This is a genomic window from Candidatus Vicinibacter affinis, from assembly GCA_016714365.1.
Lineage (GTDB): Bacteria > Bacteroidota > Bacteroidia > Chitinophagales > Saprospiraceae > Vicinibacter > Vicinibacter affinis.
The window spans coordinates 840,172-897,842 of sequence record JADJNH010000005.1 but is presented as its reverse complement, the minus strand read 5'-3'; the positions used below and the strand labels follow the sequence as shown (position 1 = coordinate 897,842).

At 38.2% G+C, this 57,671-nt stretch carries 38 protein-coding genes and 1 pseudogene (1 of these 39 running past the window's edge); 16 read left to right on the top strand and 23 right to left on the bottom strand.

Annotated features, from left to right (window positions below; translation table 11 throughout):
• On the bottom strand, positions 1 to 1,006 hold the beginning of the coding sequence (locus IPJ53_03810) for a histidine kinase (protein MBK7798215.1). The gene continues 1,958 nt to the left of window position 1, outside the view; 1,006 of the gene's 2,964 nt are visible here — the first part of the coding sequence; its start codon is at positions 1,004 to 1,006; its stop codon lies off the left edge, out of view.
• A 411-nt stretch (positions 1,007 to 1,417) separates the two neighbouring features.
• On the opposite strand from IPJ53_03810, the gene IPJ53_03805 reads away from it, so the two are divergent.
• The gene (locus IPJ53_03805) at positions 1,418 to 1,567 is read left to right on the top strand and encodes a hypothetical protein (GenBank protein ID MBK7798214.1); all 150 of its coding nucleotides are present in this window, start codon (positions 1,418 to 1,420) and stop codon (positions 1,565 to 1,567) included.
• A gap of 357 nt (positions 1,568 to 1,924) precedes the next feature.
• Here IPJ53_03805 and IPJ53_03800 read toward each other — a convergent pair whose 3' ends face one another.
• The 3 genes from IPJ53_03800 to IPJ53_03790 form a co-directional block, all read right to left on the bottom strand.
• Positions 1,925 to 2,602, bottom strand: coding sequence for a hypothetical protein (locus IPJ53_03800; GenBank protein ID MBK7798213.1), 678 nt, complete (start codon positions 2,600 to 2,602; stop codon positions 1,925 to 1,927).
• 894 nt (positions 2,603 to 3,496) lie between these two features.
• Complete coding sequence (locus tag IPJ53_03795) at positions 3,497 to 5,050, bottom strand: hypothetical protein (protein ID MBK7798212.1); 1,554 nt, start codon at positions 5,048 to 5,050, stop codon at positions 3,497 to 3,499.
• Positions 5,051 to 5,689: 639 nt separating this feature from the next.
• Complete coding sequence (locus IPJ53_03790) at positions 5,690 to 6,853, bottom strand: IS4 family transposase (protein ID MBK7798211.1); 1,164 nt, start codon at positions 6,851 to 6,853, stop codon at positions 5,690 to 5,692.
• A 353-nt stretch (positions 6,854 to 7,206) separates the two neighbouring features.
• On the opposite strand from IPJ53_03790, the gene IPJ53_03785 reads away from it, so the two are divergent.
• The 9 genes and pseudogenes from IPJ53_03785 (at position 7,207) to rlmF (ending at position 17,106) form a co-directional block, all read left to right on the top strand.
• Complete coding sequence (locus IPJ53_03785; GenBank protein ID MBK7798210.1) at positions 7,207 to 8,196, top strand: threonylcarbamoyl-AMP synthase; 990 nt, start codon at positions 7,207 to 7,209, stop codon at positions 8,194 to 8,196.
• Between the two features lie 78 nt (positions 8,197 to 8,274).
• Entirely contained in the window at positions 8,275 to 9,060 is a 786-nt protein-coding gene (locus IPJ53_03780) for a nitrilase family protein (GenBank protein ID MBK7798209.1), read from the top strand.
• Between the two features lie 51 nt (positions 9,061 to 9,111).
• Positions 9,112 to 9,660: a C40 family peptidase gene (locus IPJ53_03775; GenBank protein MBK7798208.1), complete on the top strand. Its 549-nt coding sequence runs from the start codon at positions 9,112 to 9,114 to the stop codon at positions 9,658 to 9,660.
• Between the two features lie 117 nt (positions 9,661 to 9,777).
• Positions 9,778 to 10,356: an adenylate kinase gene (locus tag IPJ53_03770; GenBank protein ID MBK7798207.1), complete on the top strand. Its 579-nt coding sequence runs from the start codon at positions 9,778 to 9,780 to the stop codon at positions 10,354 to 10,356.
• 32 nt (positions 10,357 to 10,388) lie between these two features.
• Positions 10,389 to 11,381: a GTPase ObgE gene (obgE, locus tag IPJ53_03765; protein MBK7798206.1), complete on the top strand. Its 993-nt coding sequence runs from the start codon at positions 10,389 to 10,391 to the stop codon at positions 11,379 to 11,381.
• A 403-nt stretch (positions 11,382 to 11,784) separates the two neighbouring features.
• Entirely contained in the window at positions 11,785 to 13,509 is a 1,725-nt protein-coding gene (locus IPJ53_03760; GenBank protein MBK7798205.1) for an SBBP repeat-containing protein, read from the top strand.
• 253 nt (positions 13,510 to 13,762) lie between these two features.
• A pseudogene (locus IPJ53_03755) lies at positions 13,763 to 15,213 on the top strand (pyruvate kinase).
• Positions 15,214 to 15,401: 188 nt separating this feature from the next.
• Entirely contained in the window at positions 15,402 to 15,974 is a 573-nt protein-coding gene (locus tag IPJ53_03750) for a pentapeptide repeat-containing protein (GenBank protein ID MBK7798204.1), read from the top strand.
• Between the two features lie 151 nt (positions 15,975 to 16,125).
• Positions 16,126 to 17,106, top strand: a complete 981-nt coding sequence (gene rlmF, locus IPJ53_03745) for a 23S rRNA (adenine(1618)-N(6))-methyltransferase RlmF (GenBank protein ID MBK7798203.1) — start codon at positions 16,126 to 16,128, stop codon at positions 17,104 to 17,106.
• Between the two features lie 248 nt (positions 17,107 to 17,354).
• Here rlmF and IPJ53_03740 read toward each other — a convergent pair whose 3' ends face one another.
• From IPJ53_03740 to IPJ53_03715, 6 genes are all read right to left on the bottom strand, one after another.
• Complete coding sequence (locus IPJ53_03740) at positions 17,355 to 18,140, bottom strand: hypothetical protein (protein MBK7798202.1); 786 nt, start codon at positions 18,138 to 18,140, stop codon at positions 17,355 to 17,357.
• The gene (locus tag IPJ53_03735) at positions 18,130 to 19,164 is read right to left on the bottom strand and encodes a hypothetical protein (GenBank protein MBK7798201.1); all 1,035 of its coding nucleotides are present in this window, start codon (positions 19,162 to 19,164) and stop codon (positions 18,130 to 18,132) included. Before IPJ53_03735 ends, IPJ53_03740 begins: the two co-directional genes overlap by 11 nt.
• A gap of 142 nt (positions 19,165 to 19,306) precedes the next feature.
• Positions 19,307 to 20,857 (bottom strand): T9SS type A sorting domain-containing protein, encoded by a 1,551-nt coding sequence (locus IPJ53_03730; GenBank protein ID MBK7798200.1) that lies wholly within the window; start codon positions 20,855 to 20,857, stop codon positions 19,307 to 19,309.
• A 98-nt stretch (positions 20,858 to 20,955) separates the two neighbouring features.
• Positions 20,956 to 22,503, bottom strand: a complete 1,548-nt coding sequence (locus IPJ53_03725) for a T9SS type A sorting domain-containing protein (protein ID MBK7798199.1) — start codon at positions 22,501 to 22,503, stop codon at positions 20,956 to 20,958.
• A 97-nt stretch (positions 22,504 to 22,600) separates the two neighbouring features.
• The gene (locus IPJ53_03720) at positions 22,601 to 24,151 is read right to left on the bottom strand and encodes a T9SS type A sorting domain-containing protein (GenBank protein ID MBK7798198.1); all 1,551 of its coding nucleotides are present in this window, start codon (positions 24,149 to 24,151) and stop codon (positions 22,601 to 22,603) included.
• Positions 24,148 to 25,197: a T9SS type A sorting domain-containing protein gene (locus tag IPJ53_03715; GenBank protein ID MBK7798197.1), complete on the bottom strand. Its 1,050-nt coding sequence runs from the start codon at positions 25,195 to 25,197 to the stop codon at positions 24,148 to 24,150. Before IPJ53_03715 ends, IPJ53_03720 begins: the two co-directional genes overlap by 4 nt.
• 433 nt (positions 25,198 to 25,630) lie before the next feature.
• On the opposite strand from IPJ53_03715, the gene IPJ53_03710 reads away from it, so the two are divergent.
• Entirely contained in the window at positions 25,631 to 27,124 is a 1,494-nt protein-coding gene (locus IPJ53_03710) for a glycosyltransferase family 39 protein (GenBank protein ID MBK7798196.1), read from the top strand.
• A gap of 183 nt (positions 27,125 to 27,307) precedes the next feature.
• Positions 27,308 to 29,116 carry a T9SS type A sorting domain-containing protein gene (locus IPJ53_03705; protein ID MBK7798195.1) on the top strand — a complete coding sequence of 603 codons (1,809 nt, stop codon included), beginning with the start codon at positions 27,308 to 27,310 and terminating at the stop codon, positions 29,114 to 29,116.
• A gap of 314 nt (positions 29,117 to 29,430) precedes the next feature.
• On the opposite strand, the gene IPJ53_03700 is transcribed toward IPJ53_03705, so the two are convergent.
• Together IPJ53_03700 and IPJ53_03695 are read right to left on the bottom strand one after the other, a co-directional pair.
• The gene (locus tag IPJ53_03700) at positions 29,431 to 30,957 is read right to left on the bottom strand and encodes an aldehyde dehydrogenase family protein (protein MBK7798194.1); all 1,527 of its coding nucleotides are present in this window, start codon (positions 30,955 to 30,957) and stop codon (positions 29,431 to 29,433) included.
• Between the two features lie 4 nt (positions 30,958 to 30,961).
• Complete coding sequence (locus IPJ53_03695) at positions 30,962 to 33,283, bottom strand: immune inhibitor A (protein MBK7798193.1); 2,322 nt, start codon at positions 33,281 to 33,283, stop codon at positions 30,962 to 30,964.
• 54 nt (positions 33,284 to 33,337) lie between these two features.
• On the opposite strand from IPJ53_03695, the gene IPJ53_03690 reads away from it, so the two are divergent.
• Positions 33,338 to 33,943 (top strand): ribonuclease HII, encoded by a 606-nt coding sequence (locus tag IPJ53_03690; protein MBK7798192.1) that lies wholly within the window; start codon positions 33,338 to 33,340, stop codon positions 33,941 to 33,943.
• Between the two features lie 3 nt (positions 33,944 to 33,946).
• Positions 33,947 to 34,456 (top strand): hypothetical protein, encoded by a 510-nt coding sequence (locus tag IPJ53_03685; protein MBK7798191.1) that lies wholly within the window; start codon positions 33,947 to 33,949, stop codon positions 34,454 to 34,456.
• 51 nt (positions 34,457 to 34,507) lie between these two features.
• Here the strand turns inward: IPJ53_03685 and IPJ53_03680 are convergent, their stop codons facing one another.
• The 10 genes from IPJ53_03680 to IPJ53_03635 form a co-directional block, all read right to left on the bottom strand.
• Positions 34,508 to 35,263 carry a Bax inhibitor-1/YccA family protein gene (locus IPJ53_03680; protein ID MBK7798190.1) on the bottom strand — a complete coding sequence of 252 codons (756 nt, stop codon included), beginning with the start codon at positions 35,261 to 35,263 and terminating at the stop codon, positions 34,508 to 34,510.
• Between the two features lie 289 nt (positions 35,264 to 35,552).
• A complete protein-coding gene (locus IPJ53_03675; GenBank protein MBK7798189.1) occupies positions 35,553 to 36,359 on the bottom strand; it encodes a hypothetical protein in 807 nt (268 codons plus the stop codon).
• A 111-nt stretch (positions 36,360 to 36,470) separates the two neighbouring features.
• Positions 36,471 to 36,872: a hypothetical protein gene (locus tag IPJ53_03670; protein MBK7798188.1), complete on the bottom strand. Its 402-nt coding sequence runs from the start codon at positions 36,870 to 36,872 to the stop codon at positions 36,471 to 36,473.
• Between the two features lie 35 nt (positions 36,873 to 36,907).
• On the bottom strand, positions 36,908 to 38,254 hold the full coding sequence (locus IPJ53_03665) for a hypothetical protein (GenBank protein MBK7798187.1): 1,347 nt from the start codon (positions 38,252 to 38,254) through the stop codon (positions 36,908 to 36,910).
• A gap of 494 nt (positions 38,255 to 38,748) precedes the next feature.
• On the bottom strand, positions 38,749 to 40,023 hold the full coding sequence (gene nhaD / locus IPJ53_03660) for a sodium:proton antiporter NhaD (GenBank protein ID MBK7798186.1): 1,275 nt from the start codon (positions 40,021 to 40,023) through the stop codon (positions 38,749 to 38,751).
• A gap of 384 nt (positions 40,024 to 40,407) precedes the next feature.
• Complete coding sequence (locus tag IPJ53_03655; protein MBK7798185.1) at positions 40,408 to 42,645, bottom strand: T9SS type A sorting domain-containing protein; 2,238 nt, start codon at positions 42,643 to 42,645, stop codon at positions 40,408 to 40,410.
• A 222-nt stretch (positions 42,646 to 42,867) separates the two neighbouring features.
• Positions 42,868 to 51,576, bottom strand: coding sequence for a T9SS type A sorting domain-containing protein (locus tag IPJ53_03650; protein ID MBK7798184.1), 8,709 nt, complete (start codon positions 51,574 to 51,576; stop codon positions 42,868 to 42,870).
• A 1,196-nt stretch (positions 51,577 to 52,772) separates the two neighbouring features.
• On the bottom strand, positions 52,773 to 53,372 hold the full coding sequence (locus tag IPJ53_03645; GenBank protein MBK7798183.1) for a DUF4230 domain-containing protein: 600 nt from the start codon (positions 53,370 to 53,372) through the stop codon (positions 52,773 to 52,775).
• A gap of 4 nt (positions 53,373 to 53,376) precedes the next feature.
• The gene (locus IPJ53_03640) at positions 53,377 to 54,189 is read right to left on the bottom strand and encodes a DUF3108 domain-containing protein (GenBank protein MBK7798182.1); all 813 of its coding nucleotides are present in this window, start codon (positions 54,187 to 54,189) and stop codon (positions 53,377 to 53,379) included.
• Complete coding sequence (locus IPJ53_03635) at positions 54,186 to 55,118, bottom strand: hypothetical protein (protein ID MBK7798181.1); 933 nt, start codon at positions 55,116 to 55,118, stop codon at positions 54,186 to 54,188. Before IPJ53_03635 ends, IPJ53_03640 begins: the two co-directional genes overlap by 4 nt.
• An 87-nt stretch (positions 55,119 to 55,205) precedes the next feature.
• On the opposite strand from IPJ53_03635, the gene ruvC reads away from it, so the two are divergent.
• The gene (gene ruvC, locus IPJ53_03630; GenBank protein MBK7798180.1) at positions 55,206 to 55,766 is read left to right on the top strand and encodes a crossover junction endodeoxyribonuclease RuvC; all 561 of its coding nucleotides are present in this window, start codon (positions 55,206 to 55,208) and stop codon (positions 55,764 to 55,766) included.
• Positions 55,767 to 55,874: 108 nt separating this feature from the next.
• Positions 55,875 to 56,429 carry a YceI family protein gene (locus IPJ53_03625; GenBank protein ID MBK7798179.1) on the top strand — a complete coding sequence of 185 codons (555 nt, stop codon included), beginning with the start codon at positions 55,875 to 55,877 and terminating at the stop codon, positions 56,427 to 56,429.
• A 1-nt stretch (position 56,430) separates the two neighbouring features.
• Here IPJ53_03625 and IPJ53_03620 read toward each other — a convergent pair whose 3' ends face one another.
• On the bottom strand, positions 56,431 to 57,513 hold the full coding sequence (locus IPJ53_03620; GenBank protein MBK7798178.1) for an anhydro-N-acetylmuramic acid kinase: 1,083 nt from the start codon (positions 57,511 to 57,513) through the stop codon (positions 56,431 to 56,433).
• Positions 57,514 to 57,671 lie beyond the last annotated feature (158 nt).

The window sequence follows — 57,671 nt, the reverse complement described above, 5'->3', positions numbered from 1 at the left end:
GAACAAGCTGATATAACCCTGAGAAATAACTTGAAATCCAAAAGGAACCCTGCTTATCTTTAAAAATACCTCGGATTCCATCATCAATAAAAATTTCTTTTACCAATTCAAAAGATTTTGAAGATCTCTTTACATTAAAAATGCCCTTTTTAATATAGTGTGTAATCAAAAAACTAGTAGAATCAAGTTGGACACATCCCGTTACATAGGGATAATTAATATTTACATTTACAACTTTAGACTTCTTATCTATACTGACCAATTGTTCCGTAAAACCTAAGATAATTATACTGTCAAATTGACGAACATAAGTAGATTGAATATTTATATTATGAATATTTGTTATGAAATTGAATTTTTGTCCATCAAAATTATAAACTTTAGTATTCATTACACAACCATCGCACCGATATAAAATACCTTTAAGGAATGTTTGGGCAATCACAATATTTGATTTTGAAGAGCAGTAGTAAAGTTGAGATGGTGTATGATCGGATTGGTACAAATGCTTAAATCCATTTTCATCAATTTTCAAAAAACCAACATTAAACATTCCCAATATCAATTCAGGATTATTTCCACCCCCTCGAATATTCATTTCGAATCCAGAAATGTAAGCAAACTGGGCCCTATAGTCATCAATGCATTCTTGAAAAATATAGGATTCAAATTTATTATTAACTAGTTTATAAATATTTCCATACACAGAACACACCCAAATACAGCCGAGTTCATCTTGCGTGATTTGCGATATTGTCAAGTCTTTTAAACCGTCATTAAATCCATAATTCTGAAATGAATATCCATCAAATTTTGAAACTCCCAATTTAGTTCCCACCCATATAAAACCCTCGTTATCTTGAAATGTGGTAAATACTTCGTTGCTGGGTAGTCCATCATAGGTGGTAAAATTGGTTATCTTATAAAAATTAGATTGGGCCAAAGTCAAATTTAAGAAAATTATATAAATAACAACAGTACAAATAATTAATCTGGGTACCTTCATACTGTTATAAATAGATAAATTCCTCACCATCAATTAAAATCTATTCATTTTTAACAAAAATTAAAAAGCTTTCTTATAAGTGAACTGAAGTCTAATTTTTAGTCTTATATATGCGAATATAATAAGACTATTTTAAATATCAATAAGTTATTTACAGAAATCAAACAGAAAATCAGCCTTACTCCTTTGCCCTTACTTCCTTGAGATAGAAATTCCTACTATCATTAAGGTAAAAAAGTTCACATCAAAATTCAGTTGTTAAAAAATAAACGGGACATCATATTTGACAATGGTTTAGATTTCCTATCTTTTTTCCTAGAAAAATACCGACAAATTAAATTTACCAAGTGCGCTAGTATTGTGCTATCTCCTTAATTGGATTAATTTTCAACCCAAATTAAATCACTAGTATTGCTGGAAACAATATTGGAAGAATATGATAAACAAAAAGGCATTTGGTTTGACAATTATAACATATTTGAAAATAAACATGGTTTTTTAGATAAAGGAATGAAGGCGGCAGTCTTTGTTGATAAATACAGTGAAAATCATTTAATATAAACATTGGCTACTATATTCAAAGTCAAAAGTCACCACTTGACCTTCTTGATAAAATAGCATTGATAATTATTTGTTCTCACATACCAAATTTGAGCTTGAAGGATTTACAATAGATAAGAATGTTCATTTTAGATTTATAGAAAGGCAATAATTCATTCAAGGAGAAGTAGTTCCAATGGGAAAACTAATTACCTACATGAAAAATAAAATAGATTCGAACCCAATAAATGCGTTCAATATATGACATTATATCCAAATGCCTATTCTGTTAAACTATTATCAGGGTTCTTGATCATCTAGTCTTTCGATTGGAGTGACTTTTCCATAGACAGCATAATGCATTGTGTTCGCTCTTTGTCAGAATTCCTTATATTTCGAGTAAAGAATATAAACTAACCAAAGTATCAACATTACAATTCCAGTTATAAAAATTTTTATTCCATGTTTTCTATCTTCTTCTCTGTAAGTGTAGACTTGTTTGCCATCAGGCATTGTCTTTTTTGAGCTAAGCAAGTCGTAACCAAAAAAAATTGATAGGAATTCACCAAATATTCCTAAATTATTGTATCTGTCAAATAGATACTTACTTGCATTTTCACCTTTTGAAATTTTTTTTGCTCTCTTTGCATTTCGCAAGTTAATAATTTCAGGTTTAATTCCTTTTCCTCTGTCAGCAAGTATTTTTTGAGCTAATTGATTGTCTAACTCTCCCCATTCGTCAGGCTTATAAATAATCTCAAGCAATTCTTGGTCAGTGAATTCAAATAAATAGTAATCTTTGTCAACTAAATTTGCTAGTTCTTTATAATAGTCATTTAAAACATTTTGAGCATTAGTAAAATCTTGTTGTCTTACTTTCAGACTAATTTCATAGTTGAATGAATTGTTTATAAAAGTTGGATCGAAATATTGTTTATTAAATTTAGTATTATCTTCTATAATAAATTCAATATGGTTAGCTTTTAATTGCTCACCTATCTCTGTTGCAATTCCTATGTTTATATATTTTTTGAATATCAAAAAATTTTCAGCCATTTTAGTGAAGTTTATTTAAAGATAGTCACAGCCCCATAGTGTGAAGATACTATCTTTTTCATTCCTAAATCCAAAAAACACTTTGTATAAGTTTATGTAAATTACTTTTAGTAGTTGTAGGAGCTGATACTAGGTAGAATGTACAATCATCTACTGAACAGGCTTTTTTTCAAACACCAGTTGAACTAAATCTTCGGTAGTTTTCTTTTTCATTCCTAATCCTGTTTATTTTTATAATTTGGCCTGAATCATGCATGGAATTGGAATTGAACAAATTAAATACATCTATTAAGAAGAAAAAAAAAAAAAGAATCCGACACATAAATTTAACAAGCTTGTGCTAAGGTAAAAGGATTTTCAGAACTTTTTACAACAGCTTCCAATATTACAGATATAACTGTAGAAGACGTTGAAATTGACTCCGTTAATAAGAGAAAACTTAGTTCCAAATTTAGCTATGATGTAAATGATACATACGTTGGTGAAATAAGCTATAAAATTGTTGAAGGTGTAAATTATAATTTATTTATCAAAATCACAGGACAAGGAGACAATTGTTCTTGCAATATATTTAATGAGACAAAACAAAGAGATTATGAAACTCAGACAGAACCTTTAGCGATCAATGGAGGTGTAAATTTTATTTTTGATATTTATTAAAATATTTGAAGGTTGCGTTTATTACTTTGAACACAGCACTTAATCTATTCATGAATTAATTAAAAATATCATAAATATTGATTTCAAGGGATGTCAATCCACCTGCATCGAGTATAAATAAATATTCCGAAAAAATAATTTATACTTTTCAAAAAACAAAGTGAGACACTAACAAAGCGATTCCATTTGTATACATGGATGCTTATTCTTATAAAATCTTAAGTTCCAATAATACTATTTTCTTTTATCAATCAGTTTGTATAGATTTAACCGCTCAGTCGAATAAATATTTTCATAATAGATTTTTGTAGAATCAAGAAATTCTTGTTGTACATTATCCAAAGGCGCTTCCCCATAAAATAGGATATAATCCAATACTTTTGAAGAATCACCATGACATAATTTAATAGGAAATTGATTAATCTCCTGGTTAAACAAAAATGGAGTAGAAACACAATTCATTGGGTTAATTTTAAATCTTACAGGAAAATATCCAGTACTGGCTTCATAATTATCAAGAATGAGAACCGGCTTATTTATTCCTAAGTAATTAGAAAAATGACCATCAGTCCACTCATTACTATGACGCATTGTAAAAATGATCGAATTATCATCTATTCTCCTTTCAGCTTCAAGAAATTCATTTACCCTGAGATTTAGCTCCTTTTGAATTTTCCACTTTTCTTGAACAGAATTTCTTAAAGGGAAAAATAATAAAATAAGACATCCATAAAGAAACCACTTGTTAAATGCATAGACGGAAATCCAAAATATAGAAAATACAATTGCAAGAAAATGGATCCGCACAATAATAAGACTCCCGCCAGAACTACCATCAGGCAGAAAAAATAAGGATAAAAGCAGTGTTGCAAAAATGATAAGCCAAATTGAATTAAAGAAATAGTCCTTTTTCGTGCTCGGTCTATATTGTTCAAACCAACTGTAAGTACTAATGGCTATTAATCCATAAAAAATGTAAAAGTATTCCTTGGCATACATCCGGTCCAAATGGGTATATAATATCAAAGGCCTCATCTCGCTTATAAAATCGATTATCTCATAATTTGATAAATAGCTTTTGTTAAGTTCCTCTCTTAACTCCATGAAATCTAAAATCAAATAGATCCCAGGTAAAAAAATAAAGCCCACTTTAATGTACTCTAAAATATACCATTTTCTAAATTGTTTCTCATTGTAAACATCTTGAATTATTTTGAAACTCAATATTGTTGTCAAAATACAAATTTCAATCAAAAAAACCAACCCATGACAAAGATAGGTAAGCGCAGTACATAAGAAAATTCCAATTAGATAATAAAATTTAAATTCTTTAAGGTAATTTAAATAAAACCATATACTTAATAATAAAAAATTAATTCCGAAAAGAAAATTATAAAAACCAAAGCCCAATAAATAATTCAATCCCAATGGTGTCGATAATAAAAGAAATAAATGTGGTTTCGAAGAAATTGATTTTAAAATCAAAGCCATCCCAATGAAAAAATGGGTAAGCAATAGAAATATCAATACTTTTTCAGATATAATGGGAGTGAATATTTGATTCAAAAAAAACAGCAAATAAGTAGAGAAAAAATTGGGGGCAATTTCATGAAGATGATGATAGTAATTGCTAATAAAATCATCCTTCTGAATCAACTGTTCCAGGATTCTTGCATTGTATAAATGAGCTGGTCCATCCACCGTAATAAATGAAAAATAATTTTCAAATAAAAAGTATAATATGAAAATAATTATTAGAGAGAGAGAGAGAGAGAGAGAGAGTTTCATATGTTTTATTTATTGGTAGGGTTAGTAAGTTATTAATTGATTTTACGCCAATATCGGAAACTGCATGCTGAATTTAGTATCCTTGAAAAAAGGTTCAAGGGTAAAAATAATAATAAAATTTAATTTTCAAATTTATTACTGGTTTATTAGTTCTCAAAAATTAACCCATTAACTCATTAACTCATTAGCCCATTTCCTACGAAGTGTTTAGCGAGTACTATTTTTAATCTTCATTAGTTTGACGACAAGAAGCTTCAAACAACCTTGGTTATTTCGAGCTTCCTAGCTTGAAATTTACGAACTCATTTCCACATTAACTCATTAGCTCATTAACTCATTCTCTAATTCTCCCATTAGCCGCTTTCATTAGTTTGACGCTGGGAAGCATCAAACAACCGATTCGTTATTAACTCATTTCCGCATTAACTCATTAACTCATTTTCTCATTAACTCATTCTCTAATTCTCCCATTAGCCGCTTTCATTAGTTTGACGCTAGGAAGCATCAAACAACCAATTCGTTATTAACTCATTTCCACATCACTGTTGTCCGGGGAAAGTTATAAAAATGAAAGTAGGTCCTGTATTATAGGTAGTTTCACAAGGAAAAAGTGTAATTTTTAAAATGCAAGCCCCCCCGTTAAGAAGAACTGAACAAATTAGGTTCTAATTCTAACATTTTTTCCTTGTAATTATTAAGAGAATCTTCTGGACTATTTAAAAAATCTATTAGGTTTATATAATTCATTAAATGGAGTCTTATCATTCCTCTGAGATTGGAATATGACCAGTTCCTTTTTAGAACTCTTTTAATAATGTTAAGTAACAAATCCGTAATTAATGCGCACCAAATTTGTATGGTTATTGCATTTTCACTATCTCCTAAAAAGTATTGAAGGGGATAATTTTGTTTAAGTCGTTTGAATAGGAGTTCAATCTGCCATCTCTGTTTGTAAATATTTGCCACAGTAGATGCTTTGAATTTCATGTCATTGGTAATAAAGTTAAATTTTTTACCTGAGGTTAAATCTTTAAACCCAATTCTTCGGGCACATATACTTTGTGTGCTTTTATTGCTTGGTCGACCTAAGTTTACAACGTCATCAGCAATTACGCCCAGAGATTTTTCATCACTGCTTAAGGGCCTTGAATCAACAAGTACTTGATAAGCTGTTTCAGCCATTCTAGTTACCCATATGACCTGTTCCTGATCCCATTTATGAAATTGTGCATAGCTATTATAACCTTTATCTAAGACCACTATGGCTCCTGGAGCTAGCTTTAAAAAGGGAAAAATATCCTTGTCGTTTTTAATTGCTTCGGTAATTTGTACAAACTCGGGAACCATGTTCTCGGCCTTGACTATCATATGTGCTTTTGCACCTCCCTTTTTTCTTCCATTGAAGGCATGCGTTCCCATCCCTTTCATCACCTCATTAAACAAGCTAATTGTTGTAGAATCCACTAAAAACAATCTCTTTTTAACATCTTTTTCCTCGAGGCTGTCCGGGGAATTCCGATAATAATAATTATAAAGTTCATGATAGACATTTTGGAAGAATAACGAACTTCGACGACTATTGGCGTCTGACAAAGTGCTTCTGCGCGGCACATTCCTTAAACCTAAATGGTTAAGTTTATGAAAACAAGCCAGTAAACCTGTAGTAACTTCTCGGATAGAGGTGCACTTTTCCAAGCTGGTGTAAAGCATAGTAACCAAATGATCATAGGCCATGAACTTCTTGCAATAGCGATCTGCGTTATACTTTAGGGAGGCATTGCTTATGATATGCTTTGGTATCAAAGAAATTAGCTGATTGAAGATCGGCTGTCCGGTAAAAAAGTACTTTTGCTCATTGTAGTAGTTTTGATTTGCACAATAAAAATAACTACAAAATGGGGGCTCTAATAAGGCCCCCTTTTATTTTTTTCCCGGACAACAGTGATTTCCACATTAACTCATTAGCTCATTTTCTCATTAACTCATTCTCTAATTCTCCCATTACCCGCTTTCATTAGTTTGACGCTGGGAAGCATCAAACAAACTTGGTTATTTCGAGCTTCCTAGCTTGAAATTTACGAACTCATTTCCACATTAACTCATTAACTCATTTTCTCATTAGCTCATTTCCACGTCTTATCTTTACATTCCAAATAATGACAAATCCTCCATTTACCACCACCACAGGAACAGACATCGGAATCGCCAGAGATTTCCTGCAGAATGACGAACTCGTAGCCATTCCCACCGAAACAGTTTACGGACTGGCAGGCAATGCCCTGAAACCCGAGACCATCCGGAAGATATTCGAAACCAAAAACCGTCCTACCAACAATCCGCTCATCCTCCATGCGGCGCATATCGAACAAATAAAATCCTATGTGATTGAATGGCCCGCCTGGGCTGATACGCTGGCTGCCAAATTTTGGCCCGGCCCTTTAACCTTGCTGTTGAGAAAAAATGAAAATATACCCTACGAACTTACGGCCGGTTCAGCCTACGTGGCGGTAAGAATTCCCGATCATACGATGACTCTTGAGTTGTTAAAATCCCTTCCATTTCCGCTTGCAGCACCCAGCGCCAACCCATTTACCTACATAAGTCCTACAACAGCTGAGCATGTATTCCATCAATTGGAAGGAAAGATTCCTTATATTTTAGATGGTGGCCCTTGCAGGAAAGGTTTGGAATCTACGATTGTAGGGGAATCTGACCAAAGCCCCTGTATATATAGGCTTGGAGCCATTGATGTAGAATCGATAGAAAAATGCATCGGCCCGGTCAAGGTAAAGAATAAGTCCGCAGATGATCAAAATCTGGAGGCTCCGGGGATGTTGATGCGACATTATTCACCCAGCACTCCCTTTTTGCTGACCGACAATGTCCATCAAAGTATTGCCCACCATCCGGGGAAGAAAATAGGTTGCATGGTGTTTGGCAGAGTAGAAGAATTACCTGAAGTCGCCGCAGTCATTGTCTTGTCCGGATCCAGAAATCTATCAGAAGCTGCACAGAAGATTTATGAATCCATGCATGCCCTCGACCGGATGCAGCTGGACCTCATCATTGCAGAACGCATGCCCGATGAGGGTCTGGGGCAAAGTATCAATGATCGTTTGGAAAGGGCTCACAACGTCAGCTTATGATTCGAAAGAATTGTAACCTTGCTTTATGCCTTCCGGCATAAGTCTCAAGCATTTATCTTTGTATTTATAATCTCCGTCATGCATCATTCATTACACATTTCCATCGTACAGTCTTCCATCGTTTGGGAAAATCCTCCACAGGCCATCCGCGAATTGGAAGTTCTCTTGTTGAGCGAACTAAGGGAAGAAACCGATCTGATCATCTTTTGTGAAATGTTCACCACCGGATTCACCATGAATACAACCGGCACGGGTGAACCGATGGATGGACCTTCCATCCAATGGATGAAAACCATCGCGGCGAATAGAAATTGTGCCGTCTGTGGCAGTCTGATTATTTCCGAAAACCACCATTACTACAACCGGTTCGTGTTTGTTCATCCGGATGGCAGGATAGAGATCTACGATAAAGCACACCTGTTCAATCTGGCCAATGAGGGTCAATTCTATACCTCGGGTAAATCCAGAACCCTAATCAATTACAGAAGCTGGAAAATAATGCCATTCATTTGTTATGATCTCAGATTCCCGGTGTGGTTGCGCAACACAGAAGAAGCTGAGCTGATGATATTGGTTGCTCAATTTCCGGAGCGCAGACGACTGGCCTTTACTTCACTGCTTCCTGCCAGGGCCATAGAAAATGTGTGCTTCGTGGCCGGTGTCAATGCTCTGGGCCGCGATGGGAACGACATGATTTACAGCGGTGACTCCAATGTTTGGGATTATGAAGGTCACCGTCTGGGCCACGACACTTACAATAAACCAGGTATCTGGACGTTTACACTGTCCAAAGAAAAACTACATGCCTTTAGAAAAGCATACCCTTTTCTCCGCGACCGCGATAAATTTATTTTGGAACCATAAACCAAAATATCATATATTAGCGTTTTATTTAATATATAAAATGCTACCAATATGAATTTTGTACCATTTTTTACCCGGTTGATAAGAATTTCCTTGTTCGCCATCGTGTTGATGGGTTTCCAATCTTGTGCTTCAGCGTCAAAAGATACGCTGAGCCAAAATAAAGTCAATCAGGACAGTTTGGACAAGGGTTTTCGAAATGAAGTGTTAAGCGTCGCAAGAAGCCTAAAGGGAAAAAAATATAAAAGTGGTGGCAAAAATCCCAAGGGGTTTGACTGCAGCGGCTTTGTGATTTACGTCCTGGACAAAGTAGGCATACAAATGGCTTCTTGTTCTGCCGATCAGTCAAAATGCGGAAGGACCATTAAAGTCGACAACGCAAAACCCGGAGACCTCATCTACTTTGGCACCAAAGGTCGTATCAATCACGTTGGCATCATTACCGAAAACAGCAAAAACAAATTGATGATCATCCACAGCTCTTCCTCCCAGGGCGTGGTAGAAGAAAATATACTTCAATATGACTATTGGCTTAAACGGATCAGAATGGCCAAGGACCTTAACAGCTTTCCAAGAGAAAAGTCCATCAGTTTAAACTGATACAGTAAGGCAGATTTTCGTACCTTTGCGGTTTATTTGACCATTACGACAGCCTTCCTTCGATAATATTCATGCTTGGAGATGTCCGGAAGTTACTGTCTGCCTTATTGACTGATTATGCTTCATCTAATTTTATTTGGACCTCCGGGGTCCGGCAAAGGCACACAAGCGGCCAAGCTGGTGGATCGGTATAACCTTTACCACATTTCTACAGGAGACCTTTTTAGAGCAGAAATTGCCAACAAAACGCCATTGGGACTGAAAGCTTTGGAATTTATGAATCAAGGGATTCTGGTTCCTGACGAAGTGACCATTGATATGTTGCGCAATAAAGTAGAATCCGAACCATCCGTAAATGGTTTTATTTATGATGGATTTCCAAGAACCATCGCCCAGGCAATAGCCCTGGATCATATGCTTACCGAAAAAGGAGAACAAATTAGTGCACTGGTTGCACTGGAAGTTCCGGATGATGAAATCGTCCGAAGAATCCTTAAACGCGGGACCTCTTCCGGCAGAGCCGACGACAATGACGAAACCATCATCCGTAAAAGAATGGATGAGTATCGCCAAAAAACTGCTGAAGTTTTTGGCCACTATCAACAATCCGGTAAGTCGCATCAGATCAATGGAATAGGCACCATCGACAGCATCTTCGAAGAAATCAGTGCCCATCTCGATGAAATCTGCTGCTAAACCAATCACCACCATCCAAAAACCTAACTCAATTGGCTGAACAGAACTTCGTTGACTATGTCAAAATTTGTTTCCGCTCCGGTAACGGTGGGGCCGGTTCTGTTCATTTCTTCCGCAGCAAACACAATCCCAAGGGTGGACCTGATGGCGGTGCAGGTGGACGTGGCGCCAATATTGTCCTGAGGGGCAATAGCCAACTCTGGACACTCATACATCTGAAATACCGCAAACACATTTATGCGGACAATGGACAAAACGGGAGTGAGAATAATTGTACCGGCCGTGATGGAGAAGACATCATTCTGGATGTTCCCCTGGGAACAGTAGCCATCGATGCAGAGACAGGTGTAAAGGAATTCGAAATCACAGAAGAAGGAGAAACTAAAGTGCTGCTCTCCGGCGGTCGCGGCGGAAAAGGAAACGCCTTCTTCACCTCTGCCACCCAACAAGCGCCTGATTATGCCCAGCCGGGTGAACCGGGCGTAGAAGCCTGGAAAATACTCGAACTGAAAGTGTTGGCAGATGTCGGATTGGTTGGATTTCCGAATGCAGGTAAATCTACTTTGCTTTCCGTACTCTCTGCCGCCAAACCAAAAATCGCCAACTACGCATTCACCACCCTGGTTCCCAATCTTGGCATCGTAAAATACCGCGATTCACGGTCTTTTATCATGGCCGATATTCCGGGTATCATCGAAGATGCACATCTTGGAAAAGGTCTTGGGACAAGATTTCTCAGACACATCGAGCGAAATTCTTTGTTGCTCTTTATGATCCCGTGCGACAGTCAGGATATTCAAAAAGAATACGAAATCCTCTCCAACGAATTGCATCAGTTCAATCCTGAACTCACCGACAAACCCCGTCTGCTGGCCATTACTAAAACGGACATAGCCGAACCGGAATGGAAAGATCTGATACAATCCAATTTACCAAAAAATATTCCCTGCGTATTTGTATCAGCGGTTGCCCATCAGGGATTGGAGGAACTGAAAGACCTCATCTGGAAAAATCTCAATCCGTAGTAAAAAATTTAATCCGGTACTTTTCATTTAAATGAGTTGCTTAGATTGAATGAGCTATTATTTTTTTGAATAAAAAATATCCCGCAATATTTTCTTTTCAATTGTCAACTTTCATTTTTAATCATTGCCGCTTGCGGAATTTAATATCTTCATAAGGTATTTGATTCAATAATTATCCCAAAATTGTCATTAGAGTTCGTAGTGAGAGGCAAAAGAGCAACAAAGGCAAGACTCCTCGCAAGAAATTCGCGCGGAGGTGAAATTATATTTCATTGAGCACGAATTTCGAGAAGAGGCTTGCATTTAAAGTTATTTTGACTAGTAATAGAATTCTAATGACAATTTTGGGATTATATCAACATTTGTATCGCTGATGGGGTCTTTCCAATCATAAACGTCTATTATGAAAATATTCAAACTACATTCTGTCTTACTTCTTTGCGCAATCCTTTGCAATCATGCAAACAGTCAGTCAAATCAATTTGCATGGGTAAAACAATTTGGAGATGTAGGAAGCGATGCAGGCAATTGCATCTTGGTCGATGCCTCGGGGGATCTGTTAACTTGTGGATTCTTCAGAGGCAAGGTTGACTTTGATCCAAATGAAGATCAGAACTTTCTTACTTCTTCAGGATCTGAAGATATTTATCTCTCAAGATTAAACACGGATGGAAAATTGTTATGGGCTAAAAGAATGGGAGGCAAAGAGGCAGATCGAGGCAATCAACTTACCACTGATCAGATGGGAAATATTTACTTGACCGGAAATTTTAAAGACATGGCAGAGTTTGAATCCGGTGTTCCAAATTCAAAACTAACTTCTACCGGATTCGGCGATGCATTTGTAGCAAAATTAAATCGCGATGGACAATTAATTTGGGTGAAGCAAATCGGAGGAAATTTAGACGACATAGGTAAATCAATCTCAATTGACCAATCCGGAAATATCCTGGTATCGGGACATTTCCAGGGGACAGCTGATTTTGATCCGGGTGCAAACGTTTTTCCGTTGTCCTCTGCAGGAAGCTACGATGTATTTATACTCAAACTGGATGCTGATGGAAATTTCATCTGGGCAAAAAAAATAGGTGGCAAACTTGATGATCAATGTGCGGCAATTACAACCGATTCAAAAAACGATGTCATTGTGACCGGAAATTTTAAAGACACGGTTGATTTTAATCCAGGTTCAGATATATACAATTTGAAGGATTCCGGAGCAGGCAATGCCTTTGCGCTAAAACTAAATGCAGAAGGTGAATTTATTTGGGCAAAAAGTACAGTAGGGCAAAATATTGTTTTTTCCATAGGAATGGCCATCGATCAAACAGGAAATATTTTTACCACCGGATTTTTCAGATCAGAAGCAGATTTTGATCCAGGGCCTGACATACTAAAGTTGACAGCTCCGGGAATTGGTGGTGATGTATTCATCAGCAAATTGGATTCTGATGGAAATTTAGTTTGGGTTAAACAATTTAGTGGACCTGCTCACGATGTGGGTTTAGGAATCTGTCTGGATCAACAAGGCAATGTCTATACTACAGGTTGCTATCAGGAATTGGTTGATTTTGATCCGGGTCAGCAAGTTTTTAATTTGTATTCCAGTAATCAAAACAACAACGATATTTTTATCACTAAATTAAATCCGGAAGGTAATTTTCTGTGGGCCCGAGGCATGAATGGTCCTGCCAGTGACATAGGATTTTCCATCGCGGTGGATGCTCCATATAATGTGTATACCACAGGTGTTTTTGGATCTACACTCAATGTAAATCCGGGACCCGATAGTCTGTTGATCACAAGCAAAGGCTCAGAAGACATATTTCTGAATAAAATTTCCCAAACTTCCGTAAATGCAATTGACCCCTCTGACATCTTTCCATTAATCATTTTCCCCAATCCTGCACACAACTTTCTCAAAATGGAATGGGTTTCGCAAACTGAATCCGCTGCTCAATTTCATATAATGGATTTGAATGGAACTGAGTTATATCACAAGCAGCTCAATATAAAATCCGGAAAAAATGAATTAAGCCTTGGGCCCCTTACTCTTATTCCGGGATGGTACTTTGTAATCCTGCGTTTCTCCAATAAAACAATACAACAAAAAATATTGATCCATTAATTTGGTTGACACTTAAGACTCAACTCTATACATTATAAATCTGTGAATCATTCGACAGTGTTTATGCCTTGTTTTTATACAAACTTTCAATTTTAATATTCTCAAAAGGACAATAGTCACCAATTTTTGAGAAATACGCTCCAGGAATATTAATGCATTAATATTGCAATGCAATATTAAATTATTGTTATACCTGTAATAATCGCCATTTGATCAATTTTATGTCCCCATATTAGCACCCAAAATTGAAATCATGGAGACCGATTTAAATTCAGTCATCGCAAAGCTGGAAGACATTGATCAAAAAATGGCTTCAGCGGAATTACACTATCAAAATTTTCTGGATGAAATTCATCCTTCAAATAAAATAAATGCTTGTAATTTTTTACACTATCTGGCTTTGAGAAGTTTAGACATTAGAGAATTACAAAATCAATTACATGCTTTAGGCCTGTCCTCAATGGCAAGTGCGGAAAGTCATATACGAGGGCAAGTGCATGCAATACTGAGATGCCTCAGAAGCGATAAAATTAATAACCCTCACTTGCTGGATTCTAAATCAGCAGAAAAATCCATGAATGATAAAACAACGCAACTTTTTAGCAAATCTGCCAAGCAAAGTAAGCCATATATCATGGTGACCTGCGATTCGGAAATTGGACTCGATCATGAAAAAACCAAAAGTTTATTGCTGGCTGGAATGAATATTGCAAGAATTAATTGTGCCCATGACAACAAGAAAACCTGGCAAAACATTATAAAAATATCAAAAGCGCAAGCACCGAAACAGGTGTTCCATGCAAAATATACATGGATCTTGCAGGACCTAAAATAAGAACTGTTTTTAAATCTAAAGTTAAACTTAAAATCGAAGAAGGGAGTTTGATCCAATTGGTCGATGAATCAAGAATTGAAGATCAAAAAAATACCGTTGGATGCACGGTTCCCGACATTCACAAAAGGCTTAAAAAAGGTGAAACAGTATTATTTGATGATGGAACAATTGAAACTGTAGTTGAAAAAATTCAAAAAGAGGTAGTTTTCTTACGCGTGAAGAGAATATCTGCCAAGAAAAAGCAAATTAAGGCAGAGAAAGGAATTAATTTTCCAAATTCTAAATTAAACATGCCATCATTAACAGATTACGATATCAAATGTCTACCGTTCATAAGGCGTCATGCAGAATTAGTTGGATATTCTTTTATCAATTCACCTGCTGATTTAATACATCTTCAAAAACTACTTTCGACAGATCACAAACTTGCCATAATTCTGAAAATAGAAACTGCAGAAGCCGTTCACAACCTTCCAGCTTTGCTTTTGACCGGATTAAAGCATCAGAAACTTGGGGTAATGATAGCACGAGGAGACCTTGCCGTCGAAATTGGTTTCGAAAGAATGAGTGAAATACAAGAAGAAATCCTTTGGCTCTGCGAAGCTGCACATGTACCAGTTATCTGGGCTACACAAGTTTTAGACAACTTAAATAAATTGGGTATGGCTACAAGATCAGAAATAACAGACGCGGCTCAGGCAGTACAGGCTGAATGTGTAATGATCAATAAGGGCTCACACATTATACAAACCATAGAAACGCTCTGCAATATATTGCATAGAAGTGGCGGGCACCATTCAAAAAAAAGACATATATTCAGACCATTAGCCATTGCATCGGACTTTCTTTCACAAAGTCCGCTCCAATAGAACCACCCCCCAGAATATACATTAGCAATCATTCAAATGAAGGTATTAGCAAATGAGTCTCCCACAGCTCATTTTCGTTTTACCTTTAATGCCCCTCTTGAATTGGAGATGTATTAATTTTACGATTAGAATTAAAATATACCTTACAATTCCGCAAAATTCAAACTTTGCTCTTACAATCGCCTACCATGAAACGCAATATCATAGAAAATAAAATCTTCCACCAACTGGATTATGGCAACACACCTTTGGAATTTGGAGAATATGAAGAATGTAAATTTTCCAACTGCGATTTTTCAAACAGTGATTTGTCCAATTTCAATTTCTCTGAATGTAGTTTCGATGATTGCAATCTGAGCATGGTCAACTTATCAAAAACCTCTTTAAAAACAGTCACTTTTAAAAATTGTAAGTTGCTCGGCATTCATTTTGACGCATGCAATGAGTTTTTACTTTCTGTATCTTTCCAGCATTGCACACTCAACTTTTCATCTTTTTATAAACTCAATCTAAGGAAAACAAAATTTATTCATTGTTCCTTGCAGGAGGTTGATTTTACCGAAGCAAATCTGACGCAGGCGATATTCGACTCCTGTGATCTTTCCGGAGCAAAATTTGACAATACCCTCCTGGAGTCTTCAGACTTCCGCACCTCGCAAAACTATTCCATCGATCCTGAATCCAACTACCTCAGAAAAGCTCGTTTTTCATCAGATGGCCTGGCAGGTCTTTTGCATAAATATGATCTGAGTATTGAATAAGTACAACGAGATTTGATAATTAAAAAAATAAATAATCCAGTCTCATTATCCTGCTGAAATGTCTTGCACCCAGTTTTCTGATAAATTCAGAATATTTTAAGATCTTCTGTTGAATATCTTAACTTTATGCCATTAATTTTTCTCCATTACCATGACAGAACAGAAAAAAGATCATCCTGCTGAAAAATCGCGACTTCATTCGCGCAACAAACACAGGGCTCGTTATGACTTCATGGAATTGATTGAAACCTGTCCGGAACTAACACCGTTTGTAAGACCTAATATTTACGATGATGAGACCATAGATTTTGCAGATCCTGAAGCTGTAAAAATGTTGAATCAGGCCTTGTTGAAACATTACTATGGAGTGGACCACTACGACATTCCTGAAAATTATCTGTGTCCTCCCATCCCCGGCAGGGCAGATTACATCCACCACATTGCAGATGTTTTGTCAGCCAGCAATTATGGATCCATCCCTATTGGAAAAAAAATAAAATGTCTCGACATCGGTGTAGGAGCCAATTGCATTTATCCAATCATCGGACATCAAGAATACGGTTGGTCATTTGTTGCCACAGACATTGATCCTGTTGCCCTCGATGCCGCTAAAAATATTGTTGAATCCAACTCATTCCTAAAAGACCAAATTGAATTTAGATTGCAGGAAGAACCAACAGATATTTTTTATGGAATCATACAGCCGGAAGAACAATTTGATCTCAGCATCTGCAATCCACCATTTTATGGATCAGCAGATGAAGCACGTGAAGCCTCCCTACGCAAATTAAGCAACCTGAAAGGGAAACCGGTATCAGAAGTAGTAAGAAACTTCGGTGGACACAACAACGAACTCTGGTGCAAAGGCGGCGAATCTGCCTTCATCGCACAAATGATTCGTCAAAGCAGAAGATTCTCCACCTCTTGCTTTTGGTACTCCACCCTGGTCTCCAAACAGTCTCACCTGAAAGCCGCGTACCAGGCTTTAAAAACTGCCGGCGCAGTAGAAGTAAAAACCATTCCCATGGGACAGGGCAATAAATCCAGCAGACTAATAGCTTGGACCTTCCTCCCAAAAGAACAACAAAAAAATTGGATCAACACCAGATGGAGAATTGAAGAAAATTCATAATCCAAAAATTTTCCAATTCTATAATTTAATAATACTTCTAAACTTATGAGGAAGTTTAAAGTCCAATTTTCCAATTAACTCATTTCCTCATTCTCTAATTCTCTCGTTAGCCGCTTTAGCGCCTGCCTGCCGACGCAGTCAGGCAGGGTTCCTTCACTTATCGTGCTGTCGCACGATACTCTGCTTACAGCAGAGATCGTTCAGTCATCCCATTTGCTCATTAGCTAATTAACTAATTTTCAAATTCTCTAATTCTTCCTACTCCTCATCTTACTTCCACTCAAAGCATTAAATATTCGCTGACTTGTTTCTGGATCATAAATAAGTGGAATGCCCCTGTCTTTATTGATGGTGTCATTTTTAAAAAATACTTTAGTAATATCATAGACCAATGGTTTTGTACCACTGATCTTATTGGTAGCCAAAGAAATTATCTTGTGAATTTCCCTTTTCTGATCACCAGATCTGTTTTGAAATTCGAATATGTATTCATCTTTTTTACTTTTTGAGAATTTCATTTTCTTAGACATCATTCCCTTGTATCGCCGGATGGAACGGTTGAATCTATATTGATTGCCCGTGACTTGTGAGTCGTCTTCTTTTTTGGGAATGAAATAATAAATGAGTGAGCGTTCATACAATTTTTGACTGTTGAGTTTCTCAGATAAGAAAAAATACAGGCGATTATTTCTTAGGGTGATCAATTCAAATAGCCGATATCGCTGATACCCTACCGGACTTGCGAGACAAGGATATACTTCAGGTTTGTAACTCAATGAAATGACCCTAAGATTTCCTTCTTCAATAAGACATTCGGGAAATTCTCCAACCCAGGCTTTTACCGTAGTGATCTCATCATCTTCAAGACTGCTGTTCTTTTTTAAGATGGCGTTGATGGGCGAGTATTCATCTCCTGTATTTGATTTGAGCAAATTTATTGCATCATATTCGCCTTCAGTAAATGTTTTAATCGAACATGAATAATTCAAGCAAACCAGCATTGAACTGAGTAGAAAATAAAATTTATTTAACATAAGTTCTCGCATTATAGGTTGCACCAAAAAATAATCTCGTGTCATCCCTGTTTGGATGCAATACAAATCCCATAGAGGCGTGGATCAAATCCTGCACACCGTAAATCATCTTTTTTCCCTTCTTTTGTTCTACCAGAGAGCCTATCAATCCTATGTCAAGCGCCACCGGATATATTCTTGGCCAGGCTACTTTCAAGTTGTACGCGGACGAATTGTAGGCCTTGGAAGTGAAAAATTTATCGAGCACTTCGTCATCAAGTTTTTCATAGTTGGGAATATTGGATCCAAGAATTGTAGACAATTCATAAATCAACGGTGAGTATCCGGTGAACTGATCAAATGTTAGTTCGGCGTAGTTCATAAAGTTTTCATAACCGTCTCTTTTATTGGCATGGATAAAAATTCCTCCCCCTCCTGTCCACCAGCGATCAAAATTGTCTCCTGATCCTATGTTCTGAATTCCGGGACCGCCATCATTGTAATACATGAGTGTAAATCTGTCCGCAAGGGTAATGTTGATACAACCCACACTTTGATTTCTGTTGTGATTGTTTAGTATGTAATTGCCACTGAGTATGAGCGCATGGTCAAAATCGTGACGCAGATTGTAGGCAGAAGTGTTGCCGAGCGTTCGCAAATACTTCATGCTGCCCTGCCTTGAATATCCAACACCTGCCGAAAATGAGTTTACCAGATCTATCTGAATATCATTCTCCAGTGGATTTTGACTGTTGCCGAGAGATTTGTTGTAAATCCCGACCGTAGGGCCGTACGCCAGTATCCAGTTTTTACTTTTCAAATTAATCATCCCGGAAACAAACAAACGCAATCCCGTCTGTCCGCTGAACAAATTATGCCCAAGTCTTTCTTTGCCAAGTATTCCCCGGTACAAATTGATATTTGCTCCAAGCCTTACCTCATAACTGAATAGATCCTCATCTCTCTTTTCCTGACCAAACAAAGAATGAAACGCAAACATTCCTGTGATGAGTAAAAAGTACTGAGTGTAAATTCTATGGTACATGATGATTGATTTTCTGTGATCCAATCCTCCCCTGCTTGGCATGCTTCGAACAAATCTAAACATTCCAAATGTCAAAAAAAATTTTTCAAGGAAATATCTCGTGGAGGAAATAATTTAAAAATGGCAATAACTTGAAGGTAATTTATTCCACCACAAATTTTCCATTCATCATTCTTCCATCATTCAGATAAATTACATAAAAATAAATTCCTGACTGCCATCCCGATACTTCTATCTCGTATTCATTCATACCCGATACCATAGCACTTTCCTTTATTCTTTGGCCGGCTGTATTGTATATCTGCAATCGCCCTGCATTACTGCTCCCTTCCCGCACACTTATATGTATTCTATCCCGTGAAGGATTAGGAAACACATATACTTCAGGTAACACAGGAACCTCGCTAACAGACACCGTAAGTTCCGGATCACATAAAGGTGCAAGTCCCAGTCGGTAATTTGGAAAATAGGGAAGAGTGCCTCCATGAAGTTGTGGCAACTTTAGATCATGCGGTCTGAAATCACAGGCTATACCTTTCTCATTGGGCCGATGTATCACGTGCAAGGCATCCATACTGCTGCGACAGTTCACATATATCTTACAATCCGGACCCCATTGCATCCGTCCAATCATTGCTCTAAAAATTCCCTTGGATCGATAACCATCATAATGTGCTATATGTACCTCACTACCCTTGATGTCTGTTGATTCCAGATCATATTGATACAAATCCCAGTAAGTGCCTACATACAAAAACCTTCCCGATGGAGAAAAACACGCGCCACCATCCAGCACCAAACTGTCGGTTACCGGTATCCGTCGGTAATTGCTCAATTGTCCCGTAGATCGATCAAAATCAAATATATTAAAACCATCCTGATAGGCTGAGTATCTAATAAACTTTTTCCCATCATTCGGCGAAAACAAACAAGTTGCGTTAGGAAAATCTACGATGGCTGATGTGTCTCCAACTCCTTTTTGAATATAAGGACCTGTAATTCCGGTATCATTTAACACAAAACTGTAATATGAATTCTCCAATGCTTTCTTAGTTACCACCCAGTATGATTTATTATTTGCATGTTTCATTACAGCCACCTCACCACTTAAGGTGCTGTCACCCAACAGTATTTTATTCTTCTCAACCACCTTACCTTTGCCATTATTGTATCGCATATCGATGATGGAATATCTCAAGGCATCTGTCCAAGCTTTAAGAGGATTGTATTGTATTACGGCAGAATTATGGATCAAATAATACCTCATAACATCCATTGGATCAGGAATAAATACCATGCTCTGCTCTGCGGTAGGATAATAATTGTAGTCCGTGGTGCAGGATTCCATTCGTATATTCCCGGGATTGATGCCCCCACCATTTTCCATCACATCGTAGCCTCTGTGATTGATAAAACAACCATTGCTGTAGGCTACCAATTCTCCGGCAGAATTGCTGATCATAGCAGAACTGTTTAACCTCAATTCTTTCTTGACAGAGTCTATTCTTACATTATTTGAATCCACCGGCTTATGAAAGGTCATCACCATTATATTTCTGGTATAATCAGACATCAACCAGGTGTAATCATACCGGTACTGCTGGCCTTGTAACCAAAGACCATTCACGATAAATAAGAAACAAAGGAAAGGCCTTTTCAGCCTTACCTTTGTTTGAATTATGTTTCTGCTCATCGGATGATATTTATTTTTGTTCTGACGAAGTCCCCATTGCCCAGGGTAGCTTGAACGATGTAATTTCCAAAATGTAAATGGGGTAATTTTTTTTCAATTTATTCCACCACAAATTTTCCATTCATCATTCTTCCATCATTCAGATAAATTACATAAAAATAAATTCCTGACTGCCATCCCGATACTTCTATCTCGTATTCATTCATACCCGATACCATAGCACTTTCCTTTATTCTTTGGCCGGCTGTATTGTATATCTGCAATCGCCCTGCATTACTGCTCTCTTCCCGCACACTTATATGCATTCTATCCCGTGCAGGATTAGGAAACACATATACTTCAGGTAACACAGGAACCTCGCTAACAGACACCGTAAGTTCCGGATCACATAAAGGTGCAAGTCCCAGTCGGTAATTTGGAAAATAGGGAAGAGTGCCTCCGTGAAGTTGTGGCAACTTTAGATCATGCGGTCTGAAATCACAGGCTATACCTTTCTCATTGGGCCGATGTATCACGTGCAAGGCATCCATACTGCTGCGACAGTTCACATATATCTTACAATCCGGACCCCATTGCATCCGTCCAATCATTGCTCTAAAAATTCCCTTGGATCGATAACCATCATAATGTGCTATATGTACCTCACTACCCTTGATGTCTGTTGATTCCAGATCATATTGATACAAATCCCAGTAAGTGCCTACATACAAAAACCTTCCCGATGGAGAAAAACACGCGCCACCATCCAGCACCAAACTGTCGGTCACCGGTATCCGCCGGTAATTGCTTAATTGCCCTGTCGTCCTGTCAAAATCAAATAAGAAAAATCCATCATCGTATGGATGATATCGGATTAATCTTGATCCATCCGGTGAAAAAGTAAGCATACCTCCTCCTCCATTTTGGTAATGATTGGTCGTGTCCCCAATTTCCTGTTGGTTTACCAGTTGAAAGTTGCCATTGCTTAATAAAAATTTATCATAGGATCCTCTGATGAATTTCTTTACCACTATCCACCAATCCTGATTGTTGCTATGTTTGACCAATGCAATATCTGCTATTGTGGTGCTGTCATTTATCAGAGGAACATTCTTAATTATAGTTTTTCCTAAACCATTATTATATCGCATATCGATGATGGAATATCTCAAGGCATCTACCCAATAAGTAAGAGGATTTTCTTGCAATACCGCAGAATTATGAATCAAATAATACCTCAAGGTATCCATTGGATCTGGTATAAATACCAAGCTCTGCTCTGCGGTAGGATAATAATTGTAAGCAGTGGTACAGGATTCCATCCGTACATTCCCTGGATTGATGCCCACACCATTTTCCATCACATCGTAGCCTCTGTGATTGATAAAACAACCATTGCTGTAGGCTACCAATTCTCCGGCAGAATTGCTGATCATAGCAGAACTGTTTAACCTCAATTCTTTCTTGACTGAATCTATCCGTACATTATTTGAATCTACAGGTTTATGAAATGTCATCACCATTATATTTCTGGTATAATCAGACATCAACCAGGTGTAATCATAACGGTATTGCTGGCCTTGTAACCAAAGACCATTCACGATAAATAAGAAACAAAGGAAAGGCCTTTTCAGCCTTTCTTTTGTTTGAATTATGTTTCTGTTCATCGGATGATGTTTATTTTTGTTCTGACGAAGTCCCCATTGCCCAGCGTTGCTTGAACGATGTAATTTCCAAAATGTAAATGGGGTAATTTTTTTCAATTTATTCCACCACAAATTTTCCATTCATCATTCTTCCATCATTCAGATAAATTACATAAAAATAAATTCCTGACTGCCATCCCGATACTTCTATCTCGTATTCATTCATACCCGATACCATAGCACTTTCCTTTATTCTTTGGCCGGCTGTATTGTATATCTGCAATCGCCCTGCATTACTGCTCTCTTCCCGCACACTTATATGCATTCTATCCCGTGCAGGATTAGGAAACACATATACTTCAGGTAACACAGGAACCTCGCTAACAGACACCGTAAGCTCCGGATCACATAAAGGTGCAAGTCCCTGTCGGTAATTTGGAAAATAGGGAAGAGTACCACTATGTGTTTGTGGTAACTTTAAATCATGCGGTCTGAAATCACAGGCTATACCTTTCTCATTGGGCCGATGTATCACATGCAAAGCATCCATACTATTCCGGCAATTGACATAGATTTTACAGTCAGGACCCCACTGCATCCGTCCAATCATAGCGCGCAAGATTCCTTTTGTTTTATAGCCATCATAATGTGCTATGTGTACCTCACTCCCTTTTATGTCTGTTGATTCCAGATCATATTGATACAGATCCCAGTAAGTGCCCACATACAAAAACCTTCCCGAAGGGGAAAAACACGCCCCTCCATCCAGCACCAAACTGTCGGTCACCGGTATCCGCCGGTAATTGCTTAATTGCCCTGTCGTCCGGTCAAAATCAAATAAAAAAAATCCATCATCGTATGGATGATATCGGATTAATCTTGATCCATCCGGTGAAAAAGTAAGCATACCTCCTCCTCCATTTTGGTAATGATTGGTCGTGTCCCCAATTTCCTGTTGGTTTACCAGTTGAAAGTTGCCATTGCTTAATAAAAATTTATCATAGGATCCTCTGATGAATTTCTTTACCACTATCCACCAATCCTGATTGTTGCTATGTTTGACCAATGCAATATCTGCTATTGTGGTGCTGTCATTTATTAGAGGAACATTCTTAATTATAGTTTTTCCTAAACCATTATTATATCGCATATCGATGATGGAATATCTCAAGGCATCTACCCAATAAGTAAGAGGATTTTCTTGCAATACCGCAGAATTATGAATCAAATAATACCTCAAGGTATCCATTGGATCAGGTATAAATACCATACTCTGCTCTGCGGTAGGGTAATAATTGTAGGCCGTGGTGCAGGATTCCATCCGCACATTCCCGGGATTGATGCCCCCACCATTTTCCATCACATCGTATTCCCTATGATTGATAAAACAACCATTGCTGTAGGCTACCAATTCTCCTGCAGAATTGCTGATCATGGAATTTGTGAACCTAAATCTTATTTCCTTCTTTACAGAGTCTACTCGAATATTGTTTGAATCTACCGGTTTATGAAATTTCATTACCATCAAATTGCTGGTGTAATCAGACATCAACCAGGTGTAATCATAACGGTACTGCTGGCCATGTAACCAAAGACCATTCACGATAAATAAGAAACAAAGGAAAGGCCTTTTCAGCCTTACCTTTGTTTGAATTATGTTTCTGCTCATCGGATGATGTTTATTTTTGTTCTGACGAAGTCCCCATTGCTAAGTGTAGCTTGAAAGATGTAATTTCCGCAAGGAAAACCGGACATATCCAAATAGATATTATTTTCTTCCATCTTTGATTGTTTTAATATCTCTCTGCCGATAGGATCAAAGAGCACTAAATCCATCATTGCCTGACCAGATAAAGTGCTGATGCATACATTTTCATAAACCGGATTAGGCAGGACAATTAACTTCTCAGTCGGCAACTTCAATATGATCGGTTGAATTGTGCTTTCATGACATGGCCTGTCATCAAACACTTGATTATAACCCATTTGATGCAGCAGCCCTCTGGCTTTTAAAGTGGCATAACCACCCTCATCCGGGCACAATATGGCAATATTGTACAGCTCACTTTCTTCTGTCTCTGTCATTTCAAAATCAAGGTCCATCATGGAACGAATCTGCAGGTCATTGACAAACTTCAATTGCGTTGCGATGGCGGTGCTGACACTTATATTTGAATTGAAATCAATCAGATCCTCCAGCAATGCATCTCTGACTTCCGTATTAATCTCCATCATGGAATCCAAAAGTTGTTGCATAGAGTTTATTTGGTCAGTCAGGTCCACAACAATAATGCTGTCCCAGCTAAACCAGTTCATTACTGACATGGCATTCAGCTGATCGAACAAAATATCTTGTAGGATGTGAAGAGAGTCAAGGAGTAACTGATTCGGATCATTAGCTTCAATTGCCAATGAATTCAGACCACTCTCTACAAGCACTAATTTTCCAATTTCTGAATTGCCCACCTGATCCATAAACAGTTGTACAGAATTACTGAGATTCTGACAATTGGCTTCAGTTAGTAAATGATAAACTTGAAACCTGTCTACCCATCGGTGCTCATTCTGGAAAGCAGTATATGTAATTTCCCCATTAACCAAGGGCAATAATTCATCCGCATAATCACAAACATCATGTTCAAAACCCCTCTTTTCTTCTGAGGAAAAATTGCATTTTTTTTTGAATTGCTTAGTGTTGTTTTGAATTGTTTTCATAATAGTTTATTTTCTTCCTGTAGCGCAGGAAAAGTTTTAGGATAATCTGAACGATACACATAGTGAAGCATTATAGGGAGAGCTTCTCAGCAGTAGGGTAGTGGATCAATAATCCACATTTCATGTTTTTTCAGCGCACAAATGTTAACTGATGTCCGGTGTTTTAACTCATAGTAAAAGCTGGCATGCCTCAGCAATTACTTAATTCTAGAATTCAAATATAAATCAAAAAATAAATTTCCAAATATTTTAACACTTTTATGAAAAATAAATTTAGATCATTTTGGAAAATATCAGCTGTGGATTAAGTTGGCACGTTTATTAGCCTTCAAAAATTTAACACAGGGCATTCCACATATGTATTTTTCCTTACTGACAATTTTCAAGATTTCAGTTTTTATCCATAGCTTCACCCATCATTTGAAAGTTGAGCTTGAAGCAGTTTATAAGTAAATATTTCCTTTTTAACGGAAGTTCCGTTTGGATCCTCTGGCTCCTGTTCATCATCTTCCTGCTCCGTGCGATCATCGTATGCACCATGGGATTAATGCCCCAGGATGCCTATTATTTCTTTTACAGTGAGCATTTGGATTTATCCTACTTTGACCACCCCCCGGCTGTTGCATACATGCTTCGAGGATTTACCTGCTTGCTTGGCCATTCCGTATGGTCTATAAAATGCACAGACTTCATCATGGGATGCGCCTCTCTTTTCCTATTCTTCAAACTAAGCAAAAAATTCAATTCCAACCTGGTGGTTGGAAAGTCAGTCATACTATTTGCCTCAACACTTATGCTCACAGTGTTGATGATCAATACCACTCCTGATGTGCCGCTTATATTTTTTTGGACACTTACAATTCTATTCTTCTATCATGCCATCTTCGAAGACAAGACGATTTATTGGTTGCTTGGAGGAATGGCGATGGGACTGGCCTTTGACAGCAAATACACAGCGCTCATGCTGCCTGCAGGACTGATCTTGTTTTTATTGCTTTCTCAGAAATACAGACCATATCTCATTTCCTATAAAGTTATACTCGCTTTTCTAGTCTGGATAATTTTCATTGCTCCGGTCATTATCTGGAATGTACAACACGACTGGATGTCCTTCCGGTTTCAATCCAATGACCGTGCTTCTGCAATCATGAGCATACAACCAAAATGGAATTATTTTTTTGGAAGTTTGGCCACACAAGCTGCATTATTGTTGCCAATACTTTTTGCTCTTATCTGGTGGCTGATCTATCGCTTGACTAAAAAGACTCTCCTAAAAAGAAAATTACCAAACAATCATAATTTGTTTTTATGGTGCTTTACTTTGCCCATCCTTTTTTTCTTTACAGCGATTTCCTTGTTGTATTGGGTAAAACTGAATTGGATGTTCCCGGCATACATCTCCGGCATCATACTTGTAAGCAGGTTTGTGAGCATAAATCAACTTAAATATCAAACCATCATCAGTGTTTTCCTCCACCTTGCAGTGGCCATAGAAATCATCTTTTATCCCGTCCCCGTTAAATCTGATGACACCTGGTGGGGTTGGGAAAAATTGAGCCAGGAAGTAAAAATAATTTCAGATCAACATAAAGACGCCTTCATCTTTTCAGATGATGGTTACAAAACTACAGCCATCCTTAATTTCTACCTCGACAAAAAAGTATATGGTTCCAACATTCTCGGAAAAAATGGTCTCCAATATTCTGTCATTGACAATGACCTTTCATCATTGAAATCAAAATCCGCCCTGTACATAGATTCTCAACCGCAAATTAAAGACACCTTCCCTTCTTCTACCACTCCTGAAATTCTTCTTAACTACTTTGAAGAAATTAATCAACTACCTCCCATCCTCCTCAAAAACAAACAAGGCAAACTATTAAGGAAATTTCTGGTTTTCAAATGCACCCATTACAAAGGGATCTGAACTAATAAAAATTACAGAACCCACAGTCCCCAATTCATTGGGGATGAGTTGAATTCCTTCTTTCTAGCCCCTCTCTTTCAAGAGAGGGGTTGGGGTGAGTTGATTCACCACACATACATTTTTTCTAGCCCCTCTCTTTCAAGAGAGGGGTTGGGGTGAGTTGAATTCCTTACCTTTACCCTCATGCATAAATTTCTAATTCCGATTCTTCTATTCATTGCAAGCCTAAATGCGAATGGGCAATCTCAAAATTACCTGAGGGTGTATTTTGAAATCAATCCTAAATACAATTCCAATTTAATTTTCAGGGAACTTGATCAGGAGGCTACCTATCCGGACGGAAATGGATTCATTTCAGAAATGCCTGAAAATGCTTTTGAAAAAATAAAACCCTTTTTACTAAATACCCACATCCTGATAAATGATGTTGAAAAACACTACGAAGAAAATCTAATTGCAGATTATGCCAGATTGATGAAAGAGAATAAAGAAACCCAGACTCCCTCCTTTGCACCCAAAAGATTTAAATTGGGCTCGATGAGTGGATACCTCACACTGGACGAAATCTATGCACAACTTGACAGCATGGCGCAAGTATATCCGCACCTGGTCACTGTGAAAAAATCCATCGGCAACAGTTATGAAAACCGCCCAATATACTATGTAAAAATATCAGACAACCCGAATGAAGAAGAAAACGAACCGGAAGTATTGTACACATCCTTACACCATGCCCGTGAACCTATAGGCATGATGCAATTAATTTATTTTATGTACCACATTCTGGAATCGTATGAAACCAATGATTCCATAAAATGCCTTCTTAATGAACGCCAGTTATATTTTGTTCCGGTAGTTAATCCGGATGGTTATCTTTTTAATCAAACCAACAGACCGGCAGGTGGTGGAAACTGGAGAAAAAACAGGAAAAAGAATATTAATGGAACCATGGGTGTCGATCTTAACAGAAACTATCCTTACCAATGGGGATTTGATGATGATGGATCCTCACCGGAAGGAAATTCAGAAATTTATAGAGGATCCTCTCCCGGTTCCGAACCGGAAATAAAAGCAATCATGAATTTTTGCAAATCCCACAATTTCAAGAATGCTTTGAACTATCATACCTTCGGAAACTTACTTTTATATCCATGGGGATACGCGGAAGAAATATGTGAAGACAAGGAAAATTTCGAAACTTTCGCACAAGAATACGTTCGATCCAATAAATTTCTTCCGGGAAGTCCTCCACAAATTTTGTACAACGCCAATGGCGGGTCAGACGACTGGATGTACGGCGAACAATTTTCAAAATCTAAAATATTTTCCTTCACTCCTGAAGTTGGTTTAGCTTCTGAAGGCTTCTGGCCCATAGCATCACGCATAATACCTAATTGTGAAAGCACACTGCCTATGAATCTTTTACATGCTGCCTATGCAGGTGCTTACCTGGAGGTTCTTCCAACCACCACGTTGGTACAAATCAGCAACAATACCTGGTCCTATTCATTAAAAATACGCAATCGTGGCTTGCATAAAAGTTTGTCACACATCATCGCCCACTCTTCAAATAACTATTTTGAAATCACAGATTCCAAGTTTGCAATTGATTCTCTTTCCGAAATAGAAATTAAACTTACCCTAAAAGTAAAAGAGGGCATTCCGGGTATTTTCACTATTCCGGTGGAAATTAATTTATCGGATAATTTTTGCAACCATTGGAGTACTACCCTGGATTTGGATTACGCCGGAGTTCCAACAAACACAAAAAATTATTCTGACTCCGACATCAGAATTCATTCACACAAAATTGTACTCACCAATCCGGAACACTACCACAAAATTGCTTTGTACAATCTTCAGGGAAAATTGTTAAAAACGGAAATTCCCGCTAATGAAATAAACATCGACGCGTTAATCCCCGGTCTCTATTTCATCAAACTTGAATCAAAAAATCAACTGATAAAAAATTACAGGTTTGTGTTGAATTGATGGACTGGATTCCTAAAAAGATAAGATCAGAATGATTGAATTTTTAATCACGACAAACAACATCCATTCAATTCACAAGGATGGTAAATTAAACCCAAAATTGTCATTAGAGTTCGTAGTGAGAGGCGAAAGAGCAACAAAGGCAAGACTCCTCGCAAGAAATTCGCGCGGAGGTGAAGTTATATTTCATTGAGCACGAATTTCGAGAAGAGGCTTGCATTTAAAGCTATTTTGGCTCGTAATAGAATTCTAATGACAATTTTGGGTTACAAGAAAACACAGGAGTCTAACCCTGCATTTTTTTAACGCACAGTCTACAAATCAAATTTTATTCCCTGCGCTAAAGTCAAAGTATCACTGTAACTTATGGTATTGGTTTGCCGGCGCATATATGCTTTCCAGGCATCCGATCCGGATTCTCTGCCACCTCCGGTCTCCTTCTCTCCTCCAAATGCTCCACCGATTTCTGCTCCTGAAGTTCCAATGTTGACATTCGCAATTCCACAATCGGATCCTCTGGCAGATAAAAACAATTCCGCTTCTCTAAGACTTTCTGTCATGATGGCGGATGATAACCCCTGCGGCACATTATTTTGAATGGTTATGGCCTCCTCAAGCGTTTGGTAAGTCATTAAATAAAGTATAGGCGCAAAAGTTTCTTCGTGTACAATCTTCATATCTGCCTGGACTTCTGCAATGCATGGACGCACATAACATCCGCTGGAATATTCTGCCCCCTCGATTACACCACCTTCTACCAACATGCGACCTCCTTGAACTTTTATTTGTTCCAGTGCCTTCAAATATATTTCTACTGCATGTCGGTCGATCAAAGGACCCACATGATTTTGCTGGTCCAGTGGATTACCTATTCTCAACTGACCATAGGCCTTTTGCATCACTTGTCTGACTTCCGCATATTTGGATTCGTGAATAATCAATCTTCTGGTAGAAGTACATCGCTGACCGGCTGTTCCGACTGCCCCAAACACAATGGCTGGCAATACTTTTTTAAGATCAGCAGTCTCACTGATAATGACCGCATTGTTTCCACCAAGTTCTAAAATGCTTTTGCCAAATCGTTCTGCTACCGTCACCCCAATTGATTTGCCCATGCGGGTGGATCCGGTCGCTGAAATCAATGGAATTCGCGCATCCTGACACAGCTGATGTCCCAGATTGGCATTTCCATTAATGATACATGAAATTCCCTGTGGATAATTATTCTTCTCCAATACTTTGCATACAATGTGCTGAACAGCCACACTACAAAGTGGGGTTTTCTCTGAGGGCTTCCAAATTACTGTGTTCCCACAAACCCAGGCCAAAGCTGCATTCCAGGACCACACTGCAACCGGAAAATTAAAAGCAGAAATCACACCTACCACGCCCAAAGGGTGCCATTGCTCATACATCCTGTGCAATGGACGCTCTGAATGCATGGTAAGGCCGTAAAGTTGTCTACTGAGGCCTACAGCGAAATCACAGATGTCTATCATCTCCTGGACCTCTCCAAAGCCCTCCTGAAGACTTTTACCCATCTCAAAAGAGACCAAAGCCCCTAAGTGTTCCTTATGTTTTCTGAGCTCTTCTCCCAATTGCCGCACAAACTCTCCTCGCTTAGGAGCAGGAACTTGTCGCCACTCTAAGAATGCCTCATGAGCTTGATGGACGATTACATCGTAATCGCTGCTACCGGTCTGACTTACTTTTCCTATTAATTTACCATCCACAGGTGAAAAACTGGAGATCCAGTCTTCGGAAAGAAAAGACTGACGCCCACACCAGCTTCCGGAATTTTCTCCCTTAAGCTGAAGCGCAGCTAAATGTGCTTGTATCATATTTCTATTGAATACTTATTTTCTGGACTTCCTGATGACCCTGTGCATTGAGGTAATGCAGCATATAGATACCTGGTTGAAGACCTGATAAATTCATCCGCCAATGTCCGGCACCAAGTTGTTTTACTGGAATCTCCAGCGTTCTTCCATCCAATTGACTTAAATTCAGGCTGGCTGGTAAGGCCTCCTCTGACCTGATTTCCAAATATTCATGAGCGGGTTGCGGATATACACTCATCAGTTTTTGTTGGGTCTCCTTACTACCTGTGTAAAATGAAGTAAACAACTTAATGTCATCTATATAAAATCCATCGTAAGGAATTTCGCTGTAATTGGTGTTCACAAATATTTGAAGATAAATACTTCTGCCCACATATTTTTTAAGGTCAATCCATTCTGCAATCCAGTTCTTCTGTGTGCCAGAATAAACCGGGTTGTCCAAATCCTGAAAATTCCCTCCACGAACTGTGTATTTGCCACAAATCGGCTCATAGGAAATTCCGTCAGTAGAAATCTGCACCTGTGCAAAATCAGATTCTGGATTCAGGTCCCACTTGGCTTGTAAACTCAAATAGGCACTGGCCGCACTTCGAAGGTCCAAAGGCAATGCAGTACGTATACGGTATTCTTTTCCCGGACTAAGTTTTTTATTAGGACTGTCTGTGAAGCAGCTTGGCGCGGATGTATAACTTTCTGTCGTGGTCAACAAAGGATTATTGTTGGGTGACATCCATTGATTCTGATCGAGACATTTTTCTTCCCATACAGGAACTCCCCAATACACTTTTCTCAATTGGATGGTCTGCTCAAAATCTCCGGTGGTCAGCTTTATAGTAAAATTAATGACCTCTCCCTTGCTCAATCCCGGACCTAAAGTATATTCGATTGCAACCATATGACCCGCACCGGCTTCCAACACAAAAGGTATCACATTTTGCATAAAAACATGATTCGGATGATCGCTGGTACATACCACGTTTATGGCAGCTTGCGCCACACCGGTACGCTGAACAAATACATTCAAGCTCCCTTGATCCACTGCCAGCACTTCAGGACTGTGGTCTTTCATTTCCGCACAGGCACCAGCATTCCAGGCAGCCATCTTGTTCATGAATTGCGTACTCTGATTGATCTTGAGTATGTCTTTTCTTTCAGGCCAGAAATTATAACCAACTTCAGGTGTAAAAGCAAAAATTTTATTCTTGGAAACCACATCTCCATACATCCAGTCATCGCTTACCCCATTCACCTCATAATTCAAAGTACTGTAGGAAGATCCTACCCTGAACCGATTGTAGCGGGTATACTGAGTGGCCATTGCAGAAAACAGGCTGGAATCTACAGTATTCAAGCTTGAATATCCCCAGGGAATGATTAACAAATCACCATGAGAATGATAATTCAAAGCAATCTGAAACTCATGATCTATGCAAAATTGACGCATAGCCTTTGTTTCGATCTCTGAAAATGCATTCTCACCTCTAAAGGTTTCAGAGCCCCATTGTGGAGATGAACCATTGTCATTGTATCCCCATTGATACCCATAATTCCGGTTAAGGTCTACCCCTACTCCGTCTGTATCTTCCTTACGGTTCTTACGCCAAAATCCCTGACCGGCCGGATTGGTTTTTTGATTGTACAAATATCCGTCCGGATTTACGCAAGGGACAAAATACATGGCCCTTGAATTTACCAACTTGGTAATCTCTGCATCCTGTCCGTAATTCTCCAGCAAATGCCACATAAAATAAAGCATTTGAGACATACTCACCGGCTCGCGGGCATGGTGAAGCGCTGTATAAAGAATCTCCGGCTCGGATTCATCCAAATCAGGATTATCAGAAATCTTAACGTAATAAATCAGATTTCCCTCTTCGGTCCTGAAATTGCCAACTGATTTACGCACAGTGATCAGATTAGGATATAACTCCTGCATCAGATCAAGGGATTCATACAACTCATTCAAATTGGGAAATCCGTTCATGGAGCCGTAAGGATAATTACTGGGTAATTTGAAAAGTGGGCCCCCATCGGGAATAGAATCACAACTCACCGGAGTCCTGGGTTGAATTAATATTTTATTGGCAACAATTTCGAACTTAAATCCTGAGGATTCCAGTTTCTCCATTTCTAAATGGCTGAAATCCCCGGTAAAACTTACGCCTGGCACATACTGCCCATGATCGAAAGCAAGCCCGGTTTGTTGAAGATCACGCATGGTTTTTCCATCAAGTGAGATCTTAATTTTATGCCAGTCGTGCTGACCGAAGCTAAGTGTGGGTAAAACAAAAACAAACAATAGCAACCGGTATAATTGAGACCTCATGGAATACACGTAATTTTACGGGCACAAAGATATAAAATTCGGGAACAAAGACAAGTGAAACTCAAATCATATTATAAAAAAAATGTATATGAAGCCGGATGTGACGAAGCGGGCAGGGGATGCCTTGCCGGACCGGTCGTTGCAGCAGCCGTAATGCTTGATCCGGACAAGCCAATTAAAGGACTCAATGACAGTAAACAATTGTCTGATCTCCATCGCAGAGAACTCAGGGACGAAATTTTAGAGAAGGCATTGGCCTATGCTATTTGCGATCTTTCACCCGGGGAAATTGACCGGCTCAACATTCTTCGGGCCAGTCTGCAGGCCATGGCAAATTGTGTCTTGCAATTAAATCCCAAACCTGAATTTATCCTCGTGGATGGCAACAAAACCATACCCATACTACACATCGCACAACTTGCCATCATCAAAGGTGACAGCTTGTATCAATCAATTGCTGCCGCTTCAATTCTCGCCAAAACCAGCAGAGATGATATGATGATCAGGCTTCATGAAGAATTTCCTGTGTATGGCTGGAATCAAAATAAAGCTTATCCCACAAAATTCCACCGCAACATGATCCTCTTACACGGCCCTTCTCATCATCATAGAAAAAGTTTTAAAGTAAGCGCACCCGATTTATCCAAAAGTCTTTTTTAAATCATGAAAAAACTGCTGATTGCATTTCCGGTATCCGACCTCACCATCGCACGGTATCTTGCTGCCCGGGAAATTGATTTCCTGGCACTGGATCTGGACAGCATGAACCAACTGGAAGCAAACAAGCTGGTAAATCAACTCAGAGAATGGACGGAAGGTCCCGGAATTATAGGCGTCACAGTTGATGAAGAGAAGAAAGCTGTGTATGAATTTCTTCAGATTTTTGATGGTCTTTTATTGAATTGTGAACCATTCAATCTTAATGCCGGCTCCATTCCTAAAATTGAAGATGGAAGCAAAATGTCTGTTCATTTTTTGACCAATGACTCCTTGCTGAACCGCATAGAGGAAAAAGAGTTGCCACAAACTTTGGTTACGGTCTCTAACGGTCAAGATTCATTTCCGGAAAAGGCATTGGGCTGGATTTTTAACCCGGGAAAAGAAGAACATACCGGCATTTACGACTTTGATCGGCTGGAAGAATTTTTAGACAAATTACAGAACCGTAACTAAAATCTGTTGGTAAGTAATTTCTACAAAATGTTCCGGTTTTACAGAAACTATTTAATCCCTACTGGACAATTTGGACAACAGCCTGAGCATCTCCAGATACAACCAAATCAGAGTCACCCAAAGTCCCATGGCAGCATACCATTCCATGTATTTCGGAAGACCTGCTGATTCTCCCTTGTCAAAAAAGTCAAAGTCCAGCATAAGGTTAAATGCTGCAATGCCTACGACCAAAACACTGAAGCCAATTCCAAATAAACCGTTGCCAAAAATAAAAGGGACTTGTATATTAAAAAATCCAAGCACTATCGACACCAAATAAACCAAAGCAATCGCCCCGGTAGCACCAATGATAACCGATCTGAATGTATCATTCACTTTTATGATTCCTGACTTGTACAGAAATAACATCAGAAAAAATACAGCCAGCGTAAGCGACACTGCCTGAAAAACTATTCCATTAAACAAACTGGCATACATAAACGATACCGCGCCAACAAAAAGTCCCTCAAAGGCCACGTATAAAGGTGCCAAAATGGGAGACCATTGTGTTTTAAATGCCGCTGCAATCACACAAATCAACCCCCCGATAATTCCTATCCACAAAAAAATAGTGCTGGGCATTACATATGAAATGCAGGAGGTAACCACTAAAATAAATCCAAGTATCAGTGATCTGTTGATTGCCCCACTGACAGTCATGCGCTCTGTACCAATTACATCTCCCAGATTGTCTTGATTGGTCAGTACTGACTCCCTCAATAATGGACTGGATCCTGTCTTAAGTTGAAATGGATTTTTAAATGCCATGAATCAATTTTTATAATTGTGAACCTAAAATTAGAACTTAAATCGAAAAAAACAGAAATAAATTGATTTTTAACATATCCTATACTTGACCAACTCCTAATCACTAAAAAATTACGGAAGGCACAACTGGCACCTTCCGCAATTCCATTTTAAACTTTCTTATGAAAACTGTATATTGGATTTCTGTTCTTTAAGTTCAGCTAAATTAAAATATTTAATTCTCCCAAATATTTACTTCAGATTAAGATCAGTAGAAATCATTTACAGGATAATTTTAGCAAAACTCCAATTAATAATTCCACAAGCGAGTAATATTAAATCCGATCAGAAAATCTCCCTCGGTGTAATCATTCTTGTTGAATAAATTATTACTCTGAGGAACGATACCATAATAATTTCCTGCAAACACTTCAAATGCATGCGCACTTGTCACAAACTCTAACCCAAAATTGATGTTTGGATGAGGATTGTTCAAAGGATGGGTAGTCAATGGCTGATCATAATTTAACAAAATGCTCATGCTTTCTGTCAATTTGAATCTTCCACTAAAAGCAATGGCAAAATGATCGTTCTCCAACTTTTTTTGAATATTCCCTTCTGCATCTTTATACCCTTCCACATTGTTGAAATGGGAAAGACTGGGTGCAACTTGGATAGAAATTCGATCCGTTAGTTTGCGGGCAAAAATCAGTTGATTGAAATAGGAAAGACGGTCTGTACCTGTGACAAAATTTTCTTTTCCTCTGGTATCCACCACGAAATTTCCAAAATAAGTCAAACTAAACGGCCAACCTCCTGATTCAGCTTGCCTAAACAAGGCATACTTTGCATTGAAATCCCACTGGAGTCTTTCCTTTGTCAGACCAAATCCCAATTGTAAATTCTCAATAAAAGTATAACTGAAACCAAGCCGGATATTTGAAGGCGCAAAGACTCCATAAAAATCATCATACCCGTTGTTTACCACACCAAATCGATGTTGTATATCCATTTCTAAAGTACCCTTAATGGGAACCATCACACTTTGATTGTCTAATATCCAATTGCTTTCAAAAGTATTTTTTACCAGTTTTGCTTTTTGGCTTCCTGGCTCCATTCCTTGAGTCTCTTCCTGAGCCTTCAAGGAAAAACATAACAAGACCAGCATTAATACACGGCTTGTTTGCATGATTTTTGATGAATAATATTGATAGTTTTTCATAATAGTTTAATTGTTGTTAGCGCCTTGTTTGATCCAGGCTAATACAAGTTGATTGATATTTGAAGGGTTCTGAGTTCCGGAAGGAGGCATTGGGGTAGAACCCTTACCGGCCAACCAAAGATACAGGACACTTGCCTCGGGAGAACCAATGTTCAAATAGCCTCCATTTGCAATGGAATTATATGAATTGCCCTCTGAAAGGTTTGGTTTGATGCCACCAGAATTGTGACAACCGCTAATACCGCAGCTGTTATTGAAAACAGGCTGAATATCCTTGGTCAAACTAACCACCTCTGTAACTTCAGTCCCATTATTTTCAATGAAAGTGGTCACTTTATAACATCCGGGCAGACAACAAGCGATGAAAGCTACGACCCCAAAGGATAGAACTATTCTACTTTTTGACATGTTTTTGTTTTTAAAATTAAGCGAACAGTTGAAAACTACTTTTCAAATTTCAAAAGCAAATTTGGCTTAATTGCATGTTGATAATTTGATTTGTTGAAAATAGCTACTCCAAAAGGTTGGTCAACCAATTGATCTCCATCTTTTCCTTTGGTAAAATCAATGTCTTGTTTCAAAACATCACTTGTTTTTAAGAGTCTTTTAAACTCATAAATCCAACCAGATCCTGTAAAAATGGAAACACAATTAATGTCTGCTCTACCTCTTAACACCGGAGTAATGATCACCCCAGGAATACTTTTTGCCCCAATTCCACCGGTCACTGGATCTCCTATTCTTTGATAATCTGTTCCTACACCTGGGTCTATTGTGCCACCTGCATAAGTCAATACTCCTGTTGAACTAACACTGGTAATTTTTACAGCTCTCCCTCCTGATAAAGTGTCAGTACCCTTTATGAAATCATAATTGCTCTCATTTGGCACTACCCATAAAGGAACTGTGACAACGGAACCGGTATCATCCAACTTCAAATTTTGTCTATTGTTAAAAGATCCTTGAGTTGCATCGGAGGTATAGCTTGGGGCAAATGGCCAAGTTGTTGAAGCCCCTGACACTACTAAATCATCAAAATGTCTACCATTCCCTGATCCTCCTACTAAATTTGTTACTGCAGGACCTCCAGCCCAATCTTGATAATTATCATCCATGTTGTCAAAGAAAAAACCTCTGTTAGGATGCAACCACCATTGGTCCAATTTTTCATTTACCCCATTGGTGTAATGGTTACCACTACTGGCATTTGATTTTGGAACTGCAGGTGTAACAGAATAGTCTACATATGGTGTGAAAACATGACAACTGGCGTAACAAGTTTGTGAGTTAAACTTTGCAGTAGAGTTGTCTATGTTCCATAGAAATGCCAACTTGTCTTCTCCCCATCCCTCACGTGTCAATACACCACTTGAATTAAAGGTTCTTGCGGTTGGCTCTTGTGCCCATCTCTTAGTAGTGGGATTAAAATACCAGGGTGCTGATTTTACACTTTTTTCAGCGTCCACTATCTCTGCCAAAAAATAAATATAATCATTATCATACATCGAACGAAGAGTCCCTTTATAACCTTCATTGATATACCCACTAAAAAGGTTATTGCCCGGATCTGGCACCGTAGCAGTGAAATTTAACTTCGTCGCCTTCTCCCATGAAGCATCTATCGATCCGTCAATGGAAGGCGCCGTGGAAGTTTTTAAAGAAAGCAACTCGTTCGTAGACGTAGCCCCTGAATCCAATACCTGATCGGTTTTTGTACAACTAATCGCGTACCCAATCAGGAGCAAAATGGTGGAAACCACCCAGAAATTTAGACTTTTAAACAGTTTCATATTTTTGTTTTTATAATTTACGAATAACACTCAAAAACCAGATAATTGAATGAAATCCTAAGGTATGTCCAACTTATAAACATAAACATGATCAAAGTCATGGGTCAATATGACAACCATTCATATTATTTATAGAATTCCATAACCCATTTTGTTTATTTAATTGATTTTTAAATTTAAGCATTAACCTTCCTTCTTTTCCTATAAGGAAAGGGTGGTGATTTTAAAAAAAAATTAATTGGACGAAATTGCTTAGAAAATATGATTGTCTATTACCAAAAAGCAACTCCTTTTTGAAGGTACTATTAAAGTTTAGTTGAGTTATGATTTGAATTTTGCCTTCTCTTTCAAACTACCACTGGAGTAGATTGTAAATTCATCAGGGTTAATACAATCTGTTGAATCCTTTTGACTAAAAGTTCTTCAAATCCCTCTTATTACTAAAACTTTTGTACAATTATCAACCGTTCTCTGTAAAAATAAAAATTCATATCTCATGCTCCAACCAAAAGCAGCCATAAAGATCCGGCTATAAAACCTAGAGCCGCCAATCCACCAATTCGCTTTAAATACCACATGAACTGAAGATTTTCCATTCCCATGGCTGCTACCCCGGCAGCAGATCCTATGATCAACATGGAGCCTCCAGTCCCTGCTGCATAAGCGATAAAATGCCAAAATCCATGATCCTCCGGTAAGGAATACATGCCCATAGAAGCAGCTACCAAAGGCACATTGTCGATGACTGCTGACAAAACACCCAACATAATGGCCACGTAATTATAGTTCCCTAATACAGCATCCAATCCGGTCGCAAGTACTGTCAACAGGCCTACAGACTGTAAGGCAGCCACTGCGGTAAGGATTCCAAAGAAAAAAAGTATTCCGGGAATTTCGATTCTGGAAAGTGCATATCTGGCAGTCAGTTTATGCCTGTCCTCCACATGAAAATTATCCATTTTTGGATCAACAAATTCTGAAATTAACCACACCACTGAAAGTGCCAGCATCATTCCCATAAAAGGAGGCAGATGAGTTAATAATTTAAACACCGGCACGGACAATAAAGCCAATATACCGGTAATCAACATAAAGCGACTGGATCCCAAAATGTGGTCATGATCTCTTTCCTGAGCAACCACAGGCCCCTTGAAGTGATTGGTAAAAAGTATTGCAATGGCCAGTGGTACAGCAAGGCATAAAACAGATGGAATAAAAACCAACTTCACTAATTCGATGGAGCTCACCTTCTCCCCAATCCAAAGCATGGTGGTGGTAACATCGCCAAGCGGGGACCAGGCACCTCCTGCATTCGCCGCGATAATGATAAATCCTGCAAACCACTTCCTGCTTTCCTGGTCTGGTACCAATTTACGAATCAACGAAATCATTACGATGGTAGTGGTCAGATTGTCCAAAACAGCTGAAAGAAAAAAGGTAATGACCGACACCAAAATCAATAAGGTGGACTTTTTTTTAGTCTTGATCAGATCAGACAGCAGGTTAAATCCCTTGTGCGCATCCACCAATTCCACAATTGTCATGGCACCAATCAGGAATAGAAGTATCTGGGCTATCCCACCTAAATGATGTCCTACCTCAGACTCAGGAGTCATCCCTGATTCAACAAGCTCGGGAGCCATAGCAACAAACACCCAACAAATTATTCCGGTCAATATCCCAGATACGGCTTTGTCGATTTTCAGTGGGGACTCAAGCACTATCAGTACATAACCCAAAATAAAGCTGAACAATATAGCAAATACCATAGCGAAATTTTTGGTTAATCAATAAATCGGGTGAATATAGAAAGCTTTAGCTAAAGCCAAATACTTTTATACTAAAAATTGAACAAAGACTTCATGAATTGAATAAATTAAGAAAACATAACCACCGAATTTAAACAAAAAACAATTTGCATCTCATACTATTTTTCATTAGGTCATTACCCCAATTAAATAATAAGTGCAAAAAGATATTCAATTTAATTTTATGCGAATTTAAACTCCTCTAAAAAATATTGGCCAGTCTAAAACATTGCCAGTTAAAAAAGTAACAATAACAATTATTTGTTATTTTGGAAAGTTCAATTGCATTATGCAAAAATGGAAAAACCTCTCACCGAATGATGAGAGGTTTCAAATTAGAAATTATTAATGAGTGAATTGTATTTTATAAATCTTTTGCTCAGCACTGTTACTCACTTTAATAAGATATAAGCCTGGTTCAAAAGATCTTAGGTCTAACTGTATTTTTTGAGAAGAGGATCCGTTAATTGGAAATTTACCTTCAATCAATTTGAATCCACTTACATCGAAAATTGAATATCCAACTTCATCATTCCGCTCAGTAAATAATTCCAAATTTAAATTTCCGCTTATTGGATTAGGATATATATTAATCTTCAATCCTTTATTGGATTTATTATTTTGAAAAACTACCGAAATGATATCACTATAGCTATATGATTGATTTTGATCAACCATTTTTAACCGGTAGAAATAAATGTCTTCTTCAATAATTTGGCGATCCTCAAAGGAATAATTGCAGGCTTGAATAGTATTATTCTTTGCTTCAACTCGCCCAATCGAAATAAATTTACTTCCTGTTTTAGATTTTCTCTCTACTTCAAAATGACTGGTATTAAATTCATTGAGTGTTTCCCAATTTAATTCAATAATATTTAAATTCTGAATTCCATTGAAACTGACAAGTTCAAGTGGAAGTGATTTCAAATAAATGCCAGCATCCCATTTTAAATCATCCAAACTGTCCACATAAAATGTGGGAGTGGTTCTCATCCCATTTGCCCCATTGACATCACTGTCATTTACATCATCAACATTGTTGTTGTAATCACTTGTGGTAAATGCATATTGCGAACCAATTTCAAACTCTAGGAAATAACTTCCACTATTCGGCTTGACATAAAAAAGATAAAGACCGTTAGAATCCGATTGTGTTCTCCAAACTTTAGCACTGTTGTATTGCCTCAAGTAGATGGTAACATTTTGCTGAGGTAGCTCACCCAGGTCTTGCTTCCCATTCAATGCACCCACACCCATTCCGGTGTTACCTATGCCGGTATCGTTCCACACATAATTCCCTACTTTTACGCCTTTGACCATACCCGCATCCACTGTTAAATTATGATTATTGCCTCCCACAAAATAATTTCCTGTGGTGTTTGGACCATTTGTTTCGTCAATGTCAGAATCTAATAAATCTGACTTTTGATTAGAAGTAGTCCAAACATATGACTTCGGAAGCTCCACTTTAATAAAATAGGTTCCAATTCTCAAATTATCAAATAAATAATATCCAGCCTTTCCTGAAGATGGGTGATTTCTTGTAAGTTGTTGATCTATCATATTCTTGCTGAAAGCATCCCATAAACTAACCATTATCCCATTCAAACCAGTTTCATTCGCATCTTGGATCCCATCAAGATTTACATCCTCCCACACATAATCACCAATTGAATTGTCCTGATAAAATCCTCCATCCAAGTCATTAAAGTTTTGTCCGGATGCCAGGGAAATTAAATCAGTAGTAAAGGGCCCAAATGCACCAGTGATATCAGAATCAAGTGTTTCAATTGTATTGTTTGGAATGGTAGGAATAAAACCAAATGCCGGAGGTGGTGTAATCGATAAATAATATTTACCTGGTATTACCTGTGTAAATTCATACCAACCATTCGATCCAGTATTTGGATTAACCGTGGTGCTCTTAACCCCCAATAAAATTCCTTGCTCATTAAATAACTGGACAGGTATACCATTCAATCCTGATTCTGTAAACTCTTGAATTCCATTTCCATTTCTATCCAGCCACACATAATTTCCTAAACTTGCGGTTTTTATTAATCCTGCATCCAAATTAAATTTCTGCTCACCCTCCTCCAGAATGATGGGTTTAATTAATCCTGTAACCGTATCCACATCTGAATCAAAATAATCATTTCCTCCAGCATCCCTTTTGGTAAACTTAAATAAGAGTGGTATGACAAAACGAAGCTGATATACACCAGGGGTTAAATTGCCAAATTGATAATAACCTGGCCTGTTTTGGGAACCACCATTACTCGTAAATATACTTGAAATCTGAGCTCCGGTTGTATCCTCCAGCACTACTCGAATTCCATTCAAACCATTCTCAGAGGGATCCTGAATTCCATTGCCATTCATATCCTCCCAAACGAAATTACCTAAACTTGAAACTTGTAAATTATGAGTGACAATTTCAGGAGAATTCTTTAAATCAAAATAAAACGAATTCCCTTGCAAGACAAAAACACAATAGGTAAAATATGAAAACAGAAATAAACTTTTTCTAATGGAAAAAAATCCACCTCCAGTATAGAAACACAGGTATTTTAAAACGCTCACTTTTAATCGTATAAAAAACACAAATTGATTAGCTTCTAAATAAATAAATCAAACCTAGACTGATTGATACAGTAAATATCTGAACTATATTATTGAACCAAATAAGTGGATTGATCCAGACTTCATTAAAGTAGGTATTTTTTAAAATTTTATTTTTGAAACAAGTAAGGCAGATTTTACAATCTGCCTTACTTGTCTAAATTTCATTGATTCCAAAATGAGTTATCTCGATACTGAAAATCGTTTATTGACTATTCCGTTGGAAGTTTTAATCTGTAAACTATACTGACCTGGTGCAAGGATAGAGGTATTGATATCTTCAATATAATTCCCTGATTTATGGAAACCACCAAAAGGATTGGACATCACATTCTTTCCAGCCTGGTCAAAAACAGTTACTTCCACTTCTGCATCATCGCTAATCCAAAACTCAACTTTAAGCAATTCATTTACAGGGTTTGGATAAATTACTACACCTAAGTTTCTGTCCACTGAAATTTTAATGGAGACTACCTTACTGTAATTATATACACCATCCTTATCTACTTGCTTAATACGGTAATAATAGATCCCGGATCTGTTTACTCCATTATCCAAATAATCATACTCATGGGCAGCAGCAGTAGTATTTTCATCTGCAGCAATTTGACTAATCTTAGAAAATTCTCCTTCAGATTCATGCTTTCTCTCAATGATGAAATATTCATTATTTAACTCAACTCCTGTTGTCCAATTTAACTCAGTCCCTTTACCATTGTAGTATGCATCAAATGATAACCATTCGATCGGTAATGCCTGTGAGGTTAGACCTGCATCTATGTTAGGTAATTGATCCCCTGATATGAGTCTGTACACCCGGGTGGTTCCATATCCGTTAGCTCCATCCACATCATTGTCAACAGTTTCCGGTCCTTTGTGAGCTTGAGTAAAACCATATCCTGGCAATGGCACAAATTTTACATAATAATCTCCCTGCCCTATACCATCCAACATATAATGCCCATTACTTTCTGTAACTGACTCACTAACCATCGTGCCACTCGTGTTGTAAGCAAATACTTTCATTCCCGCAGCCGGTTTTTCACCTCCGTCCTGTAATCCATTAGCATTTGCATCGATCCAGGCATAATCTCCTACTGTAGCTTTTATCATAAATCCAGCGCCAATGTTTAATACCTTATCTCCACTTTGCACACTGATCCTTTTAGTGGTGTTAACTCCATTTTCATGATTGATGTCTGAATCCTTGTCATAATTACCCCCTTGATATGCACTCGAAGAAGCAAGCTGATCCAGTCTTTCAAAACGTATATAATAAGTGCCAGGTTTTATACAATTAAACATGTAGAATCCGTCATCTGATGGAGTTGCAGGATTGGTTGACGTTCTGGTCTTTGCAATAGATACACCACTGGTCGCATCCATTAAAAATACATCCAATCCATTTATTCCATTCTCCGTGGCATCAAAAACACCATCCTTGTCAGTGTCAAAAAATACCCTTCCTCCCATCATGCTACATTTGTATAAACCAAGATCCCATGTTAAGTCATCTTCTCCCGGACTCAGCAAAGTCATAGCTGTTGTACCTGGTCCGTTTGAATTATCAACATCACTATCCGTTACATCACTGGATGCATTTGGTGTAGTAACGGTCCAATCACTGCTTGGTAAAAATTTCACATAGTATTTTCCACATTGAATTTTATCAAACAAATAATATCCGTACTTATTAGTGGTGGTAGTTCGAACTACTGTATTGGTAGTTGCATCATATAAATATACCGGTACACCTTCAATTCCTTCTTCACCGAAATCCTGTTTACCATTTACATTTTTATCATGCCAAACAAAATCTCCAAGACTACACAAATTGAACTGAATATCATAACAGGTAGTATCTCTTTGATCAATCACCCCATCAATATTCACATCTAAAGTGGACTGATTGAACAATCCTTCACCAGAAGATGGAGTTCCCTGGATTTTACTTCCACATGCGCTATACACTTCATCACCTTGTGATTCAGCTACAACCAAATCTATAATTGCATTTACTGTAAGATAATATTGCTGACTACTGAAAGCATTGATGTTTTGATTTGTTGCAAGCGTCCAAGGTCCACTACCAATCAAATTTACTGGATTTGGATTACCTATATTTCCAATTGCATTGGAAGTATAATTTGCACTTTGTATAACAAAATCATTATCAAATCCAGGAGCATCCACCAAATTATAACGTCCACTTGCACCGCCAAGATTTTTAACATCAATTTTGTAGATAACTCCATAGTCACCATTTCCACGATCGATTACATTTTGTGTAAATTTTTCATGTACAATGTATGGCACATCAGCACAGGCTGTATCTTTTTGATCCACAGTTCCATCACTACTGATATCCAACTGCGATTCATTAAATAACCCCTCATTGGATACCGGATAACTAGACTGTGCTCTTCCGCACTGATCGTAACGATTGTCACCCTTACCATCTTCAAGATTTATAGATACATCTACCTGAATGGTATAAGTATGCACTGCTCCCGGATTAATATTCTGTCCTGAAGATAAATTCCAAGGTCCTGTACCAGCAAGGTTAATACTTCCCGGGTTAGCAGGATGTGAAGGAGCATCTGTATTGTATCTAGCACCTAAAATGCTTATGTCATTATCAAATGCCGGACGATCCGCCAATGCATAATTATCTGCCTTTCCTCCTTTATTCACTACCACAATATTGTAACTCACCTGAAAATTCCTTGGTCCGGTCTGAACCAATTTACTTAGAGTTTTTGTATGTTCGATATATGGTAAATCTCCGCAAGCTGTGTCTCTCTCTTCATAAAATCCGTCATCATTAAGGTCTAATAGGGATTCATTAAACAATGCTTCTCCGGCAGAAGGTCTATTAACCAATGACCTTCCACATGAATAATAAGTATTGTTACCTCCAGATGTTGCACTTAAGTCAATTTTGACATTAAAACTGATGACATATAAATGATTTGTGTTTGCAAAAATTGCTTGATTGTCTGCAAGTTTCCAAGGTCCACTTCCAAACAAGACATTACCCGGATTTCCAGGAGCATTGGATGAATAGGTAACGGTGTTGATCGCTATATCATCATCAAAACCTGACTTGTCACTTAAATCATAAACTCCGGCGTAACCGGTATTTTTGACTAGAATATGGTAAACTACATTATATGTATTCAATCCAACTTTAGTTATTGAAGCTAATGTTTTTTCATGCGTAATTTTTGGACTGCAATCCAATATTGTAATTTTTACTTTATCTGTTGCAGTACATCCATTTGCATCTGTAACCGTAACTGTGTAAGTGCTTGTAAATGCCGGACTCACAGTTTTACTTTGTCCATTTCCTAATCCATTATCCCATGCATATGTATATGGTGAAGTGCCGCCATTGGCTGTTGCACTTAAATTGAATGTAGATCCTACACAACCTGATTTATCTGCTCCAGCATCCACTGTCGGTCCGTTTGTATTGTTGATCGTGGTACTCGCTGTTGCCGTACATCCTTTACTGTCCGTAACCGTAACACTGTAGTTTCCTGCTGATAAATTGCTGATGCTTTGTGTCGTTCCTCCATTGGACCAATTGTAGGTGTATGGTGAGGTTCCGCCACTTGCATTCGCTGTGGCTGACCCATTTGCATAGCCGCATTTTGCATGCCACTTGTCTATGCTTACACTTGGGTTTGGATAGATGATCACTTTCACCTGATCTACTGCCGTACATCCGTTTGCATCCGTAACTGTAACTGTATACGTTGTCGTGAATCCAGGATTTACTGTTTTGTTTTGTCCGTTTCCTAATCCATTATCCCATGCATACGTATATGGTGAAGTGCCGCCATTGGCTGTTGCACTTAAATTGAATGTCGATCCTACACAACCTGATTTATCTGCGCCAGCATCTACTGTAGGACCATTTGTATTGTTGATCGTGGTACTCGCTGTTGCCGTACATCCTTTGCTGTCGGTAACGGTAACACTGTAGTTTCCTGCTGATAAATTGCTGATGCTTTGTGTCGTTCCTCCATTGGACCAATTGTAGGTGTATGGTGAGGTGCCACCACTTGCATTCGCTGTGGCTGACCCATTTGCATAGCCGCATTTTGCATGCCATTTGTCTATGCTTACACTTGGGTTTGGATAGATGATTACTTTCACCTGATCTACTGCCGTACATCCGTTTGCATCTGTAACTGTAACTGTATACGTTGTTGTGAATCCAGGATTTACGGTTTTGTTTTGTCCGTTTCCTAATCCATTATCCCATGCATACGTATATGGTGAAGTGCCGCCATTGGCTGTTGCACTTAAATTGAATGTCGATCCTACACAACCTGATTTATCTGCGCCAGCATCTACTGTCGGTCCGTTTGTATTGTTGATGGTGGTACTCGCTGTTGCCGTACATCCTTTGCTGTCGGTAACGGTAACACTGTAGTTTCCTGCTGATAAATTGCTGATGCTTTGTGTCGTTCCTCCATTGGACCAATTGTAGGTGTATGGTGACGTTCCACCACTTGCATTCGCTGTGGCTGACCCATTTGCATAGCCGCATTTTGCATGCCATTTGTCTATGCTTACACTTGGGTTTGGATAGATGATTACTTTCACCTGATCTACTGCCGTACATCCGTTTGCATCGGTAACTGTAACTGTATACGTTGTTGTGAATCCAGGATTTACTGTTTTGTTTTGTCCGTTTCCTAATCCATTATCCCATGCATACGTATATGGTGAAGTGCCGCCATTGGCTGTTGCACTTAAATTGAATGTCGATCCTACACAACCTGATTTATCTGCTCCGGCATCTACTGTAGGACCATTTGTATTGTTGATGGTGGTACTCGCTGTTGCCGTACATCCTTTACTGTCTGTAACGGTAACACTGTAGTTTCCTGCTGATAAATTGCTGATGCTTTGTGTCGTTCCTCCATTGGACCAATTGTAGGTGTATGGTGACGTTCCGCCACTTGCATTCGCTGTGGCTGACCCATTTGCATAGCCGCATTTTGCATGCCATTTATCAATGCTCACACTTGGGTTCGGATAAATTATCACTTTCACCTGATCCACTGCGGTACAGCCGTTTGCATCGGTAACCGTCACTGTGTATGTGGTCGTGAAACCTGGATTTACGGTTTTGTTTTGTCCGTTTCCTAATCCATTATCCCATGCATACGTATATGGTGAAGTGCCGCCATTGGCTGTTGCACTTAAATTGAATGTCGATCCTACACAACCTGATTTATCTGCTCCAGCATCTACTGTCGGTCCGTTTGTATTGTTGATGGTGGTACTCGCTGTTGCCGTACATCCTTTACTGTCTGTAACGGTAACACTGTAGTTTCCTGCTGATAAATTGCTGATGCTTTGTGTCGTTCCTCCATTGGACCAATTGTACGTATACGGTGACGTACCTCCACTTGCATTCGCAGTCGCTGACCCATTTGCATAACCGCATTTTGCATGCCATTTGTCTATGCTTACACTTGGGTTTGGATAGATGATTACTTTCACCTGATCTACTGCCGTACAGCCGTTTGCATCCGTAACTGTAACTGTATACGTTGTTGTAAATCCAGGATTTACGGTTTTGTTTTGTCCGTTTCCTAATCCATTATCCCATGCATACGTATATGGTGAAGTGCCGCCATTGGCTGTTGCACTTAAATTGAATGTCGATCCTACACAACCTGATTTATCTGCTCCAGCATCTACTGTCGGTCCGTTTGTATTGTTGATGGTGGTACTCGCTGTTGCCGTACATCCTTTACTGTCTGTAACGGTAACACTGTAGTTTCCTGCTGATAAATTGCTGATGCTTTGTGTCGTTCCTCCATTGGACCAATTGTACGTATACGGTGACGTACCTCCACTTGCATTCGCAGTCGCTGACCCATTTGCATAACCGCATTTTGCATGCCATTTGTCTATGCTTACACTTGGGTTTGGATAGATGATTACTTTCACCTGATCTACTGCCGTACAGCCGTTTGCATCCGTAACTGTAACTGTATACGTTGTTGTAAATCCAGGATTTACGGTTTTGTTTTGTCCGTTTCCTAATCCATTATCCCATGCATACGTATATGGTGAAGTGCCGCCATTGGCTGTTGCACTTAAATTGAATGTCGATCCTACACAACCTGATTTATCTGCGCCAGCATCTACAGTAGGACCATTTGTATTGTTGATGGTGGTACTCGCTGTTGCCGTACATCCTTTGCTGTCTGTAACGGTAACACTGTAGTTTCCTGCTGATAAATTGCTGATGCTTTGTGTCGTTCCTCCATTGGACCAATTGTAGGTATATGGTGAGGTGCCGCCACTTGCATTCGCTGTGGCTGACCCATTTGCATAGCCGCATTTTGCATGCCATTTGTCTATGCTCACACTTGGGTTTGGATAGATAATTACTTTCACCTGATCTACTGCCGTACAGCCGTTTGCATCGGTAACCGTAACTGTGTATGTGGTCGTGAAACCTGGATTGACCGTTTTGCTCTGGCCATTTCCTAATCCATTATCCCATGTATACGTATATGGTGAAGTGCCGCCATTGGCTGTTGCACTTAAATTGAATGTCGATCCTACACAACCTGATTTATCTGAACCTGCATCTACTGTCGGTCCACTGATATTGTTTAATGTAGTACTCGCTGTTGCCGTACATCCTTTACTGTCTGTAACGGTAACACTGTAGTTTCCTGCTGACAAATTACTGATGCTTTGTGTCGTTCCTCCATTGGACCAATTGTACGTATATGGTGACGTTCCTCCACTTGGATTTGCAGTGGCTGAACCATTAGAGAATCCACATTTAGCATCATTCTTATTGATGGTAACCATTGGATTTGGATAGACTATAACTTTCACCTGATCAGCAGCTGTACAACCATTTGCATCGGTAACAGTTACAGAATAAGTAGTTGTTACTGTTGGTGAAACAGTTTTATTTTGTCCTGTTCCAAGTCCGTTGTCCCAAACATAAGTATAAGGAGTTGTACCTCCGGTTGCATTTGCAGTAAGGTTTGCACTGCTACCTATACAAATGGATTTATCTGCTCCCGCATCAAGACTTGGGCCACCAATATTTATAATGGCCGTTGAAGCAGTTGCTGTACATCCCTTGGAGTCAGTAACCGTTACTGTATAATTGCCTGGACCTATATTGCTGTTTATTTGGGTGGTTGGACCATTTGACCATTTATAGGTGTAAGGCTGGGTTCCACCAGTTGGATTTGCAGTTGCAGATCCGTTTAATATTCCGCATTTTGCATCAATTTTAGTGATGGTCACCAGAATATTTGGATTCACAGTAACTGTAACTGCATCAGTTGCTGTACAACCTTTTGCATCTGTTACTGTGACTGTATAAGTGGTGGTAACACTTGGACAGACATTTTTGGTTTGGCCTGTACCCAGACCTTTATCCCAGGTATAAGTATATGGTGAAGTTCCTCCACTAGCTGTTGCTGTTAAGTCTGTGCATTTACCCGGACAAAGAATTTGATTTGCTCCTGCATCAACCGTTGGTGCAGGATTAACCATAATCATTACCGCATCGGTTGCGGTGCAACCGTTAGCATCTGTTGCTGTTACGGTGTAAGTGGTAGTAGTTGCAGGACTAACAGATTTAGTTTGACCTGTTCCAAGACCATGACTCCACGAATAAGTATATGCCGGCTTACCTCCAACAGCATACCCGTTTAAGTTAGTACTTTGTCCAACACATATTTTTCCGCAAGTGCTTGCATCTGATGCCAATAGATCTCCACCACTTAAAAAGAAATTAAAGTCAAATTGACAATCTGTTTTTAAATTGAATCCATTAGGCTGACAAATTATAGCATAATCCATCCATGAACTTGCACCAAAATTTCCAAGGACTCCATATAAACTTGCATTGGTTCCCATTTGGAAAGCAGCCATTTTACCTGTTACTGCTAAAACTCCACCTGCCAGACTTTCTAATCCAACAAATGAGCCTTTTAGGCTTGTGTAATAATACCAGTTGGTTTTACTGGAACTTGTACACCCTTCAAGATGTGGACTTCCTGCAGGAGCACTAAAAGTTCTGCCACTAAGAATTAAGGTAATGTTGAATTTATAAGTTGGTAAATCCACATTTTGAACCTGAACTACTGCATAAGCTGTGCCGTCACAATACTCCTTAAAAGTTCCAGCTGAAACAACTTTCCATAGTTTCCTATTCCCTCCTGTTCCTCCACTTATATTGTCCAATAAACAATCTGCATAAAAAATTCTTTCCGGTTCACTACCACATGTAATTTGATTGGTCCAACTTCTGGTTTTAACGAGGTTTAAATCGGATTGTGCCAATGCTGTAAAATTCACACATGGCTGCTCTACATTCAAACAAATTTGATCGACTTTCAACCAATTACCACTAGCCTTCCCCATTATTCTAACCTTGGTTGTCCCACTTGGCACCGTGGAAATTATGGTGTAAAAACTCATATTAGGTAATGGACCATCGACATTAACTGAGTCTCCACCAATCTGCACCCCGGCACTGTTGAGATAAAACAATCCAAATCTCTGATTGAAGGAATTGTCGTGAACTCCTCCATAAAAACTGATGGTTAATTTTGATCCAACTGCAACATTTGTGAGATCCTGATAGAATCCACCGTTACCACTGGTATGCTGAAAATGTCCCGCATAAGTGCCGCACTGCGCTGCATACGTATTTGCTGAAAAATTTCCATTGAAATATGTCCAGTTTGTAATCCCATTCTCAAAACTAGGATTTTGAACAACGTTGTTTGGACAAGTGCAGTTGGTCGCTTTCGAAAATTGAAAAGCAAATAAAAAAAGAATCCACAACAATTGAAATCTTTTAATTTGGTAACGCTTCATCATGATTTGAAAAAATTTGTTTTTCTAATGAGTTTTAAAATTTCTAAAAAAAAAATTCAGAAATCGCAAAATCAGTTAGTTAACCATTAAAAAAATATTTAATGAGTCAAATCAATCTGATTTCACTACTCTCATGACAAGAAAATATTTCAATACCCCTATGGATTAAAAGGGATTTTCAAGGAATATGGATAAAAAAAAACTGAGGATAATTTGTGCGGTGACTTTTAGAAAACAAAAAATTCATTTTATAAATTACATTTAGTTTAAATATAAACCATAAGTGTTTAATTTAAAATTTATTATAAATAATCAATAAACTTAACGTTTCTACTTAGATCCAGAATTCGAAAATTGAATAAAAAAATTTCTATGGTGCGGAACTTTGATTGGAAGATCCCTCCTTTCTCAAAAATATCATTCCAGTAAATTTATCTCATATTATAGATTTGGATTTCATGAAAAAAGATAAATGCCCAATTAAGATAAGCCCACCATGAATGAACGCTCTTTGATTACTATCAATGTAATGAAAGTAAGTTCATTAAGGGAAGGAGTCCTGCCTGCCAGTTGCGTGAAGACGGTTTACTGATTATTTGATGGTTTTTTGACTTGGAATAGAAATTCTAATACATCAATTGGGTTTAATGAATTCTTTGTGAATCTGTAAAAGTGATCTGGATAGCTGGGTTTGTTTAGTCCACCAATTTAAAATATGGTAGATGACTCATTTGAAGATTTTAACCTAATGAATAAAATTTCAAATCGGGGTGGATTAGAAAATCATCCTTCCTAAATAAGTAGATAACAAAAATAGAATTCGCAAAAATAAAAAAAGCCATCTCCAACTTGTTGGAGATGACTTCCCTAATCCCTGTGGGAATCTTATCCCGATTTTAAAACGAAGCCTATTTATTAACTCATGATGATAACAAAACGCCTTCAACAGACGAAATGATTCACTTGAAATGTTAAAGAAAATTTAAGGTTTATTGGATTGACCAAATTTATGATAAGTCATTTTAGAGTAAATCAAAATTTATACAACCAACAATGAAAGAAGTATCTTACAAATTTTGACTGAGTGACCCTTTGACTTGTCACACCACATTAAATTTTATAATGAATTGTAAATGCAAGGAGACAAAAAAAATGAATTTTTTTTCTTGATGTGAATTAGCTAAAATAATAAGTGAGAATTACTGAATAAAAGGCCTTTTAGGCTCAGGACTTATAACCATTTCAACCTTCCATCCGAGATTTTTACACAACTCATCAATTGCTTGGACCAACTCTAATCTCCTTGCGTCTGCCCTTTTGAGTAAATCAGATCCCTCTGCTTTTCTCAAAATAATGTCTCTGGCCTTATCCTGAATTAAAGTAAGCTCCTGAGGAGTAAAATAATTAAAGGTCCCCTGCTGCAAGTCATAATAATCGAGTTGGTGATCAAGTGATAATATTTTTGCGTTGGAATGAAAATGTATAAAAATAGTTTTCAACTTTTCGTCTATCCTAACCTGACTTGTATCCAAATCAAATCCCGCCAACACCTTAGCCTTCACCCTGATGATAGCCACTTTTCTGAATGGACTTAAATCAAACCAGGTGTAGTCTTTATGAGTAAACAATTCACTGTATTCAGCTTCCATTGCGGCCACTTTAAAAACCTCTCGGATACGTTCGAGCATGAGCGTGGATCCAACCTCGCTCTTAAATTTTTGGGAATTATAACCCAACCCTGAATAAAATCCGATCGCAAATGATAATATTAAGGCCAGTGTCAATAAAAAAATTCTCATCAATTTATCTTTTGGAACTCAATGGATGTTTTAAATTTTCATAACTCTTTAAAACTGCTTTTACAGAACCTACAGCCAAGGGTGATTCGATGACCAAAGGTAGTTTATTTTCATCGTCACCCACATAGACTTTCATCTTGGTGTCCTCTTTAAACATTCCACCGGAAATCAACTCTCCCTGACACTCCAGCACATTGAAATTACCGCTTTCCTTCACACTGAAATTCTTACGTTCTTTCTGACACACAAGATCCATGTTATAAATTTTGTTGTCCAATACCAGACTGAAATCAACCTTTTTGGATGATTTGAATTCATTTAAATTGATGCCACGAAGGAAATACATGGAGGAAACTAAATCGTAAACATTATATGGCATTGGAATAACCTTTGGCCTGGCTTCTTTTATGGTGCGTCCTGTATAAGAAGTAATCTTTTTATTTACATAATCAAATTCAATCTTCTCATAATGAATATAAGTACCCTGCTGGATATCTCTAATGTACAAAACCGGAAGTAATGTGTTCTTATCTATATAACTGTGGTATTTATCTCTGACTTTATAAAACCACTCATAAGATGCATAGGTCCTGCCTGTCACTTCAATGTGATAAACATCTCCTTCATCCTTGATCTCAAATACTACTTCGCCCGCAGACAGCCAAACAAAATTCCAGTTGTAATACAATTTATACACAATTTTCTCCCCAGCCACAAAAGGTGTCTCTCTGGCAGAAAGCGGGCAAACCCCAAACATCAGGAGCAGAAAGAACACCAGGGTTCTCAAACTCATCCTTCTTAATTTTGGAATGTTCATTTCTCAGTTAACAATTTAATTCTGTATTGAGTTCTAAGTTCACTGAATAATATAAAACTGCCAGCCAATGCAGGCAGAATAAGGTTGATCAAAAACAAAGTGGATGCTAATCCCAAACAAACCGTGTAATCGATCCCAAGGGGACTCAGAATAAAAGCAGCAACTCCACCTCTTAAAAGTCCCGAAAGCAATGGTGGAACTACCAACATGGTTTGAAACATAAAAATAATGCTGATCGGAAGAATAAGCTCACTCCAGGATTCTGAATAAAATGGCATCAATAAAACTAAATACTGAAATCCGAATACCAGGTAACGCAGAAATGACAATTTGATCAAGCTCGCAAATGTTGAATAAAATTTAGCATCGAAAATTAAAATGGAGGTATTACGCAAATAAAGATTTAACAAAATACTTTTCCCATCCATTAGAAAAAACCAACACATAAATGCCATTCCGGCAAACAGCATAGTATTCGTAACCAAATAAGTATTGAATTCGGATAATCCCGCTACACGTGCTGAAGATCTAAACATAATGAAAGCGGCCAATCCAATACCAAATGTAACTATGCTTTGTGCATAGGAAGCGTAAACCGATGCACGCAACAACTTATCTCTCTTCTCCTGTTCTTCAAACAATGCTCTTCCTACATATGCACCCAATCCAAATGGTGTAACCAGTGAGAGTCCCAGGCCTTTAAGGGTAATTCGCACACAATCCTTAAATGAATAATTCAGATTGAATTTTTGATAAATTTTCAGACTTTCAAGTCCCCAATTTATAGGCATCAAAAGTAAAACTATCAAAATAGAAGGTAGGTGAATTGAAGTATTGTTGAAAAAAATTACGCCTGTGTATAAATAATACCCAACTCCAATAAATGAAATAAAAGTCAAGCCTGCACTGATTGGAAATTTAATTCTCAACTCACAAAATTTACATGCAAGAACGTCAATAAAAGTGAATGTTATACATTGGCTGGCTAATTTCTCCTACTTTTGCGAATATTTACTATGATTTTAAATGAAAATAGAATTTTAGGAATTGATCCCGGAACTAATATTTTAGGCTTTGGAGTCTTGGAATTGAACGGGTCACAAGCCAGAGTTTTGGATTGTAACGTGATTCACCTAAAGAATGAGGTGGATGACCAATCCAAACTAAAAGAAATATTCCTACAAATACAAGAGATCATAGAGACCTACCACACCGGTATTCTTTCGATTGAGTTACCCTTTTATGGGAAAAATGCTCAATCCATGCTCAAACTTGGACGTGCTCAGGGTGTGGCCATTGCAGCTGCGATGGTGATGGGCGTAAAAATCTATGAATTCTCCGCCAAAAGGATAAAAAAGGCGGTTACCGGGAATGGAAATGCCTCCAAGGAACAGGTCGCAGACATGGTAAGCCGATTACTGAATTATAAAATTGAGGTCCGTTATTTGGATGCCTCCGATGCCCTGGCTACAGCTTACTGCTACAGCTGTCAGGCCAATTCTGCCATTGGCCCAAGCACCAAAGCCAAAAACTGGAAAAGCTTTATTAAGGCCAATCCGGACAAAATCATTGGCTAAAACTGAATGCTTCTCTTGGTAGCCTGATCCTAAGTTAAAGTTTTGTTATCCTTAAATTTAGGTGAAAACTTTTATGCTATTTTAGCGTCTATAGTTTAAACAAATACAATGAAAAAACTGATTTTCCTTTTTGCCTCTTTTTTGATCCTGACAAATGGTTTTGCTCAAAAATACTATGCTAAGAATGCATACGTCAAGTTTCATTCCGATTCTCCTATGGAGAAAATTGAAGCCGTAAATAACACCGGCAGTACTGTATTTGACCTGGCAAGTGGAAGAGTTGAATTTGCTGCGCTCATCAATGCCTTTCAGTTTGATCGGGCCCTTATGCAGGAGCACTTCAATGAAAATTATATGGAATCCGGTAAATTCCCTAAAGCTACTTTCAAGGGAGCAATTGAAAACTACAGTGCTTTGAATTTATCTAAACCTGGCACTTATAAGGTCGATGTTTCCGGTGATATGACCATGCATGGAGTGACAAACAGAATTAAAGTTCCTGCTGAAGTAAAAGTGGAGACAGGTGGCTTAAGCTCAGAAACAAAATTCAAAATCAAATGTGAGGATTACAAAATATCTATCCCATCAGTTGTAAGAGACAAGATAGCCAAAGAAATAGAGGTGACCGTAAAAACGAAATACCTCCCAATGCCTCAGAAATAATTTAAAGATAATAATCGCCGGAGCAGTGATTTTCATTTGCTCCGGTTACTGAACATAATACATTTACTTCTCCTCGACTCCTCAAATATCCAAGTAATGCAAAGATCAATGCTTCTTTGAAGTCGATGATCTCTTTGGATGGAATAACTAGCTCAAGGTTTGAAGGTAGTTTTTCACGTAGTTTTGAAATTAAGAATTCGTTGTAAGTACCACCTCCTGAAAGCAATATTTTTGCTTTATTTTCAATCTCCAACTTTTTGATAAAATTTGCCAGCTGCTCACTTATGTGTTCCGTTGAAGTACGAAGTACATCATAAGTATTAAATTCATGATGGCTCAAAACTGGTTCAAAATATTCCAGAAACCACTCGCGTCCTAAACTTTTCGGAAAAGGCAAATGATAATATTCCAAATCATTCCACTCTGCCAAAAGTTGGCTTTGCACAATTCCCTGTGAAGCAAATTTTCCCTGATCGTCGTAAGGAAATCCCAACCGATTGGAAAGCATATTAAGTACCATGTTACAGGGTGCTACATCGCATGCCCGCCGGGTAATATTTGCCTTCCACGAAATATTGGCAAAACCACCTAGATTAAGACAAATATCATAATTGCTAAAAAGGAGCTCATCTCCTATGGGTACCAACGGAGCCCCCTGCCCACCCTTTAAGACATCCTGAATTCTAAAATTACAAACTGTTGGAATTCCTGTAAGATTTCGGATAGTTTTGCCATCGCCAATTTGAAGGGAAACCTTCTCAAAAGGTCTGTGATGAACCGTATGACCATGGCTTGAAATAAGATCCGGCAAAAGTCCATTACGATTACAAAATTCCTCTATACAGGTGGCTGTGTATTCACCATACTCAATGCTGAGCTTATTCAATTCAGCTGAATTCAGATAAAAAGCTTGCTCAAGCTTAACTCTCCATTCCTGATCGTAGGGTATAGAGGATGCCGCAACAATCTCAAATTCCATTCCCCCTGACCCATTAGATTTAAATCTACATGCCGCCAAATCAAGGCCATCAAGTGAGGTCCCTGACATCAATCCCAATACCAAGCACTGATCTTTATATTCCAAGACAAAATTATTTTATTAATTAGCGAAAGTAGAGAATGTGTAAATCTAATTTGAAAGTAATGAATAAATACCTTATATTTAACAAAATATTACCATAAATAAAGCTAAGTTTTAAATCTTCTTTATTTTGGAATTCTGACCTTTATACTAAATTTAAA

Excerpts from the sequence above, each read along its gene's own strand:
- IPJ53_03725 (MBK7798199.1), bottom strand. The coding sequence starts at position 22,503 with ATGAACAGAAACATAATTCAAACAAAAGAAAGGCTGAAAAGGCCTTTC.
- IPJ53_03670 (MBK7798188.1), bottom strand. The coding sequence starts at position 36,872 with ATGTCAAAAAGTAGAATAGTTCTATCCTTTGGGGTCGTAGCTTTCATC.
- IPJ53_03795 (MBK7798212.1), bottom strand. The coding sequence starts at position 5,050 with ATGAAACTCTCTCTCTCTCTCTCTCTCTCTCTAATAATTATTTTCATA.
- rlmF (MBK7798203.1), top strand. The coding sequence starts at position 16,126 with ATGACAGAACAGAAAAAAGATCATCCTGCTGAAAAATCGCGACTTCAT.
- IPJ53_03775 (MBK7798208.1), top strand. The coding sequence starts at position 9,112 with ATGAATTTTGTACCATTTTTTACCCGGTTGATAAGAATTTCCTTGTTC.
- IPJ53_03640 (MBK7798182.1), bottom strand. The coding sequence starts at position 54,189 with ATGAACATTCCAAAATTAAGAAGGATGAGTTTGAGAACCCTGGTGTTC.
- IPJ53_03685 (MBK7798191.1), top strand. The coding sequence starts at position 33,947 with ATGAAAAAACTGCTGATTGCATTTCCGGTATCCGACCTCACCATCGCA.
- IPJ53_03675 (MBK7798189.1), bottom strand. The coding sequence starts at position 36,359 with ATGGAGCCAGGAAGCCAAAAAGCAAAACTGGTAAAAAATACTTTTGAA.
- IPJ53_03780 (MBK7798209.1), top strand. The coding sequence starts at position 8,275 with ATGCATCATTCATTACACATTTCCATCGTACAGTCTTCCATCGTTTGG.
- IPJ53_03700 (MBK7798194.1), bottom strand. The coding sequence starts at position 30,957 with ATGATACAAGCACATTTAGCTGCGCTTCAGCTTAAGGGAGAAAATTCC.
- IPJ53_03740 (MBK7798202.1), bottom strand. The coding sequence starts at position 18,140 with ATGTTAAATAAATTTTATTTTCTACTCAGTTCAATGCTGGTTTGCTTG.
- IPJ53_03695 (MBK7798193.1), bottom strand. The coding sequence starts at position 33,283 with ATGAGGTCTCAATTATACCGGTTGCTATTGTTTGTTTTTGTTTTACCC.
- IPJ53_03760 (MBK7798205.1), top strand. The coding sequence starts at position 11,785 with ATGAAAATATTCAAACTACATTCTGTCTTACTTCTTTGCGCAATCCTT.
- IPJ53_03650 (MBK7798184.1), bottom strand. The coding sequence starts at position 51,576 with ATGATGAAGCGTTACCAAATTAAAAGATTTCAATTGTTGTGGATTCTT.
- IPJ53_03730 (MBK7798200.1), bottom strand. The coding sequence starts at position 20,857 with ATGAGCAGAAACATAATTCAAACAAAGGTAAGGCTGAAAAGGCCTTTC.
- IPJ53_03720 (MBK7798198.1), bottom strand. The coding sequence starts at position 24,151 with ATGAGCAGAAACATAATTCAAACAAAGGTAAGGCTGAAAAGGCCTTTC.
- IPJ53_03750 (MBK7798204.1), top strand. The coding sequence starts at position 15,402 with ATGAAACGCAATATCATAGAAAATAAAATCTTCCACCAACTGGATTAT.
- IPJ53_03625 (MBK7798179.1), top strand. The coding sequence starts at position 55,875 with ATGAAAAAACTGATTTTCCTTTTTGCCTCTTTTTTGATCCTGACAAAT.
- IPJ53_03665 (MBK7798187.1), bottom strand. The coding sequence starts at position 38,254 with ATGAAACTGTTTAAAAGTCTAAATTTCTGGGTGGTTTCCACCATTTTG.
- nhaD (MBK7798186.1), bottom strand. The coding sequence starts at position 40,023 with ATGGTATTTGCTATATTGTTCAGCTTTATTTTGGGTTATGTACTGATA.
- IPJ53_03645 (MBK7798183.1), bottom strand. The coding sequence starts at position 53,372 with ATGAGAATTTTTTTATTGACACTGGCCTTAATATTATCATTTGCGATC.
- IPJ53_03770 (MBK7798207.1), top strand. The coding sequence starts at position 9,778 with ATGCTTCATCTAATTTTATTTGGACCTCCGGGGTCCGGCAAAGGCACA.
- IPJ53_03785 (MBK7798210.1), top strand. The coding sequence starts at position 7,207 with ATGACAAATCCTCCATTTACCACCACCACAGGAACAGACATCGGAATC.
- ruvC (MBK7798180.1), top strand. The coding sequence starts at position 55,206 with ATGATTTTAAATGAAAATAGAATTTTAGGAATTGATCCCGGAACTAAT.
- IPJ53_03680 (MBK7798190.1), bottom strand. The coding sequence starts at position 35,263 with ATGGCATTTAAAAATCCATTTCAACTTAAGACAGGATCCAGTCCATTA.
- IPJ53_03735 (MBK7798201.1), bottom strand. The coding sequence starts at position 19,164 with ATGTACCATAGAATTTACACTCAGTACTTTTTACTCATCACAGGAATG.
- IPJ53_03800 (MBK7798213.1), bottom strand. The coding sequence starts at position 2,602 with ATGGCTGAAAATTTTTTGATATTCAAAAAATATATAAACATAGGAATT.
- IPJ53_03705 (MBK7798195.1), top strand. The coding sequence starts at position 27,308 with ATGCATAAATTTCTAATTCCGATTCTTCTATTCATTGCAAGCCTAAAT.
- IPJ53_03715 (MBK7798197.1), bottom strand. The coding sequence starts at position 25,197 with ATGAAAACAATTCAAAACAACACTAAGCAATTCAAAAAAAAATGCAAT.